Origin of the sequence: Psychroserpens sp. Hel_I_66 (assembly GCF_000799465.1) — a bacterium.
Classification (GTDB): domain Bacteria; phylum Bacteroidota; class Bacteroidia; order Flavobacteriales; family Flavobacteriaceae; genus Psychroserpens.
In genome coordinates this window covers 1607672-1665342 of record NZ_JUGU01000001.1, presented here as the reverse complement: position 1 = coordinate 1665342, position 57671 = coordinate 1607672, and the positions used below count along the sequence as shown (strand labels likewise).

Here is a 57671-nt window from a genome sequence, read left to right as displayed (position 1 = left end):
AATTAGATGCTTTTGTTTTTGAGACTTCCTTAGTTGAATCGCTATTTGCAACGCTCTCTGTACTTTGTTTGGTTTCTGATTTGCAGGATACCAAAAAAAGTATGACAATGAATGTAAAATAATATTTCATGAGTGTTGAGATTATAATTTATAAATGACAAATTGGAATGTGACAGGTGCTAAGTTGCCCGAAATATTAAATGTGCGTACTTGTATATTACCACTGCTCATAATAATAGATGGACTTCTAAAAGCTGTGGAATATGGCGTTATAATACAAGTCGTATCAAATGGATTCATTATTTCATCATCAATACTAATTGTGATCACATTACTACTTATAGTGGCTGAGAAATTACCTGTGCCATTGAGTACATTGGCATTTGATTCTATGATCCCATAGGCTAGAGGTACTAAATTTGAAGAACTGCTTATGTAATCTGTAGAGCTGCTTAAATAGTTAGAATCTGCATATTCTTTAGTGATTAAAGCGTTATCTCCTGCAGTATTTATTTCTGCCATATCAAGGGAAGGAGCGGTTATGGTGCCATTTTTTAATACGACTAAAGCGTCATTTTTACTTGTGTCAGAAAACCCATTACCAATAACAAATAATCGGTCATTACTGTTCCAGTTCGTAATACCTACAGGAGTGTAATTAGTATTATTTGTACCAATTACAGTTTCTCGGTATGAAGGTGCGTTCGTATTATCTCCCAAAGCTGTAGAATAATTTCCAGATGCCACTGTGTTTCTACCTACAGCAAATGATTGTGTACCCAGTGCACCAGTTGCAGGAGATGCAATAGTTGATTGGCTAAGATCAATAGCATTAGTGCCTATAGATTGACTTTGAGTTAAGCCAATCAACTGCCAACCTGTTCTACCTTCGTTATCTGTATACTGTTCTACGCCTGACGATTCTAAATTTGTATCAGCATACTCTTTGGTGATGAGTGCCTTATCATCTAAAATTTCTGCTAAATCGAAACTAGGAGCGATGATCGTACCATTTTTAAGAACTGTGAGTGCGTTACTGCGATTGCCATCATTATTGCCATTTCCTATAAGAAATTGAGCATCAGCAACATCAGTATTATAATTTCCAACAGCCATTGCAGTTGAAGATGAGGCGATAGTGCCATTTCCCATTGCTGTTGATGAAAAGCCATTAGCGATTGTATTTCTTCCACTTGCAAAAGAACTACTACCAAATGCCATTGTGCCATTACCGAATGCAGTAGAAAAAAAGCCGATGTTATCAAGATTCCATTCATCTCCAGTTTCGTTTGAAACACGACCTGCCCTTAAAGCACCATATTGTCCGCTAAAAAAGAATTTGATATTATCGTTTTCTGTTGTATCATCGTCATCAATTTGGGAGTTTCCAATAATAAAATCGATTGCATTTCCAGCACCTGAATTAAGAGTTAATGCATTTTCACGAATAGGTGTTCCTGCGCCAAAACTACCATTACCTACCGCAAAAATTGTACTAGGGTTATCTACATTAAATTTTCCTACTATAGTTGAAGCAAATCCACTAGCTATAGTGCTCTCTCCCATTGCAGTGGAGTAGGAACCGGTAGCTTCAGTATTATATCCACTTGTAAAAGACGCAAAACCAGACGCTCCAGTAGGATTAGAACTTGAATTCGAGACACTTAAATTGACAGCCCCATCACCAATATCATTATAGCTAGTTGGGTCACTGTTTATCAATCTCCAGCCTTCATTCCCGTTTTCAGTTATTTTTTCTAGACCACTTACATTGCCAGCACTTAAGGCATAAGGCACTGCCATAAATTGAGTGGCGTCAAAATCTAAAGTTCCACCACTATAAGTGATGGTAGTTTGTAGAAAATGAATATCTGCTTTCCAATTTATAGTTTCAAATATGCCTACTGTTGGAGACGGATTTGTTCCAATATTTAATATCACTATACCATTTGAGTCTGAAGTATAATTAAAAGCTTCTTGGTAAACTATGGTTCCAGTGGCACTGGTTTGGTGTATCGTGAATTGGATATTCATAAACGTATTATCAAGGACATTACCAAGATCATCTTTAATGACCGCTTTGTAATTAATCCCATTTTGAGAATAGGTTATTAAGCTTAGTAGTAAAGCAAAGAGTAAAATTTTTGATTTCATAAATTTGATTTTTAAAAAGAATAGGAAACCAATGCAAACTCCACGTTTTTAATTATCGGTTCCCTATATCTCAACTGATTAATAGCATCTTTACTATCGTTTGATAAATTCTATCGTTTTAATAATTTTATTCTTTAATAAGATGTTGAGATTATATGTTCCTTTTTTTAAATGATCGATACTTAGGTATATCTTTTCATTTGTATATTTTGGAACTTCATCCATCTTAAAATACGCTGTGGGATTATTCTAAGTGTAAAACTATATAGTAATGGTAAGAAGAGATAGAAGATATGTTTCAAACCATGTAACATATGTAACATGATTGAATTATTGGTATTAATTAATTGATTTACAATTAATTTAAAAAAATAATTTATTCTGAAATATATTCACTAGGTGTGCAGTTATACATGCTTTTAAAGCATTTAATAAAATAGGACGGTGTATTAAAACCTACTTGATATGCAATTTCCGAAACTGTAGCATCAGATTTTTTAAGGAGTTCGATTGCTAATTTTAAACGCTGGTTTCTTAAAAATTCTGAAGTTGTCATTCCAACAATCGCCTTTAATTTTCTATGAAGTTGTGTACGACTCATGAGCATAGCGTCTGCAAAGGCCTCGCTTGTGAAATCTGGATCTGTAATTTTATTATCTAAGACTATTTTGAGTCTTTTTAGAAAGTCTTTTTCTGTAGAGGTTATTGGTAATTCTGGGTGTATTGTGAAATCCTTACTAAAGTATAATTGAAGTTTTTGTCTATTTTCTATAAGTTTCTCAACTCTTAAAATCAGTTTTTCTCTGTTAAAGGGTTTTGTGATATAAGCATCTGCTCCAGTTTTTAATCCTACAATTTCATTGGTTTCTCCAACTTTTGCAGTTAATAATATAATTGGGATATGGCTGGTGAGTTCATTGTATTTTAAAAAATTACATAATTCAATTCCATCCTGAACAGGCATCATGATGTCACTAATGATAATATCTGGAATATATTGTAAAGCCAGATCAATACCGGTTTTTCCGTTTTCTGCTTCTATGATCTTATAATCTTCCTTAAACATAGAAACTACAAATGTTCGTATATCTTTATCGTCTTCAGCAATAAGTAAAAGTGGTTTATCTGTCTTTATTTTTTCTTTTAAGTCCAATTGTTCAATGGATGGGATATGTGGGGTTTCTGTTTTAATTTCCGAAGCATTGAAAGCATTTTTACTAATTGGCAGACTTACAGTAAATTGAACTTTGTCATGTTCTAATGTGTTGGCTGTAATGTTTCCCTTGGATAGATTTACAAGTTCTTTAACGAGCGCTAAACCAACGCCTACCCCTTCAGAAGCTTCATTATCTTGGTAAAACCGCTGGAATAGTTTTTCAAAATCCTTTTGTGAAATAGAGGTGTTAACGTTAATTATGGAGAGCACCAAGATGTTGTCCAGATCATTAGCGTCTAGTAGGATTTCGGTATTTTCTGGAGCATATTTGATGGCATTGGACAAAAGATTAGAGGTGATTTTTTCAATCAAATCAACATCATACCAAACTTTAGACAAGTTTTGGATTTGGCTAATTATACGAATTTGTTTCTCGTCTGCTTTGTATTGAAAGGCATCAACAATTTGGTTTAGTAGCATGTTTAGATTTCCTTCTTCAACAAATAATCTCAATTGACCAGAATCTATTAGAGATAAATCTAACATCTGGTTGACGAGATTAAGCAACCTATTGGCATTTTGTTTAACGAGATTGAGCTCTTTTCGATCTTCGGAATCTAGATTTTTTTTAGATAATTGATGCTCTATTGGTCCAGATATCAATGTTAATGGTGTTCTTAGTTCATGAGAGATATTTGTAAATAAATTGGATTTTATACGATCCATCTCTTTAGCAATCTCCAACCTGTCTAAGGTCATTTTTTGCTTTAGTCTAAGGTGAAGAAAAAGATAAACTAAAGAGATAAAAAGGGTTGAAAACAAAATGTAGGCTAGGGTAGTTTTATACCAAGGTGATGAAATAATCAACTCTAATTTAGCGGTAGGCGTTTCTACTTCTGATTGATATGAAGCTTTAATCAAAAAATTATACTCACCAGGTTCTAGATTAGTGTAGCTTACTCTGTTGTTGGACGCTTTGCGCCAATCATCATGACTATTTTCAAGGATGTAGTAATAGTTTATTTTCTCTGGAAAGCGATAGTCATGAAGTGAAAAGTCTACTGAAATATCTGTCTGTTTATGATTTAGTTTAATAGTTTGGTTATTTAAAATAGATGCTTTTTGTTTAAAAGACTCCTCACCTAAAACTGTAAAATTGGTAATCACAGGAATTTTATCAATATTTGGAGTTATTAGATTATTTGGGTTGATGATTTGTATGCCATTTTCGGTGCCGAAGTAGAGTTCTTTCCCATTATAGTGGCTAGAAGTGAATAAACAAGCATTGGAATTTAAACCATCTGTTTCTCTTAAATTGATGAGACTTTTTTTCTCTTTGTCATAAATAAATATACCGTCTCTAATAGTACTGATCCAGAGCAAATTGTTAGAATCTGTTTTTATGGCCATTACTTTTTTGTCAAAATCATGGTGCCTTGTTTTTAAGATCTCAAAATTATCGGTTTCAAGATTGTACTTGTTAATGCCAAAGTCTGAGCCTATCCAAATCGTGCCATTGAAATCTTCATGTATTTCATAAAGAACATTGGAATTCAATGAATTTAATTTCCCCTTAACATGTGTATATTGTTTGTAATCAAGAGTGCGTTGTTTTCCACTCACTTCTGCTATTTTAGGAATGACGAATAAACCATTGCCTATAGTTAATACCCAAAGATTACCTGATTTGTCTAAATGGAGCTGTATGGCTTTGAGGTCTTTATTATTTTCATTTGTGTTTAACTTATAGCGTTCTAGGATTTCTCCCTTTTTGTTAAGAAGATAGATGCCTTCCCAAGAACTTACCCAAATAAAGCCATTACGGTCTTCTACGATTCCATACAATTTAAGAAATGTGTTGGAATTTTTTTCTAATGGGTACGAGCTCACCTTATGGTTTTTATCTAAAAAATAAACTTTGCCATACATGTCACCAGCCCAAATACCATCCTCTGTTTTTAAAACAGAAAATATTGGTGTTTTGGCTATTAAGGTTTTGTAGGTTTTATCAATTTTAGAATAGCAATGAAGCCCTTCAATGCCTCCTATGTAAAGTTTGTCTTTATCTTCAATTATTCGCCTTGCATGAACATCTATTGTATTTAAAAACACATTGCCTGCTTTATTCTCTTTAAAAACACCAGTGCGTGTAGCAATCCAAATTATATCTTGACTATCAAGGTAAAGATTATTGATCTCAGCGCTATGGATTTTAGTGCTGTCATAATTTAAAACTTTTAGGGTATCTGTATTGAAGTCATAACTATACATATGTTTTTCGCTCACAAAAACACATTTGTTGTTCTGTATATTAGAGATAAACCATATGTGCTCTGGAATATCGATTGCACGTGGCTCGTTCTTTAAATTGTTAATGTATACAGTCCCTTCATTCCTGTAAACTAATTCATTTTTTGAATTTACCAGTAGTCTGTTTATTGAAACTCCTTCATGTATAGGCTTTAATTTTTTTTCATTTATACTATATTCGTAGATGACATTATCAATGTAAACTATTTCTTTTCTGTCTTTAGTTTCAGAAATGAATACGTTATCAAAATGAGATTTTATTTTTTTAAATACCGTATCATTCGCTGGTTTTCTATAAATACCATTATCTCCTATAACCCATAGGGCATTATTAGACATCGGCAGCGTTATAAAAACTACACTGCTCTTAATTCCGTCAATAGTATTTGATTTGATTTTTTTAAAACTATTTTTCTCTTGATTAAATCTCACTAAGCCTTCACCTTGAGTGGATAGCCAAAATGTTCCATTTTTATCTTGGCTTAAGTGTCGTACCCAATTGGCAGGCAGTGAGCTTGGGTCATAAGGATCGTAACGATATGAGAAAAAGCGATAACCATCATATTTATAAAGACCATCTTGAGTCGCAAACCATATAAAACCATCTTGGTCTTGAGTGATTGAAGATACCCATTGGTTTTCGAGTTCTTGATCTATAGCGGTAAAATTTAAAGACTCATCATTATCTATAATATGAGTTTTGCTCTGAGCAAAGACTGCAAAGTTTATAATTAACGCTATATATAAATGCCTCATAAGCATAAATATAGAGAATTAACTAAACTTTTTGACAGCGATTTCTATGAAGATTGATTTTTTTAAAATTAAAGTGAAATCACTTTTTATGGATTTCTATTGATCTGCATTAAAAATGCTTTAACGTCTCAAAGAAAAGTGACCTGTAAACGTCCTGCCATCCAAAAAAGTAGCCAAGAACCAGTAATCATCACTAGGCAATGGTTGACCATTTAAAGTCCCATCCCAACCAGCACTTTCATTTGTGAACTGGGTGAGCAATTTTCCGTAGCGATTAAAAATTTGAATGTTTGTACCCTGATTAAATTGAGAATTGACCCCATAAATTTGCCAGCGCTCATGAAATGGATCTCCATTTGGAGTAAAAAATTTAGGGAATCCCAATACTGAGATCAATTTTTCTGAAATCCCACAACCGTTTATATCACGAACAAAAATCGTGTGAAATCCCGGAGATACATTGGTAAACGTATTGCTTATTTGAAAAGCACCATCAGGATTATCAACAGCATATTCAAACTCCCCATCTCCAGAAGCAATTATAGTGACCGTATTATTTTGGGTGCCTTCAGAAATGAGCACATCTTCAATAACGGGATCACTTGAAGGCAACACAGTAATGGTTCTACTTGATGAGCAACCGTTGGGATCTGTAACGATAACTGTGTAAACACCAACTTCATTGATATCGTTAAAGGTCGTATTGACTTCCGTAGAGACGCCATTAAATAACCATTCGTAATAATAATTATTTGGTGCATCGTTGAGAACACCTCCAAACAAAGTAATCGTTTCTGGGAAACTGTTTAAGCAATACGTAAACGTCTCATCCTCTGATAAAAGTGGCGTGTACAAAACCGCCAAGTCGGCTGTAGAAATGGAGTAGCATTGATTGTCGTTCTCAACTTTTACATAAATCGTTTGTAGATTAGGTATTGTATTCTGAAATGTGCCAGATACACTATCTGTTTCTGAAAAAGCATCCATTTCGGTTAAATAAAAGGACACAGTTGCATCCACCGGAATCTGACTCGAAATCGCAGTTGTGATGTCATTTAAATTGAAATCTGCAAAGCCATCAACCTCATCACCATCACAGGCTTCCAACGTTGGGATAACAACAGTATTGTTGGAAATCTGTAATTCTACTTCTGCAATACTAAAACAATTGGCTTGATTTTGAACACGTGCATAAACGGTTTGAAACGGAGTTGTATTTTCAAAATTATTGGCACCTACAATTGTGTTTGTATCATTGATTGCGTCATCTTCATTGAGATAAAAATCTGAAATGAACAATGAACCATCTCCATTGGTGACGCTATTTTCCGAAGTATAAAGATCGTAAAACGTAAGTCCATCTTGGTTTTGGTCGCATGCTATCAAAAATGAATCAAAGCCTACTGGATTTTCTGCGTATTCTATAATAATTTCACCATAATAGATACAACCGTTGTCTTGTGTTACTTCAACATTGTAAGTTCCAGGTTCTGTAACAGTATAAGTACCACAATCAACACAGCCACTTGGAGAGGATAGAACGGGAATACCGTCTTTAAACCAATCGTAAGAAGGAGATCCCTCTTGTATAGCAGATAATTGTAAGGTTTCGTCACCACAAAGTGCATTACCATTATTAACTAGTCGATCTGGACCTAAACCTGTTGCGAGTCTAAAACTTCCAGCTTCTAAAAATACTGCTGAGTCAAATCTAAAATTTTGTTCATCTGCAATAACCAATTTGACGTGGTATGTCTCATTAGGTATTACTTGAGCTATGGCGGTTAAAATTTTGGTTTGTCCAGCAAAATTAGTTGGAGACATTGGCGGATTAAAACTTTCAAAATAGTCTTCATTTTCTGCAGGGCAACCACCAGGAATTTCTGGATGTACTGTTGTCACTTTCACAGGTGTATTGGTTCCAGGTACTAATGCTATATTGGTATATGAAGAGCCAGTTGCGGGTCTAATCAAGAAACCAAATAAATCTGAAAAATTGCAGGTATTAGGGTTTCCTTCCTGGTATTCTTCCGAAGCAAAGATGTATCTAAAGCTAATTTCGCTAGCTTCAGAAGTAAAATCAAATTCTAATATGGTTGCGTTGGTCGTGTTGGTTTCTCCAAGTACGGTTTCAAGATCGTTGTCGCCTTCCCAATTTGGTGCGTTGTCATCGCTAAGGCTCGTATTTGGACCTGGAACATTAGAAAGTTTTCCAGTACTCATGACCAGACCGGTTTCAAAAGGAAAGGATGTGCCTGTTGCATCAAAAAAACCGAAACTTTGTTCTGTACCTCCAAAATTGCCACCCACAAAATTAGTAACGCTTACATTGTCAATACAGTCGCTATCAATGAGGATGTCTTCAATTAATTCTTGCGGAGAATAGGTCTGACTATCTACGACAATGTTTTGACCAAAGGTCAATATTGTACAGAGAAAACATAGAATTTTAAGGGCTAATTTCATTTACAACTTTTCCGGTTGCAAAGATAAGCATAGATTGAGTTGCTGTTACTTAAAAAATGTTAAGATTATGCTACAATCGTAGAGAAAAATGACCTTTCACCTCAAAATTAATATCACCTTTCTTAACCTTCGCTAAGAACCAATAATCGCTGGCTGGCATTTGGTGAGCGTTATAGATCCCGTTCCAGCCTGAAGAGTTGTGGGTTAGTGTTTTTAGCAATTTCCCATAGCGATCAAAAATATAAACGATAGTTCCCGGAAGGTTTTCAACACCAATAATATGCCAGGTATCAAAATAACCGTCACCATTTGGAGTGAAAAATTTAGGTGCGTCTATCACGACAACTTCTTTTGTGACTTCTGCACAACCATTTAAATCTATAATTGTAATGGTGTGATAACCTAAAGTGACATTTTCAAATATATTGGATTCTTGCGGAATGCCATCATCAAGTTGATAGAGATAATTGCCTATACCGCTAACGGTAATTGTTATATTATTTGGATCTGAAAAATCAATAGTCTCTGCAACGTCTATGGTAGCAGTTTCTGATTCTATTACATTAAATTCACTTATAGTTTCACAACCGTATTGGGAGGTTACCGTGACTGAGTATGTGCCAATTTCGGTTATTTCTATCTGGGAAGAAATAACTCCTGTTGACCACAGGTAAGTGTCTTCTTCAAACGAAGTGTCTGCATTTACGATTAAAGGTAGGTTATCGATACAAACCACTTGATCTGGAATGGCAACTTGTGGCTTTCTTCTAACAATAGTTTCAAATTCTGTCAAACTATAACAACCGGTTTGGGTATTTTCTAACCTAACGTATATAGTTTCAAATAACGATGCGTCGTAGTTGTTTGGTAGCGAATTTATATTGGTATCTGCATCTTCAACTGTTGTATGGTAGGTTATTGTGAAATCTTCAGGATCTTGGGCACCCAGAATTTCTGGATTTTGTTGTGTTAAGTCAAAATTGTATAGACCATCAAAATCATCATCACAAGCTTCTAGTGCTTCTGGTTGGTTGGCTATTGGCAAGGGATTTACTGTTAAATTGAACTCATGGATATGATAACAATGTGTCGTCGTAAATTCGATGCGCGCAAAAAGTGTATCGTTATTGGTGAGATAGACATAATTATCATCCAACGGGTTGATTTGGTCGAGTGCATCACTTTCCGAAGCATAATAAAAAACAATCACGTTTGCTGTCTGGATTAAGAGTTGTGAATTGATATTTGATAATACTGTTGTTCCGTCTTCATTTTCACAGATATCAAAACTTTCTATAGGGTCGATAGCTGGAGGTAAATTAACATTGAGATCAAAACTTTCGTATTGATAGCAATCTGCAACAGTGTTATAAACTTTTACAAATACGGTTTGAGGGTTTTCTAGATTTGTGTAATTATCTGGATTTGAAATCACGTTGGAATCTGTTTCTAAATCAGATAGATTTTCAAAATAAGTGACAATGTGGTCTGGATTTGGTATCTCAAATAATTGGGATTCTACTTGAGTCAAATCAAAAGTGGTAATCGCATCATAGTCATCATCACAGTTGGTGATCGTACTTGGGGTATTTGGATGCGGATTAATAACCAATTCAAAACTTGTCAAGCTGTAACAGCCAGTACTATTGTTCTCTATGCGCACATGAATAATTTCTCCATTTTCTCCAGTAAAATCATTTGACAACGGTTCTTCTCCTGCGTTGGCATCATTTTCACTAATATGATAGGTTACTGTAAAATTAGATTCGCTTTGACTACCTAATACTGTGGCTGTTTGCTCAAATAGATTAAACGTTTCAATCTCGTCATTAGAATCATCATCACAAACCTGTAAACTATCAGGTTCGTTTGCAATAGGTAAAGGATTAATTATAAGATCAAAAGCATAAATATAAAAACAAGTGGTTGTACCAAACTCTACTCTTACATAAATCGTGTCTGCTGTTGTGCTGTAAGTGTAGTTTGTGGATAAAGCATTTGTACTGTTCTCTGCATCTGTAATGTCTTCATAATAACTAAATAAAACATCTGTATTATCATTTACAATAATAGAGTTGATGGTATTAAGATCAAAACTAGTATTGGTATTGTCGCAAATTTCGAAAGTCCCAAACTCATTAATAGCAGGAGGTAGGTTGACTATTAAGTCTAGTGGCACAACAGAATAACAATTTGCAAGTGCATTAAAAGCCTTTATGTAAACAGTTTGAGGATTTGAAAGGTTAGAATAATTGGTTGGGTTTGTAATTTCATTTTCATTTGTTTCAACATCATCAAGGTTTTCAAAATATGAAATAGTTATATAATCTGGTATTGATGTATATAAATCTGTTTCAGAACTTGTTAAGTCAAAGGTTGTTGTTTCATCATAATCTGCATCACATAGAATTATAGGTTGTGCAGGTTGAGGATATTCATAAATAATGACATCAAATTGTGTGATGCTGTAACAACCTGTGAGATTATTTTCAACTCTAACATAAATAATTTCACCATTGGACGCTAAATAATCATTCGGTAAACTGCTGCTGTTGTCGTTAGCATTTATTTCAGAATTAAAATAAGACACAGAAAATTCCGTATTTGGTTGAGATCCAAAAACCTCTTCGTTTTGAAGCGATAGATCAATAACTTCTTGACCATCATTTGAAATATCATCGCAAGCCAATACAGTGCTTGGTATATTTGCGATAGGTAATGCGTTGACAATTAAATCAAAATTATAGGTTGTCCAGCAACCTGTAATTGGGTTTTCCAATCTAATAAATAAGGTGTCATTATTAGTGAGATATGTATAATTGGTATTTAATGCATTGTCACTGTTTTGTGCATCTTCTAATGTATTATGGTAGCTTATAAGAGTTCCTTCTTCATTTGTAACTTCGGAATTTATAGTATTGAGATCAAATTCACTTAACTCGTTATCACAGATTTGAAACGTTTGAAAATCGATTACGGTTGGTGGAAGATCAACAACCAAATTGATAGGTAAGGTCACGTAACAATTAGAAACGGTATTATTTATTTTAATATATACCGTTTGTGGGTTTGAAATATTGGTATAGTTTTCTGGGTCGAGAATAATCTCAGTATCTGTTTCAGCTCCATCAAAGGATTCGTGGTATGAAATAACGATATCATCTTGTCTTACGTCTAAAATTTCCACTTCAACAAGGGTAAGATCAAATACAACAACACCGTCATAATCTGTGTCACATTGTACCAAATCTGAAGGTGCATTTACCTCTGGTACTTGAATCACGTTAATATTATAACCCACAACAGCATGACAGTACGTGCCATTTTCTATCCTCACGTAAATTTCTTGCGGATTCGCAAAATTATCAAAATCAAGAGGGAATTCGTTTAAATCTTGATCTGCATCATATTGAGATGGATGAAAAGAGATGTTAAGGTCTTGATCTATATCTTCGGAAATTTCTAAAATTTTATCATTGAGATCAAAAGATGCAATCCCGTCGTTAGAAATATCATCGCAGATAAAAATATCTGAAGGTTGGTTAAATAACGGAAGCGATCCTACTTCTAGTTCAAATTGAGATGTTCCGAAGCAATCGATATCATTAAAACTTTCTACCCTAACATGTATTGTTTGTGGGCTCGATGTATTTTGGTATGCGCTGTATTTATCAATACTATTTGTTCTGTCTATAGCATCTTGGGCAGTCTCAAAGTACAATACCTCTTTGCCTGTTTGCCCGTTTAGAATTTCAGCATCTTTTAAATAAAAGAAAAAGTCTGCAACGCCATTACCATCTGCCTCGCAGTTCTCGAAATTTGTGATCGGTATAAATTCTGGAACAGTATTAATATATGCGTAAAAATAAACTACGGTGAAACAACCTGTTGATTCACTTTCAATTCTTATAAAAATATATTGCGAGATAGTGTCATAGCTCTCTGGTGTTTCAATTTCGTTTTCACCACTATACGCGTTATTGTAGTCATCATAAAAAGTAATGTTTAGATCACTTGTGCTTGGTATAGCTTCTGAAATTTTTGTTGTTAAATCAACATTATATACACCATCGAGGTCATCATCGCAAATAATTATATCTGTAGGAAAATTAGCTGTTGGAGCACTGGATATGTTTATTGTTAAAGGCGCAATGTCAAAACAACCTGTATTTGAATTGGTTACTTTTACCCAAACAATCTGCGGATTTGAAAGGTTGTAAAAATAAGGTTCTAGAAAATTCTCATCATTAATAGCATCTTGTTCTGTCAAGAAATATTTTACATTAGATCCATTCACACCTTCAGTCACATAACTATTAAAAGTTTCTAAAAACAGTGTTGTAAAACCATCAGTATCTTCATCACAATAATCTACTTCTCCAAGTCCTTGAATATCAATTGGTGGCGAGACAATTAAACTAATTTCTAAGACAGATTCACAATCTCCATTAAGAGTGGTAACAAATACTGTGGTTGGACTTGTTGAGACTGTATATGGCACGGATTTGTCAATAGCATTTACACCATCGTTAAGATCTTCGAGGGTTTCATAAAAAGTGATTTCAAAACCATCGTAATCGTTGGTCAAGTCAGATTCTACTTCGTTTAAATCAAAATCTTCTATACCATCTGCGGAACTATCATCACAAACATAATACACATCACCACCAAATCCTGTAGTTATAATATTAGAATGCAACTCTAAAGGGATGGTTACAAAACATCCCGTAACATCATCTACAACCCTAATAAAAACGAATTGCAGTCCAGGAATCACATTTTGATAATTTTCGGGATCTGCAATCGGGTTATCTCCCGTTTGGGCATCTCCAGCATTTTCATGAAAAGTAACCGTTACACCTGTTAAACCTTGTAATAAACTTTCGATTATACTGGTGAGATCAAAATCTTCAAAACCATCTCCATCTTGATCACAAGCACTAATCCATTGGTTTTCGGTATTATCTACCATTGGGTTATCCGTAACAGAAATATCTACTAAAGTCGTATTGGTACAGCCAGTCGTTGCATCATAAACCCTTATGTATAATGTTTCATTGGGGTTGATATTACTGTATGGAGAAAATAAAGCATTGTCGCCAGTATTGGCATCTTGTTGTGAATAGTGGTAACTTACATATAGATTAGGATCGCCTCCAGTAACCTCATTTGTGGTGTCATCAAGATTGATCATTGTTAATCCATCAGATACAGCGTCATCACAAACTATAATATCTGCTGGTTGGTCAAGTACTGGAGGAATGCTAACGACCAAATTAAAAGTTGCATATGCCAAACAACCATTCTCTAAATCTTCCGTTCTAACAAAGATTTGCTGAGGTGATGTTGTATTTTGATAATTGTTGGGTAATGGGTTGTCTCCGCTTTGAGCATCTTCCGAAGTTAAATGATAGGTAATATTGTAATTTGATGGAGGGAGTAGAAACTGAACTTCAGCATCTTTGGTAGAGAGATTGAACTCTTCTACACCATCACCCGATGGATCATCACATATCAAATAATCTGAAATGTCTCCTGAAGCCTGTTCAGAATTTAACGTGACTTCAATTTCATCTTCAATAACGCAAGAGGTACTGTTAAGTAAAATACTTATTTCTACGCGATAGGTTCCTGACTCGGTAACTTCTAATGTTGGGTTGGTTTCACCAGCAATTGGAGTTCCGTTTTGAAACCACTCGTAGCTCGCCTGGCTATTCTCAATATTGGCATCTAAATCTACAGATTGCCCGCAAGTTACAAGATCTGGTCCTAAATCTACAGCAGCGTTAAAACTATTTCCCTCAATGAATACTGCGGAATCATAGAACTCATCACCTTGATCTGCAATGACCAATTTAATGCTGTATTCTACATTAGGCTGTATGGTTGCAGTTGCTGTGAGTACTGTTGTACGACCATTATAGTTGGTGTCGCCCAAGTTGTAACCCTCAAAAAAGCCTTCGTTTTCCGCAGGACAAAATCCTACAATTTCGTCATGAATCGTATTTGTGTTTACAGGTATTGAAGTGCCCGGAATAATCGCAATATTTGTAAATGGTCCAGTAGAACTTGCTTCACGAATTAAAAATGCAAAACCATCGGAATAGGAGCAAGGGTTGGTGCCTAAATATTCTTCGGAAGCCAATAAGTAATTAAATTGAATTTGATTTGCCACAGAAATAAAGTTGAACTCAATCGCTGTTGCATTTATGGTTCCCGTGAGACCAAGGGCATTTTCCAAATCTGGATCTGTTAACCAATTGTCTTCTCCTTCATTTAAAGGACTGTTGTTAACTGTGTTTCCTGCGGAATTTATATTTCCTGTGCTCAAAAGAATTCCGTTTTCAAAAGGAAAATTAGAATCTCCTTTTTCAAAAGAACCATAACTTGAAAGTCCATTTACATCTCCGTTTACAGTGGACGTTATGTTTGAAATCTCAACACAACCTTGACCAAAATTCGTTTCTACAAGTGACACGAGTGGCAGTGTGTCATCTGTTGTGATTTGTTGTGCTTGTATGCTTAAAACTGAAATAAATAAAATTGCGATAAAGAAATAGAATCCCCTTTTCATTCTTAATAGCTGATTATATGAATTTTTTAGATGGTTTGACTTACTTAAAAAAAGTAAATTTAGTGCAACAAACTAACTAAAAAATACCTAGTAAACAGTATTTTAGGGTCTAAAAGATGCTTTTTAAGATGAATGACTGTTTTTTATAAGAAATAGTGTATACTATCAAAAAAAATTACAGTCGCAATGCGAAATGACCTTTCACTTGGAACTCGATGTTGCCCTTTTTAACATCTGCAACAAACCAATAATCGTTTGCTCTCATGAGATGGCCATTATAGTAACCATCCCAACCTTTAGAATTAGAGTCTAATGTGGTTAATAATTTTCCGTAACGATCATAAATATATACAATTGTACCTGTTAAAGTTTCAACTCCAGTAATATGCCAAGTGTCAAAGTAAGAATCGTTATTTGGGGTAAAGAATTTTGGAGCATCAATAACAACAATCTCTTTAGTGACTTCTGCACAGCCATTTAAATCTATAATTCTCAACGTATGGTAGCCTAAGCTTACGCTCTCGAAAACATTAGATTGTTGAGGTTCATCATCGTCGAGTTGATAGAGGTAATTTCCTATACCGCTAATGGTCACTATAATATTGTTAGGGTCTGAGAAATCTATTGTTTCTGTAATTTCTATGGTTGCAGCTTCAGATTCTATTACTGTAAATACTTCAGTAGTCTCACAACCGTTTGGTGTCGTTACCGTAACTGAATAGGTCCCGACTTCAACAATTTCAATTTCTGGAGTGGTTTCATTTGTTGACCAATCATAAGCATCTCCAGCATTATTTGTATTTGCGCTAACAATAAGTGGTAAGTTTTCTAAACAGATCACTTGATTGCCAATGTCTAGAATTGGTTTTTCATAGACAAATGTTGTGAATGAAGTTATGCTGTAGCATCCTGTATCATTATTTTCTACACGAGCATAAATAACGTCGCCATCTAATGCGTCGTAGCTTAGACCGATAGCATTTGTGCCTTCTTCTGCCAATACGTTATCTAAATAATAGGTTACGTAAAAATCCGTAGGATCTTGACTGCCTAAGATTTGGGCATTTTGCTGGTTTAGATCAAATTCATAAAAACCATCAAAATCATCATCGCAGGATTCTAGATCATCTGGCTGATTTGCTATTGGTAATGGGTTAACGTTAAGAATGAAATCATGGATATAAAAGCAGTGCGTTGTTGAAAACTCTACGCGTGCAAACAATACATCGCTAGTTGTTAGATATGTGTAATTAATATCTAATACGTTTTCTTGATTACTAGCATCTTCTTCCGAAGAAAAATAGTTTACAACAACATTGGCTGTTTGTAAAAGTAATGAGGAGTTGATTTGAGTTAAATCTGTAGTGCTCGTCTCATTGTCGCAAATATCAAAACTTGAAATTGGGTTTATTGCTGGTGGCAAATTAACGATAAGCTCCAGCGGTACAGATGCAAAACAATCTGAAATAGTATTTGTTACACGTACATAAACCGTTTGCGGATTTGTAAGATTTGTATAATTTGTTGGATTTGAAATCGCATTGTCTTGGGTGAGTGCATCAGCTTCTGTCTCGTGATACGTAATCACAATATTATCTTGCCTTACGTCTAAAATATCAAATTCAGACAGTGTTAAATCAAATGTCGTGATCCCATCATAATCTTCGTCACATTGAGTTAAGGGTTGTGAAGGGTTAACTTCCGGAGCAGCAATAACGTTAAGTACAAATGATGTATAGGATTCACAAATTGAGCCATTATTTATCCTTACATAAATTTGTTGTGGGTTTACGGTGTTGTCAAAACTCAACGGTTGTGCATTGGTATTGTTTTCTGCATCTAGTTGTGATGTATGAAATGTAACTTCTTGAATATCTGGAAAACCCTGAGTGATTTCATTGAGTTGAACATTGAAATCAAAATTTACGCTCCCATCATTGGTCATGTCATCACATACAAATATATCTGTAGGTTCATTGTGGGTTGGATTAGTACCAACTTCTATAGAAAAAGATGATGTATTATAGCAATTTGGATCTGTAATATTTTCAACACGTACATGAATAGTTTGCGGGTTTGTAGTGTTGATGTAAACCTCATCCTTGTCTATTGGATTTGTATTGTTTTCTGCATCGATAGCAGTTTCAAAATAAAATACTTCTTTACCGGTTTGACCATCTAAAATGGCTGTATCCTGTGTTGAAAAGATGAACTCACCAAATCCATCCTCGCCAATTTCACAAAATTTGTATAAGTTGATATTACTAATAACAGGGACAGTATTTACAATAACCTCAAAACTTTCAATTGTTGAACACCCAGTAGTCGCATTTTCTACCCTAGCGTAAATTGTACCTGTACTTGCTGGATAAAATGTTGTTGCTGAAATTGAATTACTATCATTCTCGGCATCTGCAAGAACAGTATGGAAAGTGATGTTTAAATTGGTGGTATCATCAACTAACTCTGAAATTTTAGCATTCAGATTAATATTTGAGATCCCATCTTGATCGTCATCACAAATTATGATTCCGCTAGGTTCGTTTGCTATAGGAGCGGGAAAAACTTCAATTTGAAATTGATTGATATCTGCACAAGATGTTGGCCCGAAAGTGACTCTTGCCCAAAGCGTTTCTGTGGTTGAGGTGTTAGTGTAGATTGTTGGTAAAGGGTCGTTGCCATTTTCGGCATCTTCTTCCGAAGAAAAATACCTTACCGTAAAATTTGGTTGACCAAGCGTGATCATAAGATCAAACTGACTTAAATTTATAGTTGTAATACCGTCTTGATCTTCATCGCAAATTGGCTGATTATCAATTGGACCAAATTCTGTAATTGGGTTGATGATTAAATCAAAATCTGAAATCTCCTCACAAGTAGGACTTACTAATCTAATATAGATCGTTTGTGGATTTGATGTTGGAGTAAAAGAAACTGAAGTATCTATTGGGTTGATTTGATTGTCTCTATCCTCTTCGGTTAAATAATATATGATTTCAATTTCATAATCCATGATCGTTTCTAATTCACCTAGAAATGATTCTGTAATCTCATCAAAATCGAAATTCTCCTCACCATCATTGCCTATGTCACAAACTCCCATGTTTCTTATAAATGTTGCAGACAGTAACAAATTTGAGTGTACTTGAATTGGTGTTATAGATGCACAACCTGTAGCGTCATCTTCAACTCTAATATATAACGTTTGTTGATTTGCTACCGTATTTTCAAAATTTGCTTCGTCCTCAACAGCATTTTCATTGGCATTGGCATCATCTATTGACGTATGAAAAGTAACACTAACACCTGTTAGACCTTCTAAAATATCATCAATAATTGATGTCAAATCGAAAGTTGTAAAACCATCGTTATCTGTGTCGCAGGCATCAATATAATGTTCTTGGGTATTGATCGTTGGGCTGTTGTTGACTTCAAAATCTAAGGTCGTTGTTGTAGAACAACCTGTAATCATATTAGTGACGTTTACAAAAATCGTTTCATTAACACCTGTATTTGCATAAGGTAAAGCAATAGCGTTTTCGCCATTGGAAGCATCGGTTTGAGTTAAATGGTAAGTAACTGCTAGATCTAAATTTCCATTAGTGATCTCTTCATCTTTTACAGATAAATCGATTACAGTAGAACCGTCTGCTGCACTATCTGCACAGGCAATCAATATTGTAGGTTGCGTAACAGAAGGGAGCGGATTAACAACCAAATCAAAATTTTGAAACGCCAAACATCCGTTAATAGTATCCTCAATTTTTACATAAATGGTTTGTGGGTTGGTTGTATTCTGAAATGAGCCAGATATAGCATTTACATCATTTTGAGCGTCAATAGAACTTAAATGGTAAGAAATTATATAATCTGATGCAGGAACTGAAGACAGCACATCTGCATCTTTAATGGATAAATCAAATACCTCAATCTCATCAGCACTGCTATCATCACAAATTTCGAAATCTGGAATTAAATCTGCTGCTTGAGTAGAACTTAATAGAACATTTACTGTATCTTCAATAACGCAGGTGGAATCTGCCAAAGGTATTTCAGCAAAAATAGTGTAATCACCAGATTCTGTGACATCAGCTGTTGGCTCTGTGCCTCCATCAATTAAATTTCCGTTAAAATACCATGAGTAAATAGCGTCTGGATTATTTATATTTCCATCTAGAGTTACGGTACTTGCACACGTTTGAATATCTGGACCTAAATCTATATTGGCGTTAAAGCTACTTCCCTCAATGAAAACTGCGGAATCATAATTTTTATCTGTTTGATCTGCAATGACTAACTTTATACTGTACTGTACATTTGGAGTTATTGTAGCAAAAGCTGTCATCACTTTAGTCCTACCATTATAATTGGTATCTCCAAGATTATAACCTTCAAAATACTCCTCATTAGAAGGAGAGCAAAATCCAACAATCTCATCGTGGATGGTATTCGTATTTACAGGTGTTGAGGTTCCTGGGATTACCGCAATATTTACATAAGGGTCTGAAGTTCCTGTTTGTTTTATCAAAAATGCAAAACCGTCACTGTAATTACATGGAAAATCTCCAAAGTATTCTTCGGAAGCTAATATGTAATTAAAGGTGATTTGATCTGTTACTGAAATAAAGTCAAACTCTATAGAAGTAGCGTTTAACGTATTATTGATTCCTAGAGCAGTTTCTAGATCTGGATCTGTCAACCAATCTGTTTCACCTTCGTTTAGAACATTGTTATTTTGGGTGTTACCACCAGAGATTGGGTTTCCTGTAGAAAGCATAATACCGTTTTGAAAAGGAAAACCAGAGTCTGCACTTTCAAAATAAGCAAAACTGTTAAAGCCATTCACTTGACCATTGACCTGAGATTGGATGTTGTCTATTTCAACACAACCTTGTATGAGGTTGTTTTCAATAAGTTGTTGCTCAGTAAATGTATTATCTATTGTAATTTGTTGGGCACCAGTAATACAGCAAAATAGACATGCCAGTGCAGCGAGGGACTTTTTTAATAGCATAATTGTAGGTCGTTAAATTTGGGTATCAATACTAAAAGAGTTGGGGTTCAGATAGATTGATTATTTAATATAGAGCAATATTAATTAAAAATAAGATGAAATACAAAAAAAGACGATGAAATGCATTAAATTTTAACAGTACCTAGCTCATCAATGATCATTATGGCTAATAGTTGACGTAGACCCAACCAAACATTGGTTTAAAATTGGTGTCGTTTGGATTTAAAATATAAAAATAAGTACCAACCGGTACAGTTTTACCATGATTGTTCAAGCCTCGATTGACGATTCCAAACCATTTTTTATCGTTATCGCCTTCAAAGATTAAAGTCCCATAACGATTAAAAATTTTCAGTTCATGATTTTCAAAGATATCATACAACCCTTGAATATTAAACCAATCGTTAAATCCGTCTGCATTTGGGGAAAAACCGTCTGGCACAAATGGCGGACAATTTTCTACGGAAATCTCAAATTCATAAATATCATAACATGGCGCATTATCTACTTTGACATAAATACGCTGCGGGTTACTTGTATTATTGTAATTTTCAGGATTTATAATGGCATTTTCATTGGCCTGTAAATCTTCAAGACTTATAAAGTATTGGGCTTCAATATCGCTTTCTAAAGCATTTTGGACAAATTCAACCAAATTGAACAGAGCGCTATTAAAACCTTCATTACATGTGACTTGATTGGGCAGTGTTTGTATGTCTGGTATGACCAAAAGTTCTATAATGTCATCATCAATATTGTTGATTTCAACAATTTCAGAAACGATGCCATTACCGGTTCCGTCATCATCAACTACCAAAGTCAGGAGGATGACATCACCAATATCATCGGGCAGCGATAATAGGAATGTTCCACTTTCCGAAGCATCAATAGCAATATCATTTTGGGTTTGTGTTTGGCCAACCAACGTGCCTTCAGCATAAAAAGCTATGGGTGTATTGGCTGGTAAAAAATCTGTACTATTGGTATTAAAGACCGTATAATCAACTTCTACAGTTCTATCACCACAGTTTATACCGTAATTATCTAAAGTGATTGTGGCATCTGGTAGCTGGCTATTTAAAACCGTTACAATATTATTAATGATTATTAAATCTGCCCTAAAAACATCAAACTCATCAAAAGCGCCAGTGGTTAGTTTAATGGTTGCACTCGTGTCGCCAATGTTAATGTTGTCTTGAATGTCATAAACATCTAAATCACAATTATAAAACGTACTGGAATTTGTAAACGTATTGGTGCCATTAAATGCATTGTCACCCAAGTTGAGTGGCGGATTTGAAATGATGTTATCATTAATAGATAGACTTTCACCAAAATTCAAACTATTATCGCCTTCCCAAGCTAGAAAACCAATTTTTGCACCTTCATTATCAATTACATTGAGATTGTCAATCACAATGATTTTTTCCTGGTTATTTCTATTGATGATTTCCAGACCTTGGTAAATATTTAATTGGTTGAGTGGCAATGCATCATCCTCGTAAACGACATAAATGCTCCATCCTGCAAAATTTGTACGGTTGGTACAATAGCGATCGTTATTTATTAATGCTTCGGAAATATCAAGACCAGAAAACGTGTATTCAACATTTCCTTCGGAAATTATAAAATCTGTAATATCAGTATAACAGGAAAAATAGGTAAGCGTATCTGTTAGCTCAACATACTCTACAATGTAAGTATCATCTGCATCAACAGAAAGACCATTGAGCATCACATTGGTGTCGCCACTTCCCGATCCAGCCCAATAGAGGTAAGCTGCAGTAATTGTAGAAGTTGCAGGAATATTTAAAGAAGCACTTGAAGACTCTAAAGGAAAACAGAAACTATTATCGAGATTGTTTTCAAAAGGATTGAGCGTATTCCCAATTGCAGTATAATCATAACGACCATTAAACTGCTCAAATAACTCAATATCCTGTGCAAATGAAGCTGTAGAGATACATATAAAAAATAGATATATAAATGTATGTTGCTTCATGAGTAAACTTAAACTTTTTTATCTTTTTAAAGCGAAATGGTTTTTAAAAACACGTCCATCTTCTAAAGTGACCACAAACCAATAATCACTTGCAGGCATATTAAACCCGTTAAAAGTACCATCCCAACCAGGACCGAGTGGGTCAACCTCTGCCAACAATTTTCCATAGCGATCAAAAATAAGAATTTGTGAGTTAGGTTGAAAATCTGTTGAAATACCTTTGACCTGCCAATAGGGATTATAAGTGTCTCCATTTGGTGTAAAAAACTTAGGGAAACCAATCACCGAAACAATGTCATCTACAATACCACAATCATTCTCCACATCACGCACATAAACGGTGTGAAATCCAAAACTTACATTTTCAAAAATATTGCTTTCTTGGTAAGGACCTTGAGGATCATCCAATGCATATTCGTAAATTCCATCACCAGTTACAAATACTGAAATTGTATTATTTGAGCTCGCATCTGTAACTTGAATATCTGTAAATGTTGCAATGTCTGAGGGTAATACGTTTATCGTCCTGTCCTTAAAACAACCATCTGTAGAGGTGACTCGTACAGTGTAAGTTCCAGGTTCGTTCACTTCAATTTCAAACTCATCTTCTCCAGTGGACCAGTCGTAATAGTAATTGTTAGGCGTATCGTCAATTAATCCGCCAGTTAAGATTATTTTCTGCGGAAAATCATTCAGGCAATAATACACATCTTCTTGAATTACGATATTTGGCAATTCAAAAACGGTGAGCTCAATGGCGCTTATTCCGAAGCATGCATTCATGTTTTCAACACGAGCATAAACGGTTTGGTTATACGCAATGGTGTTGGTAAAGGTTGAGCCAATGGGATTATCTTCTATTAAAGCATTGTCATAGGTTTCATAGAATGTGACGTCGAGATCGGGAGAAATTCCGAAGAGAATAGCATCCAAAGCAGTATTTAAATTAAAATTATAAAAACCATCTTCGGTCCCATCATCGTCACAAACTTCTATAAAGGTATCGTTTGAGGATGTTGAACTTGATTGCAAGGTAAGCTCTGCAATATTGGTACAACCAGTTGTTGTGTTTGTTACCAACGCATAAATGATATGCGGATCAAAATAATTCTCAAATGCATCTGCATTGAGCTCGTCCTCATCGTTTTCTAAATCACTGAGCGAAACATAGAAATTGATTGTTCTATTTGGTGCTCCACCTGTAATATCGTCAAACGCTTCGTTGAGATCAAACGTGGTGAAACCTTCCGGTATTCCATCCTCGTCGCATTGTATCAACAATGAGTCAATAGCTTGTGGAGCATCGTTAACATTGAGGATAAATGAATCTGTAGTGTAGCAATCGTTATTTAGATTATTCTCTAATCTCACGAAAATCTCTTCTGTGTAAGGTGTAGTATTCGTGTATGTATTAGGTAATGGGCTGGTATTGTCATCTGCATCTTCCTGAGATGGATGATAGGTAATTGTATATAAAGTTTCGTCTTGCGCTCCAATAATTCCCGCATTTAATTCATTTAAAGTTAGAGTTGTAAAGCCATCCATACTGTCTGTGCTAAAATCGGTATCGCAAACAGTAATATCATCTAAGATATTTATGACAGGATCTAAAAATACAGATATGGTAAATGAGGTTGTGGCAAAGCAGTTTGGGTTATCATTATTATCTACCCGAGCGTAGATGATTTGCGGATTTTCTTCGGAAGTAAAATCGCCAATAATTTCGTTTTCGCTATTATCTGCATCTTCTTCCGTTCTAAAATACCGAACCGAATATTGAGCTGGGTCTTGCATGTTTAAAATATCGGCATCTTGGATTGTGAAATCAAAAACCGAAGCTTCTGTCAAATCACAATTCACCATATTTTGGGGTTGCGTTGCAGTTGGGATATCAAAAACACCAACAACAGCTTCACCTTCAATTGGACATTCCCCATTATTTGGTTCTATAAAAACCTCGTAAAAACCGGGTTCGGTTATATCCAATTCAAAAGTAGTTTCTGTTAAAACAGCACCATCTTTCATCCATGTGTAAGTACCTCCTTCAACATCTTCTGCTATTAGGGTGTACATATCTCCAGTACAAAGTTTTAGTTCTGTAGTGCTAATTCCATTTTGAATGATATCAATTTGAGAATTGAACAGCGATTGGATAAAAGGAGGCAAGCCAATACGACTCACATTTTGAAATCCACTATTTATATCTACCAAAATCCCATTTTCATTATAGTTTGAAGCAGTACCCGTTGCTTCGGGATTGTTTATTACACCCAAAAAACGACCAGTATTTGGGAAAGCTGAAAAGCTCATCTGTGCTCTATAAATTCGTTTGTCTAATCCCAATTGAAGCGCACCAGCGCTAAGAGAATTGGAACTATGGATTTGCTGTATGGAATTTGGAATGTCATCACTTTCTAAGTCCCATTGAAATATTCTACTAGAAGCATTTCCCTGTATGCCATCGCCAACCGTTGCATACACTTTTCTATTTTCCGCAGAAAACTCAATTCCATATGGGCTGTCATCTTGGTTAGGACTGTATAATTCAACAGAGTTTGAGACAGTACCAGTATCATTATCAAAATCTAATAAATACACGCCACCACCATCGTCTCCACCTTCCGTAGTTGCAAACCCAAAATGGGCAACTGCTAGTTTTGAACCATCAGGCGAAGCTTTGAGATAGCCAAGCGCATTTCTTCTATACCCAGAAATAGGAACTTCTGGCCCAACGGTAGAAATTACAGGTGTGGTCTGTACACCATTGATATCGACCTTAAAGGCATAAAAAGTATCTATAAAATGGGTAATCACCCAAAAAGAAGAACAATCGTCTGCTTTTACAGCAGTAATTTTTTCTGAACATTTAAATCGCTCCTCCAGAGCATTATCTATGTCATAGGTTATAAGAGGCATATTTTTTTCATCATCATCAACATCTCCTAAACCACCATCTAAAGTGATATCAACTAATGAGTACATTAGTCCATTATTAACACCATCATCATTACCATCTGGAGGGGAAGGGTTATCATGATGCGGTTCATCTACCGTGAAAATATAATACAAATTTGGATCTTGAGGTTTTGGCACTATTAATCCAGATGAAGTACTAGAATCATCACCTTTTAGACCAGTATTTAAAGCTTCGCTTGCATTTGCCATTGGTACATGGTTAGCATTCCAAACGGTACGACCATCAGAATAGAAAAGAAGGTTGCCATCGGTGTCTGAAATTGAGGTACAGCCCTCTAAAGTGTTTATCTGTCCGTCGGTGATTGCAGTGACCGTTCCAGCACCAGCATTAAACCGTAATCCTGCATTTTGCCCAAAATACCAATACGATGCTTCTTGTTGAGCAAAAGTAAAGGCAACACAAAACAGTATTGCTAAGGTTAAGAGGGAATTCTTTTTCATGTAATAGTCGCAATTAACTTAGAACTTCTGTTAATAGAACAGTTAGTCACATAAAACCCCTACATTTTCTTCGGAAATTTCAAGTATCCAGATTAGTTCTTTTTCACAGCTACTAAGTTACTAAAGATATTACAAATCTCGCTTTTTAAGTAATCTATACGATAAAAAGATAAATAAGGCTGTCCAAGCCATAACAATGGCAATCTCATACCAATGTACTCCAAAGTCGTACAAAAAGTCTTGTCCGTTTGGGGCTTTAGAGATGGCGATACGTTGAAAGGGTTGGTCAATAAGCTTATACATCGATTTTAGCGGAAAGAAATTTTGAATTTTCGTCGCAGTACTTTCATCTAGTTTCCATGCAAAAAGTCCGTAGATAATCCACTCCAGAATAAACAGTACAAATAAAAATGCTAAAGCAAAAGCAGATCGTTTTACCAACATTCCCAAAAATAAGCACAAACTAAAAAAACCGACAAGTTTTAAAAAATAAGCGAAGAGAAATTCAGTTTCCCTAAAAATCAAATGCACTTCGTCAATACTAGAATAGATGACACCAACGAGCAAACAAATGATAATTACCAATAATGTTGCCATTGCAGAAAAGAATACAATGGTATAAAACTTTGAAAGTATAAATTCCTTTTTGCTCAAACCATCAATTAAATTCTGTTTTATGGTTTTATTACTATACTCATTACCAATCATACTTACCACAACGATGGCAAAAAAGAGCTTAAATTGTGAAGCAAAAAAGGTAACGATGTGCCAAACGATTGGGAAGTTAAAAACGCCATAGTGGCCAACTTCTAAAGTAAAATAATTAAAGACATTAAATCTTATGGAAGAGAGCAGGATGATGAAAAAAGGTAAAATGAACGATATAAATATGAGAACCTTACTAGCTCTGTTGAGCAGTAATTTTTGAAGTTCTAGTTGTAGTAATCTTAACATGATGGTTGATTTTTTTAATTCCGAAGTAAAAAAAACTCTAGAATTTTTTTTGATTGATGATTATGATTTTACTGCTGAATTATCTGTCAATTGTAAAAATTGTTCTTCTAAACTTTCTTTACGCTTAACGAGATGGGAGAGAATAATGCCATTATCAAACATGAGTTTGTTAAAGGTTGGAGCGTCCATAGGTTCGTTTAAAAATGCAGTGATTAGCTGATCTTCGACTTTTATTTTTCCGAAGGAAGTATCATTCTCCAATATGGTTTTGAGCTCATTGTGCTTTTCTGCCTTAAGTTCAAAAAAACCATGACTTGAAATCATTTCGTCCACTCGACCGGAATATAATTTCTCACCTTTTCTCAAAACGACAACGTGCGTACACACTTTCTCAACTTCGTCGAGCAGGTGAGATGCCAAAAGAATAGTGGTGCCATTGCTGGCAATCTCTTTTATGATTTTTCTAATTTGATGAATCCCTTGTGGGTCGAGACCATTTGTTGGTTCGTCAAGAATTAGAATTTCTGGATCATTTAACAAGGCAGATGCGATTGCCAAACGTTGTTTCATCCCTAAAGAGTAGGTTTTGAATTTATGATCCTTACGGTCTAAAAGCCCAACAATTTCAAGCTTTTCTGAAATTTTATCATGACTTACACCCTTAATTCTACATACTAATTTTAGATTTTGCTCTGCGGTCATATAGGGGTAAAAATTAGGTCGCTCAATAATAGCGCCTACTTTTTTAAGAGCATCGTGCGTTGAGGTGTTACCGTCAAACCAGTGGAAACTGCCCTCGGTTTTATTGACAACATTGAGTACGATGCCAAGGGTTGTTGATTTACCACTTCCGTTTGGTCCTAAAATACCGTAAACATTGCCTTTGTTGATTGTAAATGATAAGTCTTTTACAGCAGTGAGGTAGCCAAATTTTTTGGTAAGATTGTTAATGGTTAAAATTTGTTCCAAAATTTGATTGATTTTCTACGGAAAAGCTTCCGTAATGGTTGATTATAAATACGACGAACTAAACGAATAATTGTTACAATTTAATATTGAAAATAGTAAATTAGAGGTTTATTATAGATATGGACGATTTAAAAATTTCAAAAAAGAAACCTGCTTATCCAATAAGCGATACCCTTTATAATTATCTCAAAGAATACAACCGAAATTTTAGATTACCCATTTTTTATGATGACTTATTGAGGTTTCAAGGTTCAATAGTAGTGTATGATAAAAATGATGAAGATACACTTTGGGTACGTGTATATTATAATGAGTATGAGCGAGAAGAGATAGATTTAAGTCTAAAACGTGTGTATTCTAATTTAATATCAGATGGTAACGAAACCATATTTAAATACTTGAATATCGATGCTATAGATTTTTGCACGTTTGGTAATACAAAGCCTTTTAGAATTAAAGTACGAAACATTCTCAATGATAATTACACCTATTTCTATGTCAAAAAAGCGGATGCCTCTCGTGTATACGGATTAGAATTGGAGCATATGCTCTCACCGTATAATCTGAATTTTTTAGTATATAAAAATACCATTATTGAAGAACATATTGCTGGAATTCCTGGTGATGAGTTTATAAAGTCGATGTTGCCAGAATGTAATGCTTCAGAAAAAGCGCAAATAGCAAAAGAGTTCGTGAAATTTAACGAGCGTTGCATGATTAGACTTTTAGGAGATATGCGCTCTTACAATTATGTTATTGTGCCAACGCATGATTTTGATCATGTGATTTTTAAAATTAGAGCCACAGATTTTGATCAACAATCTTACGAAGGAAAATTAAATATTTATAGACCACAATTTTTCAAGGAGAATTTTAAAATGGTAGAGTTGGTTCGCGAGAAAATCCAAAAGGAATCTATAGACCAATATAAAATTGAGGAGCGCTCTATTATTGTGCGTCGTATGATTAGTTATCACGATAGAATAGGAGAGTTGCTAGATTGTATGGAAGAAGATACCATCTCTATTGATAAAAATATAGAGTTGCTAAAACAGCAAATTTATAATTACACCTTGGATGTGGAGTTTAGAAAAAGCACAAATATGGGACAGGTTTTAAGAAACGCACTCAGTTTTGTAAAACGTAACTATGATGGGATAAATATGGGAGGTTTTGGTTGATGTAAACTAAAAGATCATCCTCAAAACCAGTAAAAAAATAATCAAATTAATTACAAACCGAACCCATTTAATATAGGATTTTACAATTTTTTCAAGCCCAGAAAGGAGTATTAAAAAACCAGCAACAATTAAAAGTTGTGCCAATTCAATCCCAACATTAAAGCCTAAAAGAGGCATTACTATTGACTCATCGTCAAAGAGCATCATCTTAATGTAGTTTGAAAAGCCCAGCCCGTGGATTAAACCAAAAACCAACAAGAGTATATAAGTAATGCTAAGTTGTTGTTTGGATTGCTTATTCTTGAGCAGAAAAAAGAAATTGTTCAAGCAACTTAATAAAATAGTGATTGGGATGAGAAGTTCTACGGTCTCACTATCAATACTTACTAGTTCCATTCCAGAGAGAAACAAAGTAATGCAGTGTCCAATCGTAAATGCGGTGACCAGACCCAGGATTTTTTTCCAGTCTTTAAAAGAAAATAGAATGCAAAAGGAAATGATAAAATAAAAATGGTCTAAACCCTCAAGATCTAAAATATGATTGATTCCTAAGTTTACGTAAAACCAAAAGTCAGTCATACCGTAGTGAGATTAGTTCCAGTTTTCATCAAAGTCCAGGTCACTATAATCATCAACGTCTAAATCGTCATCAAACTCATTGTAATCATCATCAAAATTTTCGGCTTCGAACGTTTTTTCTGGAGCAGAGTCTGGGATTTGACCATGAACGAACATGAGGTTTGGATAGTCTGTACCATCTGCTTCTTCGACAATTTCAGCAAGTTCGACAAGAAACGTCCACATGCTTAAAAAATCATAAACATAGATTAATTTTGTTTGCGCTTCATGTACGATCGTGTTTAAGATCGTCTCACTCATCGTCCTCGTGTCATTATGACCTTCGCTCACATCAAACATTGATATTTCCTCACCTTGGTCCCAATCCTCATTACTTATGTAAAAGGACGCCATTTCCAGTCCATCAAATCCAAAAGATTGCGTAATGGCATTGTGAAGATCTTCAAGAGAATCGGTTTCCCTAATTTCGATATCCCTAAAAATATCGTCTTCGGTATCGTTGTCAAGTATGGCTCTAAATCTGTAAATCATGGCAAAAAAATTATTGTGCAAAGATACTATTTAAGAATAAATAACAGCTTAGTTTAAAACTGGTTTTTTGTGCTTGCTCTCCAAAAAAATATAAAACTGAATCCCAAACATAATCAACGCAATAACCAGGTGAAGCGGTTGCGATAAAAATGGGAAATCAAAATAATACATCAAGATACCAGTAAAAATGGTGGCAAGAATACAACCCATTAAAAGATTGGTTTTACGATAACCAAGATTTAATTTTTTACTTCGGAAAAATAACCAACCATTAACAACTAGTACCAAAACAGAAAACGTACGATGAATGTAAAATTTCAAAGTCGGGTTATCCATCCATTGTGATTTTATATAACCAATGTCTTTTATTTGTTGGTCAATGTACTGTCTTACCTGAGTTCCCAAGATGATTTGAACCAATGATAAAACCAGTGCCACCAAGATTATATTTCTAAATAGCAAATCAAATTTTTGATCTTTAAAAGTTGATTTTGAACCATAAATTAAATACAGAATCATCGCCACAATAACCATAGCCATCACCATATGTACCGTGATCTTAAATGGTGCAAGATTAGAATCTACAACCGTTTTTCCCAACCAAGCCTGAAAAGCCATACCAAAAACAGTTGCGACCGATAAAATGGTCAACCATTTGTTTTTTCGCCACAACCAAAAGGAAATAATAGTGAATATTAAAATAGGAATTCCAGAAAGCGCACCAAGTAATCTGTTTATATATTCAACCCAAGTATGTGTAGCATTAAATTGAGCATAATCATGTTTTGTATAAGTTTCCCAATTTTTTGGATTTAAACTTTCCGAAGAACTAAAATCTTTTGATGCCACTAAAAGCGACTCGTCTTTTATAATTACAATCCCTTTTTTGTAGTCGTGGTTGGGCTTAAATTGTAATTCGGAAATATCTGTTGGTGGAATGTAGTAGCCAAAGCATTTTGGCCAGTCTGGACAACCCATTCCAGAACCCGTCATGCGCACAACAGCTCCTGCGATGATTACCAAATACACTAATAAGAGCGCTATTTTTGCAGATTTTCTAAATGTTTTTTGCATGGCTTAAATCAATTTTTTAAAACACAAACTATTATCCATATCAGCATATTGCCCGTAATTAGGAATGATTTGATATCCATTCTTTTTATAGAAAGCAACCGCCTCTTTTTGTCGAATTCCTGTTTCGAGAACGCAGGCTTTGTATTTTAATTCTGAAGCCCAAAGTTCTAAAGCTTTTAAAATTTCCGAAGCCAAACCGTTACCACGCATTTTAGACATGGTGTACATACGTTTTATTTCTACCGTAGCATCATCAAATGTCTTGAATGCTCCACAGCTTACAGCTTCACGATCCATATAAATAATGATGACATGTTTTAGCATTTCTATACCATTAAATTGGTTATAAAATTCATGTTCATTGCCATCGGTTACTTTTAAATAAGCGTCTAGCTCTTTGATGAGTTTGCTAAAGTCTTGGTTCTTTGAGTCTGTTCTTACGATTTTGATCATCTTAAGATTTTACTGTGAGTCCTAATTCTTTCCCTTTTTTGAGCATCAAGTCGTAAGCAGCTTGATACTCATTAGGAATGTCACCTTCTAAAATAGCTTCTTTAATGACTTCTTTGATTTGCCCGATTTCACGAGAGGGTTTTAGTCCAAAAGCGGTCATGATTTCTTCTCCAGAAATTGGTGGTTGAAAATTACGTACGTGATCGCGAGCTTCTACTTCATCAATTTTTTGACGTACAATCTTAAAGTTATTGTGGTATTTGGTGAATTTTTTAGGGTTTTTGGTCGTGATATCTGCTTCACATAAAATCATTAAATCCTCGACATAGTCACCAGCATCAAAAACAAGTCTTCTCACTGCAGAATCGGTTACGATATCTTGCGCCAAGACGATTGGACGCGAACTCATAAATACCATTTTTTGAACAAATTTCATTTTATCATTCAATGGCATTTTTAATCGTTTAAATAAATGATAGACCATTTTTGCGCCTTCAAACTCATGTGCATGGAACGTCCAGCCTACTTTTTTGCTGAACTTTTTGGTTGGTGCTTTACCAATATCATGCAACAAAGCAGCCCAACGCAGCCAAAGGTTATCTGTATTTTTAGAAATATTATCAACAACTTCCAACGTGTGATAAAAGTTGTCTTTATGCGTTTGGCCCTCTACTTCATCAATACCTTTTAAGGCAGTAAGCTCTGGCATGATGTGTTTTAAAAGCCCGGTTTGCTCTAAATGCAAAAACCCGATAGACGGTTTCTCGCTTTCTAGTATTTTATTGAGTTCAACAACGATTCTCTCGTTTGTAATGATTTTTATGCGTTCATTATTTCTGAAAATTGCCTGAAGCGATTCACTCTCAATCGTGAAATTGAGTTGGGTTGCAAAACGGATAGCTCGCATCATGCGCAAAGGATCGTCGCTATAGGTAATATCTGGATCTAAAGGTGTACGGATTAGCCTATCTTTTAAGTCTTGGATCCCATTGAATGGGTCCAGCAAATTTCCGAAGTCATCTTCAGATAGATCTAACGCCATGGCATTGATCGTGAAATCCCTTCGGTTTTGATCGTCTTGCAATGTTCCGTTTTCTACAACTGGATTTCTGCTATTTTCATTATAGGATTCTTTTCGCGCTCCAACAAATTCAATATCCATGTCATTATAGACTAACATGGCTGTACCGTAGGTTTTAAATACTTGAACTTTTGGTTTGTTTGGCAAGTTTTTGGCAACTTGTTTGGCGAGTTTTATTCCGCTACCAATGGCGACAACATCAATATCTTTGTGTTCACCTCGATTTAAAATAAAATCTCGAACAAACCCACCAATGACGTAACTATCAACTCCAATCTCTTTTGCAGATTGGGAGATGATTTTAAAGATGTTGTTTTTTAAGGCTTGTTTTAGATTCATGATGTAATTTTCCAAATATAAACTCAATCACCAAAAATAGTTTCGATGGCATTTGAAAATTGAAATTTGGTGTTTTTTAGATTCTATTCTCTAATAATCTTAACCATCCCAGAATTACTTAATTTGATAATTGTAGATGGTTGTGACTGGCTTTTTTCGTTTTGCAAATTTACGACATAGTCCACACCTTTTAAAATCTCGTCACTTATTTCTTTAAAGGATTTTGGCGTAGGCTTACCGCTAATATTAGCAGAAGTAGATACCAATGGTTTTTTGAGATACCTAATTAGTTTCTCACAAAATTTATGTTTCACGACGCGTATGGCTAGTGTGTTATCTTCTGCAATTAGATTTTCTGCAATGCCTGCAGGATCATCGTAGATAATGGTCGTGGGTTTTACTGCAATGTCTAAAATGGTGTAAGCCATATTTGGCACATTATCTACATGTTTTTCAAGCATTCCGTAGTTGTTAACCAAACAAATCAATGCTTTAGAGTCGTCTCTTTGTTTGAGTTTGTAGATTTTTTTAACCGCTTCATAATTTGTTGCATCGCAGCCGATTCCCCAAATTGTATCAGTAGGATAGAGGATGATTCCTCCTTGTTTTAAAACGGTGAGGGCTTCTGTAATTGATTCGCTTTCGGTCATTAGTAATAGTTAATTTTTGAAACTTAAATTATAAAAGAACGGAATGAGTAAGCTTCTGTACTTTGAAATATGCAAAATTATGCATTTGCAATATGAAAGTTTAATTATAATATTATTTTTAGGACTTGTTAACCTTTTAGTTTCTTAATTTTGTAAAGATGATTAATGTTACGCAAACTTTTTTGCCACCAATTGAGGAATTTCAAGACATTCTAAAGCGTGCGTGGGATAAAAAATGGATGACCAATAGAGGTGAATTGCTTCTGGAATTGGAACTGAAGCTTTCTAAGTATTTAAATGTTTCTAATTTTTTTATCACTACTAATGGCACTTTACCACTACAAATAGGATTAAAAGCTTTAAACATAACAAAAGAAGTAATTACAACTCCTTTTAGTTATGTTGCGACCACATCTGCTATTATTTGGGAAAATTGTACACCTGCTTTTGTAGATATAGAGCAAGATTCATTAACCATTGATCCCTTGAAAATCGAAGCTGCAATAACAGAAAATACTCAGGCAATTCTTGCGACTCATGTATTTGGTAATCCTTGTGATATTGGTCAAATTGAGACCATCGCAAAAAAACATAACTTAAAAGTTATCTATGATGGTGCTCACTGTTTTGGTGTGAATTATAAAAGCAAATCTATTTTTGCTTATGGAGATATAGTAACCACCAGTTTTCATTCAACAAAATTATTTCATACAGGCGAAGGAGGTGCGGTTTTTGTGCCTAATGATATTTTGTATAAAAAATGTTATTACCATCATAATTTTGGACATGATGGACCATTGGCTTATCATGGATTAGGCATTAATGCGAAAGCTTCAGAAATGCAGGCTGCTGTTGGTTTAAGCGTTTTACCATATATGGATCAAATTATAGAAAAGCGAAAAATACTTACCATACAATATGAAAACTCGTTAAAGGAAAATAAGAATCTAACTCTTTTTGAATACAGAGATTCAACAGAGCGAAATTATTCTTATATGCCAATAATTTTTAAAACGGAAGCTCATTTAGAGTCTGTTTTAGAAAAATTGGCTGCGTCTAAAATTTTTCCGAGGCGATATTTTTATCCTTCTTTGAATACTTTGCCATATTTAGAGAGTTTTGTGAGCATGCCAATTTCCGAAGATATTTGTAATAGAATTGTATGTTTGCCTCTATACTACGAGTTGGAAGAACAACAAGTCACGCAAATTTGTAATATTATTAATTCATAAAAATGATTGTACTTGGTGCAAAAGGTCATGCAAAGGATGTGTTGGTTGTTTTAAATGAAACAATGAACGAAACAACAGATCTCACTTTTTTTGATGATTACACAAAGCCTGAAGAGGCTTTATTTTTAGGTAAATATCCTATAATTCATAGTCTAGATGATATTAATTTTAGCGACAATCCTGAATTTGTGTCTGCTATTGGTTTCCCTAAATCTCGTAAATATGTTGTAGAGAAATTTATTGATCTTGGAGGTGTTTATACATCTGTCATTTCAAAGTATGCGAGAATCGGATCTTTGAATGTGGATATTGGAGAGGGTTCAAACATAATGCCATTTGCTTTTATAAGTAATAGTGTGAGTATTGGTAAAGGTTGTTTGATTAATGTGTCTTCAAACATTCATCATGATGTTTCTATAGGTGATTACTGTGATATTTCTCCTGGCGCAAGTCTTTTAGGACATGTTAAAATAGGTGATAATTGCGAAATTGGAGCAGGAGCTATTATATTGCCCAATATTATATTAGGTGATAATGTAACAGTAGGAGCAGGAGCTGTAGTAGTTGCCAATTGTTTAACTGAGAGGACGATTGTAGGCGTGCCAGGAAAAATTATTAAATAATAAAAAATGAAGCCATTATTGACAATTTGTTGTACAACTTTTAATCAAGAAAAATTTGTAGAACAAACTTTGGAGGGTTTCTATCTTCAAAAAACAGATTTTCCTATTGAAATATTAATTCATGATGATGCCTCTACAGACAAGACCCCAGACATTCTTAAAAGCCACGCTCTAAAAGATTCAAGAATTAAGTTGGTTCTTCAGACCGAAAATAAATATTCTCAAAATATTATGCCATGGTGGTATTATAGTTTTCCGCAGGCAACTGGAAAATATATTGCGCTTTGTGAAGGAGATGATTACTGGACAGATCCTCTTAAATTACAAAAACAGGTTGATTTTTTAGAGGCACATTCTAAATGTGTTATTTCTTGGACGAACTATAAGATTTTGAAAGACAATAATATTGAGAAAAACCAATTTAATCATAAAACAGAGCTTAACATTATTGATTATAACACTATTTTTTCACCGTATTGTACTTTGACTTTGACAGCTGTTTTCAAAAAAGATGCTCTTGATTTAGAACTTTTAAAATCGCTTAAGTTTTCTAAAGATAATTCTTTATATATCGTTTTACTAAAACATGGGTACGGTGTTTTTATGGATTTTGATTCGGCAGTCTATCGCATTCACGAAGGTGGAGTATATTCTTTGCAATCCAGCTTTTTTCAAAGTTATTCATCGTACTTGAATTTAAAGGAAATTGTTGATGCTATACCAGAATCTAAAACAAAAAACATTAAAAAAGTTATAAGATCTTTAGGTAATGCAACCTATTTTGAGGCATTAAAATTAAAAAACGCAGATGAAGAAATGTCTAAAGAACAATTGGATTTTATGAAGTCATATTTTGAAAACGCAGATTTTAAAACAAAACTAAAGCACTATAAGCGACAACTTAAATATTTAATTAAAAAAGACTCTTGACCAATATTGAAACTCTATCTATATATTTCATCTGCTCAAAGTAACCAGATTTATTTTTAACAAACTTATAATATTCCTTATCGTAATTATTTGCGTTTCTAAGTGTACGAATTGCTGTTTGTTTAATGTGATTTTCAAAAACAAACTGATTATAATAGTTCGTTTTTTTGTTATTTTTAATAAGCTCTTTTCCAGCCTTAATTGTCTTTGTAATTTCTTCGGAAGATTGCTTACGTTTTAAAGAAATCGAATTTAAATAATAGTCCAAATCTGGATTTGTGGGTTCAATGTGAAGATGTTGCAACTGTTTCGCCCTAATTGCTATTTCCGATTTTTTTAGGTTATTTTTTTTAGTTTGACTTATATTGTTGGGATGCCATCGGTATTGTAATAAGGATTCTGGAATGTTATGAAATTTCGTAGTAGCGATCACTTGGCTCCAAAGACCATAATCTTCTGCAGGAACATAAATTTGCTCGAATTTTAATCCTTTTAAGACAGATTTTCTAAACATAACTGTGGGATTTCCAATCGGACAAGTATTTAAAAAGCTTACTTTAATGTTTTCATGCTCAATACTATGTTTTACAATGTTTTTTTTATCTCCAAAAAAAGTAAACCATGTACCACAAACACCAATATTAGGGTGTTCATTTAGAAATTTAATTTGCTTCTCAAATCTTTTGGGTAATGCAATATCATCTGCATCCATCAAAGCAATTAATTTGGTTTTCGCATAATCAATTCCGAGGTTTCTTGAAGCTGCAGGACCTAAGTTTTCGCTGTTTTTTAGGGCAATAATTCTACGGTCTTGTTGCATGTACTCATCAATAATATGCTGAGTACTATCATTAGAATTGTCATTAACTATAACTAGATTAAAATCTTTGAAAGTTTGATTTAAAATACTATCAATGGCGGATTTTAAAAACTCCTCACCATTATAAACAGGCATAATTACAGTTAATGCAGACATTTTATTACATTTTAGATGTCAAAAATAGATATTTATGTGGCATAATATATATTTGTAAAAAATTAATGCATGAAAAACATCCAAGTTGGTTTTTTATTATCTTATGATTATGAAAAGTTGAAACTTTCTATTCCTCCAGTTTATAACGAGGCTGATGCTATTTTTATAGCAATGGATGAAAATCAACGTACTTGGAAAGGTAATAGATTTGAAATAGAGGATAGTTTTTTCGACTGGTTAAAAACGGTAGACGTAGATAATAAAATTATTATTTACAGAGATAACTTTTATATTCCAGAATTAACAACATTACAGAACGATACTCGAGAACGTCATATGTTATCCCAAAAAATGGGAATGGGCAACTGGCTCATTCAAGTTGATGCAGATGAGTTTTTTATAGATTTCAAGAAGTTTGTAGAGACCCTTAAAAAGCACGACCATTTTTTAGAAAACCCTAAAAAGCATCCAGTACAAATTGCTGGTTTTTTAATAAATATATATAAGTACTTGGATGAAGGTTTGCTTTATGTTAACCAACCAACCAAAGTTATGCTTGCTACCAACTACCCAAACTATAAAAATGCTCGTAACACTAAAGAACGAGTTATTTATACCGATAATATATTGCTTCATGAATGTTTATCTAGAACAGAAGAAGAGTTGAAATTTAAATTTGAAAATTGGGGACATAGTGCAGAACTCAACACTGGGTTTTTCGATAAATGGAAAAAAGCCAATGCCACCAATTATCACACACTCAAAGATGTTTTTTATTTAGACCCAACGATATGGAAGGAGTTAGGACATTTTCCAACCCAGAATTTAAGAGACATTAAAGATTACATAAAAAGTAATGATGAATTAAAATTATCGACCTCCTTTCTAAGAAAAAAGAATTTTGGTCAATGGTTTAAGTTTTTGAAGATTTTTAAACGAAGTAAACTAAATTTTGAATCTTATTTTGAGTCATGAAAAAACGGTCATCCTCATTAATTATTTCAACTTATAATTGGCCAGAAGCTTTAGGTCTGGTTTTAGAAAGCCTTAAAAACCAGACGGTTTTACCAGACGAGGTGCTTATTGCAGATGATGGTTCTACAGCAGAAACCAAAAATTTGATTACTAAAATTTCCGAAGATATAAAAATTCCAATCCATCATATTTGGCATGAAGATGTTGGGTTTACAAAAGCAACTATTTTAAATAAAGCGATTGCTCGAGCGCAAGGAGAGTATATTGTACAAGTGGATGGCGATTGCATTATGCACCCAAATTTCGTGAAGGATCATTTGATGTTTTCTTCGGAAAATTGCTATCTCTACGGAAGTCGGGTAAACATTCAAAAAGCGCATCTAGACACTCTTTTTAAAGACCAGCAAATTCAATTTGGACCATTTTCCGAAGGTATAAAAAAACGAACACGAGCTATTTATAGTCCGTTTTTGGGTCAATTTTACAAAGCAAATCACCAATTTTCAAAAAAGTTTAGAGGTTGTAATACTTCGTATTTTAAATCAGATTTTGTTGCTATAAATGGCTATAACGAAGATTTTAAAGGCTGGGGAAGGGAGGATTCTGAATTGGCGTTACGTTTTCATAACAACGGTTTAAAATCACGACGATTGCGTTATAGAGGCATTGTTTACCATATATTTCATATAGAAAAATCTAAAAGCAGATTAGAACTCAATAATGATATTGAATTGAGAACGATTAACGAAAAGTTATCGTGGACAGAAAACGGAATTGATAAATATTTGAAAGTATTATGATCATAGTTAGATTACGCGGAGGATTGGGAAACCAGATGTTTCAATATGCAATGGGCAGGCGTATTGCAAATGATCTAGGGACATCGCTAAAGCTCGATCTCACTAGTTTATTGAAAACATATAAAAGCCAAATGGTGACCAATCGTGACTATCAATTAGATATTTTTAATTTGGAGCCCATATTCTTAATCCAGCCCGATCTATTGATCAAACTAGATAAGCTGGGACTCAATTTTGTCTCTCAGTTTATAAAAGGCATCAAACTGTTAGGTATAAAAAAGTACAGAGAAAAAACATTTACGGTTGAAGATTGGATTGTAGAAAACCCAAAAGATAATTTTCTATATTCTGGGTATTGGCAGAGCGAAAAATATTTTAAGAGTGCAGAAGATTTACTTCGGAAAGATTTTCAGTTCAAAGACATACTGTCTCCTCAAGCTCAAGACATATTTGACAAAATTAAATCTGAAAACGCAGTTTGTGTTCATATGCGACGTGGCGATTATGTAGATAATCCAGTTTTTAATAGCGGAAGTTTAGATTACTTCACGAGCGCAGCAAATTATATAAATGAACATACAGAGAAACCTCATTTTTTCGTGTTTTCTGACGATCCAGAGTGGTGTCTGAAAAATGTGAAATTTGAACAAGATTTTACAATTGTTGATTATAAAACCAATAAAATTAAATTTAAAGAAGACCTGCAATTAATGTCTTCTTGTGAACATTTTGTTATGTCTGCGAGTAGTTTTTCATGGTGGGCAGTTTGGTTGAGCAATAAAGAAGGTAATATTGTAGTAGCGCCAAAACCTTGGTTTTTGAATTCTGAAAATGATGTAAAAGATCTGGTATCAAAACGTTGGATAAGACTTTAGAAAATTAATAAAAAAGTATTGAAAAACAATTTATGATTCAGCATAAAGTCGTACACGATAATTTTAAGCAAAACGAAACTTTTCTGGATGATATCATTATTCATTATGATATCAAAGGAAAAAATTTTGGTAACCAAGACCGAAATTCTTTAAAATTATTTCAACTCGATGAGAAAACGCTTAATGTAAAGTCATTCCGAATTCCAAATCTTATCAATCAATTAGCTTATCGATTTTTTAGAAAAAGTAAAGCACAACGTTCTTATGAGTATGGAAATTGGTTACAAAGTTTAGATATAGGGACACCACAACCTGTAGCTTATTATGAGTTCAAAACACCTTTTTTGTTTAAAAAAAGTTTTTATATAACTGAACAATTAGATTGTGATTTGACGTATAGGAAATTGACAACAGATTTTAATTACCCTAATCATGAAGAAATTTTAAGAGCGTTTACAAGATTTACTTTTAAGTTACATCAAAAAAACGTTCATTTTTTAGATCACTCTCCAGGAAATACATTGATTAAAAAGCTAGGAGAAAACTATGAATTCTATCTAGTAGATTTAAACCGAATGGAATTCAAACCTTTAGATTTTGAAACGCGGATTAAGAATTTTTCAAAACTCACTATCCACAAGTTTATGGTAGAAATTATGAGCGATGAATACGCGAAAATTTCAGGAAGTGAATACAGCGAAGTGTTTAATTTGATGTGGAGATATACCGAAGCATTTCAAAACCGCTACCATAGAAAAAAACGTCTTAAAAGTAAGATTTTATTTTGGCGTCGTAACAAGTAATTTTTCAAGCGCTTTGTATCTGTAAAAAACACCATATGCATTAAGAGTACAAATAGTATAACCTTCTTTTCCATCTAAAAAACCTAGCCTAAAAATGTAATTTGCTATAAATTTGTAAGCTGGTTTGATATAGAAATGAAACCAATTTGGTCGAATGCCTTTTTGTAGTAATTCTTGAGCTTTTAAAAATCCGTAATGTTCTGTTTTTAGCTTGTAGGATTTATAATCGCTATATGAATAGTGTAACATGTGATTTTTCAAAGTTTTGAAGTCACCATTAAAATCTAATAATTCATGTACTAATTTGTTTTCACGATATTTTGTAATTCCATTTTTAAAGAGCCTAAAAACTTGGTCTGTTTGCAACCCGCTAAAGCGCATTGGCTTATCATTAAAAATAAATTTCCTCGGAAATTTGAACGCTTCAATCCCTTTAGGTTGATTAACGGTTTGTAAAATCTCATTCTGCAATTCTGGAGTTAAACGCTCATCTGCATCTATAAAGAAAATCCAATCATAATTGGCTTGTTGAATCGCGAAATTACGTTGGTCTGCAAAATTTTTAAATTTACGTAACATGACTTTTACATTATCCATTCTAGATAGTACTTCAAAAGTGCCATCGGTACTGTAAGAATCTATAATGATAATCTCATTGGCAAAAGATAAATTGCTTACCACCTCTTCAATGTGTTTTATTTCATTGTAGGTGATCATCAAAGCCGATATGCCATTATTGGTTTTCAAGTTGAAATTTAGAATGTTTATACTGCGTAAAAATAACTATTTTTGAACCAATGAAAAGTATAGATACATCTGTAATTATAAGTACTTATAATAGTCCGCTTTGGTTGCAAAAAGTCTTGTGGAGTTTTGAAGTACAAACCTTCAGGGATTTTGAAGTAGTTATAGCAGATGATGGCTCAGGACCAGAAACCAAGGAATTGATCGATACAATGAAAACAGAACTGAGTTATCCAATTCAACACATTTGGCATAAAGATGATGGGTTTCAAAAGACAATCATTCTCAATAAAGCAACAGTTGCAGCAAAAGGAAATTATTTGGTGTATACCGATGGCGACTGTATTGCCAGAGCAGATTTTTTACAAGTTCATATCAACAATAGAGAAGTAGGTCATTTTTTATCTGGTGGTTATTTTAAATTACCGATAGATATAAGTGAGCTCATTTCCGAAGAAGATATAAAAACACAACGCTGTTTTGAGATAGATTGGTTAAAATCCCAGGGACTCAATTCTTCGTTTAAAAACAATAAAATCACCGCAACAGGATTAAAGCAAAAAATACTAAACAAATTCACGCCAACAACTGCTACCTGGAATGGTCACAATGCTTCTGGTTATAAAAATGATATCATTCTCGCAAATGGTTACGACGAGCGCATGCAATATGGAGGTGAAGATCGAGAGTTGGGAGAACGGTTATTTAATGCAGGACTCAAAGCAAAACAAGTGCGTTATAGCGCTATTTGTTTGCATTTAGATCACGAAAGAGGTTACGTGAAACCAGAAATGATCGAAAAAAATCTAAAAATTAGAGCGACTACAAAGCAAGATAAATTGACCCGAACGCCATTTGGGATTGCTAAACCTTAAAACTGTTTTAAGAACTCTTTTAACTTCGGAAATATCAACTCGGGAGGGAATTCTTTATACAGATTGAATACCTCTCCTTTCATTTCTTTTATAGATTTGTCTTTATAAAGCTCGGGTTTGACATCTTTTAAATGAATTGAAATATTAGTGGTCTCGTTTTCAAACATGTTCCAGGCTTCTTTTAAGATCCATGGAGAAAATACCGTAAATGTTGGAATGTTTAAAGCTTTTGCCATATTAACTGCACCACCCTCGTTTCCAATTAAGGCAGTACAATGATGGGTAATGGATAGGAAGTTTCGTAAATCTTTTCCGAAGACATCAAAATGAATATGCTTTTTTGTTTCTGATTTGCAAAAGTTATAGACGGTCTTAGCCTCATGGATTTGCTTCGGGATATAATTGAATAAAATTTGTCCGTTGGTTTCATTCACTATAAGATCAATCAAATCTGCCATGTGAGGTAAAGGGTAGGTTTTATTGTCTCCACTTCCCAGAACGCTAATCATAAAAAGTGGCTTTGATAGATTTATGTTAGAGTCAATGAGAAACTGTTTAGAGTTTTCAATCTCTTGAGGAGTCAAATATACTTTGGGTTTGATTTTCTTCGGAATATTATCGCAAAGCGGTTGTAGCAATTGTAATCTATTTTCAATCGCCAATCCAGCATTGGTTTTAGGCGTTTTAGCTTCCTTAAAAACGTGTGTGTAATAATGCGAAGTGTACCATTTTTTCTTAGAGATCTTAATTTTTGCTCCTGAAAATTTGGTCATTAAGTTGCTTGAAAATTTAGAGTAGACATCTATTACAGCATCATATTTTTCATTTTTTATGGATTTTAGAAATGAAAGAAATTTAGTTTTGCTTTGTTCGATTTCTGGAGTAACAAATGAAAATTTATCAATAAAAGGATTATTCTCAACCACAGGAAACGTATGTGAATTGATCACATAATGAAGCTCAGCATCTGGATGTTCTGCTTTCAAAACTTCAAAAAGAATGCTTGTGGTGAGGACGTCACCGATCATTTTCTGTTGGATAATGAGAATTTTCAAACCCTAAAAGATATTTGTTATTTATAAGATCACAGCATATTTAAACCGCAACATCATACTCGCGCAAAGCATCATTAAGAGACGTCTTTTTGTTGGTGCTTTCTTTTCGCTTGCCAATAATCAATGCACATGGAACTTGATACTCTCCAGCTGCGAATTTTTTAGTATAACTACCAGGAATAACTACAGAGCGTGCAGGAACTCGACCTTTCATCTCTACAGGTTCGTCGCCAGTAACGTCAATAATTTTCGTACTCATTGTTAAAACCACATTAGCTCCCAAGACAGCTTCTTTTTCTACATGTACACCTTCTACCACAATGCAACGTGAACCTATAAACGCACCCTCTTCTATGATTACGGGAGATGCTTGTAATGGCTCTAAAACACCACCAATCCCAACACCTCCAGAGAGATGTACATTTTTACCTATTTGAGCACAACTACCAACTGTAGCCCAAGTATCTACCATAGTGCCTTCATCAACATAAGCTCCAATATTTACATAACTAGGCATTAAAATAGTACCAGAAGAAATATAGGCGCCATGACGTGCCACAGCATTAGGCACTACTCTAATACCTCTTTTTTGATAATCTCTTTTTAAGGGGATTTTATCATGATACTCAAAAATGCCTGCTTCAAGAGTTTCCATTTTTTGAATCGGGAAGTACAGCACAACTGCCTTTTTTACCCATTCGTTAACTTGCCAACCATCATTGGTAGGTTCTGCTACTCTCAAAGTGCCTTCGTCTAATAAATCTATGACACTCCTAATGCTATCAATAGTAACTTGGTTTGTTAATAATGACCTATCGTTCCAGGCGTCTTCAATATTTTGCTGTAATTGTTTCATAATTATGTTTTACTTACTAATAAGACAAAGATAAATGTATTAATAAATTTTCTCTATTTAATTTGAAAGGTTCTAAGTCGAAAAAAAATAAATTCAACCTATTTGATTTACTGGTTGTTTAATAATTAAAAAAAAAGATTAAAAGATGTGACCTATCGTAAAATCGTGTGTCTTAATATATGAATTATTATTTCCAGATATAGCGCTTAACTTAATATCTGGACCTTTTAATAATTAATAGCTAATTTTTGAAAACCCTCCATTGGAGGGTTTTCTTCTTAAAAGCCTTAAAGTGTGACCCTTAAATAAATGTTGTGTCTTAGTACTAATTGAAATATGTTTTTAACTAGCCTTATTTCCTTTAAGCATAATAGTAAATCCCACAATAAAAGCCTTTCTATGTCCCTAGAGAGGTTTTTTGTTTTTGGTATTTAAATATGTGACTTATCATGTAATAACGTGTCTTAATAAATAACATGAAATGTTTAAGGTAGAGGGTGAATTATTTCATGGATTTAATTAATAATTGATTACTAAACTCTTCTTTTACATATGTGAAGAAGAGTTTTTTTTTAAAAGAAATTCATTTTATAAAGGTAACTTTGCCATATGGCGAGAATTTTAGCATTAGACTACGGAATAAAAAGAACAGGAATTGCGGTCACAGATGAATTTCAAATCATTGCATCTGGACTGACAACAGTAGACACAAAAGAGTTGATAACTTTTTTGAAACGTTACATTTCCGAAGAAAAAGTAGAATTATTCATCGTTGGAGAGCCAAAACAAATGAATTATGAGCCTTCTGAGAGTGAGCAATCCATAGCGAAATTTTTGATTAGACTTGAGAAGGAAATTCCGCAAGTACCAATAAAGCGAGTTGATGAGCGGTTCACTTCAAAAATGGCATTTCAAACGATGATTGATAGTGGTCTCAAAAAAAAACAGCGTAAGGATAAAGCTCTCGTCGATGAGATTAGTGCTACTATTATTTTACAGAGTTATTTGCAAAATCCGACTTAAAAGCCTCTTAAAAATTCTTAGATATTATAAAGAATCGTATTTTTGCACCCGAAAATTACAATATAATGATATTACCAATTGTTGCCTATGGTGATCCTGTTTTGAGAAAAATAGCAGAGCCAATAACTAAAGATTATCCAAATCTAGAGGCACTTATAGAGAACATGAAAGAAACCATGCATGGCGCATTTGGCGTGGGATTGGCTGCTCCACAAATAGGATTGCCAATACGTTTATTTCTAGTTGATACCGAGCCATTTGCAGAAGATGATGTGTTTACTGAAGAAGAGCAATCGCAACTTAAAAATTTTAAAAGAACCTTTATAAATGCTGAAATTTTAGAAGAAGAAGGTGATGAGTGGGCTTTTAATGAAGGCTGTTTGAGCATTCCAGATGTTAGGGAAGATGTCTTTAGACAACCAAAAATAACCATCAAATACCAAGATGAAAATTTTAAAACCCATACCGAAGTGTATGACGGTTTAATTGCCCGAGTAGTACAACATGAGTATGACCATATTGAAGGTGTATTATTTACCGATAAAATTTCTTCATTAAAAAAGCGTTTAATAAAAGGTAAATTGGGTAATATTTCAAAAGGAAAAATAAATGTAGATTATAGAATGCGTTTTCCATTAATGAAAAAAAAGCGCTAATATTTTAAAAATTATATGAGTTTAGATAAAATACTTTCCATTTCTGGAAAACCAGGATTATATAAAATCGTTGCACAAACACGTAGTGGTTTCATCGCAGAATCTTTAATCGATAATAAAAAGGTATCTGTAAATATTCACAGTAATATAAGTGTATTAAGTGAAATAGCTGTGTATACTTTAACAGAAGAATTGCCACTAAGAGAAGTCCTTAAAAAAATAAAAGACAAAGAAGATTCTAAAGAAACCTCAATTAGTCATAAAGATTCTAAAGATAAATTAGAAGAATATTTCTTTGAAGTCTTACCAGATTACGATGAAGATCGAGTATATGCCAGTGATATCAAAAAAATTGTGCAATGGTATAACTTACTTCAAAAACACGATCTACTTGATGCCCTAGAAGAGGGTAGTGAAGTTACTACAGACGAAGAAGAATAAGCTTAGTTAATAGATTGTTCATATTAAGTTTCCCTTAAAATTTTAAGCTGAATAAAAGCATTGTATTTTTGATATGATAAACATATTAAATTTACGAAATGGCAGATAAAACCCAGCAATTAAAAGCATTTGAGCGCTTGCTTGTCATCATGGACGAACTGCGAGACCAATGTCCATGGGATAAAAAGCAAACGCTTCAAACCCTTCGTCACCTTACCATAGAAGAAGTTTACGAGCTTGGTGATGCCATTTTAGAAGACGATCTCCAAGAGGTGAAAAATGAGCTTGGTGATGTATTGCTACACATCGTTTTTTATTCAAAAATTGGAAGCGAGAAAAACGCCTTTGATATTGCAGATGTGTGTAATAGCATTTGCGATAAGCTCATTAATCGCCATCCTCATATCTACGGAAATGTAACCGTCGAGAACGAAGAGGACGTCAAAAGAAACTGGGAACAACTCAAGTTGAAAGAAGGTAAAGGGAAAAAAAGCGTTCTTGAAGGTGTTCCTAAAAGTTTGCCAGCAATGGTAAAAGCAAACCGTATTCAAGATAAAGTTGCAGGAGTTGGTTTTGACTGGGAAGAACCGCATCAGGTTTTTGAAAAAGTTAAAGAAGAATTGGCAGAACTTCAAGAAGAGGTCAATCAAAATAACCAAGATAAAATTGAAAGTGAATTTGGAGATGTTCTATTTTCTATGATCAATTACGCACGCTTTTTAAAAGTTGATCCAGAGAGTGCATTAGAGCGAACCAATAAAAAATTCATTAAAAGATTTCAATATTTAGAACAAAAATCAAAAGATTTAAAAAAATCTTTATCAGAGATGACGCTAGAGCAGATGGACGTTTTCTGGGAAGAGGCAAAAAAAATGTAAATTTTTTTTATATGTCGTGATCCAAATAGAGAAAACCGAACGTATATAAAGCAGATGGAAACTAGAAGTAGTTTCTTTATCATAAGTAGGTAATCTTAATTTAGTAGTTAAGCGGACAAATTAAGATTTAAAATTTAGTTTAGTTAGGGGTAAAATCCTGTCTGTGTATTCAGACAGGATTTTATTATTTTAATGAGAATTTGCTTTCAAAAGCGTTAAGGCAAATTGGAAGTGCAATTCGAATTAATCCCATTGAAAAAAAGGATCTCAAAGCGGGATCTCCAGCTTATAACAAGCTTTAGTGCTTTAAAATAATTTCACTTCTATTTCCATTTTATATTACAACCAATACTAGGTTTTTGATCTTCGGAAATTGGCTTGTTATTCAAAAGGTGATCAAAAGCTGTTCTTATATCTGCACCAGTCAATTCAATATCGTTTCCTGGTCTGGAATCATCAAGTTGCCCTCTATAAACCAATTTTAGCTCGCTATCAAAAACAAAGAAATCTGGAGTGCAAGCTGCCTTATAGGCTTTTGCAACATCTTGCGTTTGATCATATAAGTATGGAAAGATGTAGTCATGATCAATCGCGTGTGTTTTCATTTTATCTGGACCATCTTGCGGATAACTCTCAACATCATTACTGGAAATAGCTATACAATTAATGCCTTTTGAAGCATAATCCTTTGCCAATTTTACCAATTGCGGATTTACATGATCCACAAATGGGCAGTGGTTGCATATAAACATTACTAAGGTTCCTTTGACGCCTTTAGCTTCATCTAAAGTTACTAAAGTATCATCAACTGTATTTAATAATTCAAAATCTGGAGCTTTTGTTCCAAGCTCAAGCATATTTGAAGAGGTGCGTGCCATATTTTTTATATTTTTAGTTTAAATTGTTTCTATGAATAATATAATAACTTTCGAGGACTTTACAAAAGTAGATTTAAGAATCGGTACCATTATAGAAGTGAACGATTTCCCTCAAGCAAGAAACCCAGCATATCAATTAACAATCGATTTTGGAGCATTGGGAATAAAAAAATCGTCAGCTCAAATTACAACGCTTTACAGTAAAGAACAATTACTCAAAAAGCAAATTGTTGCGGTTGTCAACTTTCCGAAGAAACAAATTGCAAAATTTATGAGCGAATGTTTACTTCTCGGTGCAGTTGACGGTAAAGATGTCATACTTCTAAACCCAGAAAATCATGTCAAAAATGGAAGTCCCATAACTTAATAGTATAAAGATTTTTTACCAAATAGCAAAGCTTACTACATTTCTTCCCTAAAAAACACAGCGTTCATCAATAATTTATTGGTACCGTACCAAAACCCTCTAAAATTAGTATTATCTGTAAAGACAATAACAGTACCACGACCTAAACCAACAGATTTGAAAGGGACAGTGGTGGCTAAACTATCTAAATTGTCCTTAGAAATATAACCACTTAAAAGTGGGTTTTTAGTGTATTGAATTGGGTTGTTATAACTTTGCTTATCTGGTTTCATAAAAAGCGTATTATTTCTAAATAATGCGATCTTATCATTTTTATATCCAAAATTAATTGGGTGGGATCGGTCAATATCAGCTTCAAAAATAGCGCCTCCAATTACTTGTGCACCTCTAAAATCTCCGCGTTGCTCATAGTTTATATCCTTAGCTTCGCGTTCCATTTTTTTGAAATCTAATTTTAAGAATTTATTGCCATTCAACCAATTTAGAACACTTCTAAAACCTATCAAAGTTCCACCTTCTTGAACCCAATCTTTTAATTTTTTGGTTGCGCTACCATCTACACGACCGCTTGGCAAAATAATGGTGTTGTAACGACTTAAATCTGCTCTGTTAAGTGAGCTGTTATCCAATTTGGTGAGTTGTATATCATAACGTTGATCAAGCAAATGCCACATTTCACCAGCATCATATGGGCTAATTCCATCACCAACAATCATGGCGATCTTAGGTTGCTCCAAAGCTTTAAAATTATTGCTTCCTAAATCGATCCCCTTGGTTAATCCCGTATCTACTCCATCAATGTCTAAATGACTTTCTTCGGAAATTTGCTGCAAAAGCTCAAAAATTTCTGATGCCGATTTATTTTGATTTTGAACAGGTATCAATATAGTCCCATAATCGTAATCCTTACCGTTCATGCTAAACTGTTTCATCCCAACTTTTGCACGTAAATCGCTATTTAAAATAGCGTTCAATGCTTTTGGTGTATAGTATTCATGCCATTCCATAAGATAGGCGTAGTTGCTTTTTTTAGAAACTTTGCCAGTTTTCATTTTTAGATTTTCTACTTTATCGCCTGCATTTGAAAGCGCAATATCTTCAGTATAATCCAGCCCAAAAGCTAACGGAAACGTCCATGCAGAGACATCGTAAAACAAGCTGTCTTGAAATGTTGTGCGCTTTTCAAACATCGCATTTATCATTCTTGAATTTTTTTGATTCTTCGGAATAACAAAAGCATTTCCTTTCTTAAAACGCTTGCCATTACTTGTAAAGTCGTTCTTTATTTCATGAAATTCTATATTTTGGCGTTTTAGTATTTCAGCTAAATGAAAGGTTTTTGCAGCATCCTTTTCATCTCCAAAAACAATTCCGTTGGTTGCTTCTCTGGAAGCTTCATTTCTTGCGTTTTTGTAAAAGTCATGCTGATATTGTAAAATATCCTCACGCATATTCACTGCTGCCTCCAAAGTAGAAAGCGCTGCAGTAAATTGGTTTCTAATGGTAAAGGGAAATGTAATGATTCCATTTTCACTTTCCTGAATATGACCTCGAGAGCTGGCTTGCTCGAACAAGATCCCAATACCACCATTTATATCTGGAAAGGTTGATCCTTTTCCGTAGTAAAAATCATCAAAACTTTCTTCTGTGTAGTACAGTGAACCAATTTTATCTAAAGCCTTGGCGTGAAAATCACCAATATTCTTGGTCAGCTCTTGGTTGAGTTTTGGAGTTAAGGGATGCGTTCGTGACGGAATTCCAGGTTGGAAAAAGAAACTGGCATTGGTTCCCATTTCATGGTGATCTGTCAAAATATTTGGCAGCCATTTATGAAAGCTGGCAATACGCGCCTGTGATTCTGGCAATTGCACTGGCAACCAGTCACGATTCATGTCAAACCAGTAGTGGTTTGTTCTTCCTCCAGGCCAGATTTCGTCATATTCCCTATCATTGGGATCTGGGTTGAGGTTTTTACTTTTATTGGTATTTGCCCAATAGGCAAATCGTTGTAAACCGTCTGGATTAAATGATGGGTCAAATAAAATTACAGTATTTTTTAAAAGGTTTTTAACTTCATCACTTTGCGCAGCTGCCAAATAATAGGCGACTACCATTGAGGCGTTTGATCCGCTTGGTTCATTACCATGGATGGAAAACCCTTGGTAGACGACAATTGGCATATTGCTGGTGTTGACGCTACTATTGTCTGTAGAAGCGATATGCGTTTCTCTTATGGCTTCGAGATTATCGTGGTTCTCTGGAGATGTTATGGTGAGAAGGAGCAGAGGCCTGCCTTCAAAGGTTGTACCTCGGTTTTCAATTGTAATCCTGTTGGATGCTTTTGCCAGGGCTTGCATGTAGAACATTAATTTATCATGTGTAACATGCCATTCTCCAACTTGATGACCAATTATAGATTCTGGAGTTGGAATATTCTGGTCATAAGTGACCTCTTGAGGTAGATAATAAGAAAGATCGTTTTGGGATTGTGCGTTTAGGTTTAAACCACAAAGTAAAAATAGTACTATTAATAATCTCATAAAGTAAGTTGATTAGTTTATAAAAATAAAAAAACCGCTACTCATTGAATAGCGGTTTGGTATATTTAACAATTCGGGATGTTATATGTCCTCAAAATTGATGTCTGTAAATTTTTCAGCAGAATCTGTATTTGAAGATTCACCACCTTCGGTAATATCATCTGCATTATAGTCTTCTTTTTTGAAATCTTTTTGATGACGTTCACTAATAACTTCATCACCTTTTTCATCAATAATGTAATCGGTCATTTCTTTTAAAATCTCATTAAACTCACTAAAATCTTCTTTGTACAAGTAGATTTTATGTTTTTTATAATGAAAAGAACCATCGTCGTTCGTGAATTTCTTACTCTCTGTAATCGTAAGATAATAATCTCCAGCTTTAGTTGCTCTAACATCAAAAAAATAAGTTCTTCTACCTGCCCTTAAAACTTTTGAGAAAATTTCCTCTTTCTCCATCATTCCATGATCACTCATAACTATTTTTAATTTTTTATTGATTGCACTTCAAAAATCTAAAAAAAAAGAATAGTAAGCAACAAATAACTATAATTCTTTTGTGGTAAGTTGTTTTAAGTACAGTTTTTTGTAGTAACCATCTGCGTCTATAAGGGTTTCGTGAGTACCGTTTTGAATAATTTTACCATCTTTAAGTACAATTATCTTATCTGCATCTTTTGCAGAAGAGACACGATGACTTACAATTATAGTTGTTTTTCCTTCGGAAATTTCTCGAAGACTAGTGAGGATTTTTTCTTCAGTTTCTGTATCAACTGCAGAAAGGCAATCATCAAAAAGCATAATCTCTGGAGCTTTAATGATAGCTCTAGCAATAGAAATTCTCTGCTTTTGCCCACCTGAAAGTGTGATACCTCGTTCTCCTAATTTAGTCTTATAACCATTGTTGAAGGTCTTTATGTTTTTATGTACATCAGCGTTTTTCGCAGCTTTTATGACTTCTTCTTCAGTAGCATCTTCTTTTCCAAACATGATATTGTTTTCAATAGTGTCTGAAAACAAAAATGCGTCCTGTGGCACATAGCCGATGCTATCCCTAAGGCTTTTGAGGTGTATTTGATCTATTTGCTTGCCATCAATTAAAATTTTACCATCCTGTACATCATACAAACGTCCAATTAAATCTAGAATAGTTGATTTTCCAGAACCTGTTTTTCCTAAAATGGCAAGGGTTTCACCTTTTTTTAATGAAAAGCTTACGTGGTCTAAAGCTTTAATATTTGTGTCTGGATAGATATAGGTGATATCCTTAAATTCTATATTGCCATCTATAGAAGTTGGTGTGTCGTTTAAATTTTTTACTTCGGGTTTTTCTTTTAAAAACTGGTTGATTCTCTTTTGTGATGCTTCAGCTTGCTGCACCAAATTGGTTACCCAACCCACTGTCGCAACAGGCCAGGTCAACATATTGACATAGATTAAAAACTCTGCTATGGTACCAATTTCTTGTATTTCTCCATTGATGTATTGCATACCTCCAATATAAGCCACGAGAATGTTACTAACACCAATAAGTAAAATCATAGATGGGAAAAATAAAGCTTGCACCTTAGTTAAATCAATTTGTTTCTGTTTGCTTTCCGAAGAAAGTTTATTAAACTCATCGTAGTTTCTGGATTCTATTCCGTAGGATTTTATAACTGAAATTCCGCTAAAGGATTCTTGGGTATATGCAGATAAATGGGATAAATATTCTTGTACAATCCTACTACGCTTATTAATTACCTTACTTAATTTGTAAATAATAAAAGATAGCAATGGTAAAGGTAAAACTGTATACAAAGTTAATTTTGGAGCGACACTAATCATATATATTAGAGCAACTATAAAAAGTGTTACGGTATTGATAGTGTACATAATTGCGGGTCCTGCGTACATTCTAACTTTTCCAACATCTTCACTAATTCTATTCATAAGATCACCAGTTCTATTGGCTTTATAGAAATTAAGTGATAAGTTTTGATATTGCTGGTAGATTTCATTTTTTAAATCATACTCAATATATCGAGACACATTAATAATGGTTTGTCTCATGAAAAAAGTAAAAATACCAGTGATAACAGCAGCTCCAATAAGAAAACCTATATCTGTGGCAAGTTCTTGTTTAAACACTTCTTGGGTGATATCACCTTTTAGTCTATTGGAAATTGTCGTAATAGCTTTACCAATATATCGTGGTGTAAACAAGGCAAATATTTTTGCGCCAATAGTAATTATGATACCTAACAAAAGTTGGTATTTATACTTTTTAAAGTACTTATTTATATGTTTTAGTTCTTTCATTAAAAAATCGAAACTTGATTATTAACAATTTGACAATTTTAACTGCTTATTTTTGTTAATACTCTAATATTGAATTATTTTTGCACGCTATTTTAAATTAAATTAAAATAGACTTTTAATCTACTTTACAATGACTTCAGATGTTTTAAGTTCAAAAGAACTTTCAAAAATTGACCCTGTTTTTGGGCAGCTATCTTTTGATAATCACGAGCAAATCGTTTTTTGCAACGACAAAGATACTGGTTTAAAAGCAATAATTGGAATACATAACACAGTTTTAGGACCTGCACTTGGAGGAACAAGAATGTGGAATTACAATAACGAATGGGAAGCCCTAAATGATGTGTTGAGACTATCTCGTGGCATGACATTTAAATCTGCAATTACAGGTTTAAACCTTGGTGGAGGAAAAGCGGTGATCATTGGTGATGCCAAAACTCAAAAGACGCCAGAATTAATGAGAAAATTTGGTGAATTCGTACACTCTTTAAGCGGAAGATATATTACTGCAGAAGATGTTGGGATGACCACCGAAGATATGGATACAGTAAGAGAGGTCACGCCTTATGTTACCGGTATTTCTGAAAGCAAAGGTGGAGCGGGAAACCCTTCTCCTGTAACAGCATTTGGAGTATTTATGGGTATGAAAGCTGCAGCTAAGTTTAAATACGGAAGTGACATTCTAGAAGATAAAAGTGTTTTTGTACAGGGTATAGGCCACGTTGGTGAAGCTTTAGTAGAGCATTTAAAAAACGAAGGAGCCAGAGTCACCATCGCAGATTTAAATCAAGAACGATTGGAGGAGGTAAGATCAAAATATGATGTTACTATCTATGGTGGTCAAGATTTATACAGTGAATCAATGGATATTTATGCACCTTGTGCTTTAGGTGCAACCATTAACGACGACACCATTTATAAAATAAAAGCAGATATTATTGCTGGAGCAGCAAATAATCAACTGGCAGATGAGGCTAAGCATAGCAAAATCCTACAAGACAGAAATATTCTTTACGCACCAGATTTTTTAATCAATGCTGGTGGAATCATCAATGTATATGCAGAATTAGAGAATTATGATCGTCAGGAAATTATGCGCAAGACAGAAAATATCTATAACACAACATTAGAGATTTTAGACCGCGCAAAAGCGAATAATATCACAACAAACGTAGCTGCGTTAAGTCTCGCAAAGGAGCGTATTGAAACCAGAAAAAGAGAACAAGGAAAATAATAATATTCCAAACCAAAATAATTTGGTACTCTTAAAATAATAGTATTTTTGCAAAGCAAATTTGTCGTGGATCCAATATAGATGCATTGACTAATTTGCTTTGTTAATTTTTAGCTCTTTGTAACCATGTTAAACAGACGACATATTCGTATTAAAGTAATGCAAACACTTTACGCCTCTAAAGGCAGTGAAAGTGATAATATTAAAACCAACGAGAAATTTCTTTTACAAAGTCTAGATAGCATGTACGATTTATTTATCGCGCAATTATCACTTTTAATTGAGATTTATAAAAAATCTAAAGACTTCCAAGAAAAAAACCAGCAAAAGTTTTTGGCTACAAGTGCAGAGAAGAACCCAAATCTAAAATTCGTAAATAATGAAGTTTTAGCTCTTTTAAGTTCTAATGAAGTGTTGTTGGAGCGTATAGAAGATCAAAAAGAAAACCTTTGGTACCTTGATTTTGAATATGTAGACATCATATTCAAATCCATTCTTAAAAGTGATCTTTATAAAGACTATATGTCTACTAAAACCTCTACTTTCAAAGAAGACAAAGCCTTTGTTATAGATTTATTTACAGATATTATTGCACCCAACGACAAGCTTTACGATTTTTTTGAAGATAAGCGCCTCACTTGGTTAGACGATTTGCCAGTAGTAAACACTGCAATTCTCAAGGTTTTGAAAAAGGTTAAAATTTCTTCGGAAGGAAGATTTTTCACACCAAAATTATTTAAGGACATGGAGGACAAGGAATTTGGTGTAAACTTACTTAAGAAAACCATTCTCAATCAAGCTTCATTTAGCGAAGAAATAGCTTCAAAAACCAAAAATTGGGATGCAGAGCGTATCACTCAAATTGATACTGTACTAATGCAAATGGCTATTTGTGAGTTTCAAAAATTCCCGTCAATACCAGTAAAAGTGACTATAAATGAATATCTAGAAATAGCTAAAGAGTATTCTACACCAAAGAGTAGCAACTTTATAAACGGAATTTTAGACAAAATAGTCAAAGAATATACATCAAAAGGTGAACTCAATAAAATAGGAAGAGGATTAATGTAATTTATAGAATTTGTAAGGCATAGAGTGTTAATGTTTTGTTTGAAAACAGCCTAAAAATTTTAATTAGATGAAATAATTAGTACATTTGACCTCTCAAATTAAAAATTTTTTAAAAATTATAGCAATGAAAAAAACAATTTTAGCGTTAAGCGCATTATGTTTAGTAGCTTTCACATCTTGTAAAGAAGATGCAACAAGCAAAATTAATTCAGAAAACGTAACAGCAGCTGCAGAAAGAGATGCAACCGCTGGAGATTTTCCAGTAATTTCTTTTGAAGAAACTGAACATGATTTTGGAACTATCGTTAATGGTACTCCAGTTGAAACAAAATTCAAGTACACTAACACAGGTAAAACACCTTTAGTAGTAAGTAATATTAAAAGTACTTGTGGTTGTACAGTACCTTCAGATTGGAACAGAGACCCACTTGCACCAGGAGAGTCTGCAGAGTTCACTGTAAAGTTTAATGGTAAAGGTTCTAACCAAGTTCAAAAGTCAATTACTTTAACAACAAATACAGAAAAAGGTTCTGAAGTAGTGAAAATTAAAGCTTTTGTTGAGCCAGATCCAAATGCTCCAGCTAAAAAAGCGGGAACTGCATCAATAAATCCAGTAGGAAAATAATCTATGGGATTAGGAGATATCTTACCTTTTGTAGCCATGTTTGCTGTTGTGTATTTCTTTATGATTGCACCACAGATGAAACGAGCTAAGCAAGAAAAAAAGTTTGCAGCAGAGCTTAAAAGAGGTGATAAAGTAGTTACAAAAAGTGGAATGCACGGTAAAGTCGTAGATCTAAATGATAAAGACAATAGCTGTGTTATCGAAACACTTGCAGGAAAAATAAAGTTTGAACGTTCTGCTATTTCTATGGAAATAAGCCGAAAACTAAACACTCCTGTTGTAGTAAAATAGAAACAGAGTTCACACTTATAAAAAAACTCCGAAAAGTAATTTTCGGAGTTTTTTTATGTTTTTTATTTAAACCGAAAGCTATTCTCTTAGACAACAACTCAACAATTTTTATATTTATCATGCAAACCATTACCATTTAGAATCATGGATTTTATTTTTTCTAATCGAGATATTTTTGTGGTATCACGTTTAGCTTCGGTAATGTGATTGCAATATTCTCTTTGGCACGAAGGGGATAATGCTTGAAATGCTTTTTTAAATTCAGAGTTGACTTGTATCTCGTTATTGATCAGTTCAGGGATTGAGACATCTTTTTTAGTTGTTCTCTTTACTTTAATTTCTTTTCCCAATTTTTGATTTTCAATAGCTTCCTTTACATAGCTTAAAACTACATTTTCATTGATGTCATTAACGTTCTCAAAACGCATTTGTCGCATACCTTTTGTTTTATCTTCTTGTGCGTTGTTTAGTAAATCGTGTTCATCTTTGAGAAATACACCTTGATGATACCAAATACAAAAATGATTTTTAAACGCACCAATACCCAAAACATTTTTACCATTTAAGCAGTAAGTTGGCATGTTCCATTTTATGGTCTCCTCGAGTTCTGTGGAATTAATTAGTTTCCGAAGTAAAATAAGTTCTTCTGAAAATTTTGAATTTTCTGCTATGTATTCTTCTACTGAAGTTACTTTCTGCATGTTTAAATAATTTATTTTTTTGCCTTTTCCGCAGTCAGCTCTGCAATTTTACAAATGACTTCTGTAGCTTTGATCATACTTTCAACGGGCACGTATTCATATCTTCCGTGGAAATTATGTCCGCCAGCAAAAATGTTGGGGCAAGGCAATCCCATATAACTTAATTGTGAACCGTCTGTACCACCTCTAATGGGTTTGATTAGCGGTTCAATTTGTAGAGCTTTCATGGCTTCCTCTGCAAGATCAACGATGTGCATTACA

At 34.0% G+C, this 57671-nt stretch carries 44 protein-coding genes (2 of these 44 running past the window's edge); 18 read left to right on the top strand and 26 right to left on the bottom strand.

What is annotated here, in order from left to right; genetic code table 11:
* The 10 genes from GQ40_RS07525 to GQ40_RS07480 form a co-directional block, all read right to left on the bottom strand.
* Positions 1-130 carry the beginning of a hypothetical protein gene (locus tag GQ40_RS07525; RefSeq protein ID WP_047547159.1) on the bottom strand. 491 nt of this gene lie to the left of the window's left edge, so the window shows 130 of its 621 coding nt (coding positions 1-130); it begins with the start codon at positions 128-130; the stop codon falls past the left edge of the window.
* 11 nt (positions 131-141) lie between these two features.
* The gene (locus GQ40_RS07520) at positions 142-2154 is read right to left on the bottom strand and encodes a hypothetical protein (RefSeq protein ID WP_047547156.1); all 2013 of its coding nucleotides are present in this window, start codon (positions 2152-2154) and stop codon (positions 142-144) included.
* 376 nt (positions 2155-2530) lie between these two features.
* Entirely contained in the window at positions 2531-6376 is a 3846-nt protein-coding gene (locus GQ40_RS07515) for a hybrid sensor histidine kinase/response regulator transcription factor (RefSeq protein WP_047547154.1), read from the bottom strand.
* Between the two features lie 120 nt (positions 6377-6496).
* Positions 6497-8842, bottom strand: a complete 2346-nt coding sequence (locus GQ40_RS07510; RefSeq protein WP_047547153.1) for a T9SS type B sorting domain-containing protein — start codon at positions 8840-8842, stop codon at positions 6497-6499.
* 70 nt (positions 8843-8912) lie between these two features.
* Complete coding sequence (locus tag GQ40_RS17105) at positions 8913-15416, bottom strand: T9SS type B sorting domain-containing protein (protein ID WP_052184187.1); 6504 nt, start codon at positions 15414-15416, stop codon at positions 8913-8915.
* 175 nt (positions 15417-15591) lie between these two features.
* Positions 15592-20430: a T9SS type B sorting domain-containing protein gene (locus tag GQ40_RS07500; RefSeq protein ID WP_052184186.1), complete on the bottom strand. Its 4839-nt coding sequence runs from the start codon at positions 20428-20430 to the stop codon at positions 15592-15594.
* Between the two features lie 166 nt (positions 20431-20596).
* Positions 20597-22432 (bottom strand): gliding motility-associated C-terminal domain-containing protein, encoded by a 1836-nt coding sequence (locus GQ40_RS07495; protein ID WP_052184185.1) that lies wholly within the window; start codon positions 22430-22432, stop codon positions 20597-20599.
* An 18-nt stretch (positions 22433-22450) separates the two neighbouring features.
* Entirely contained in the window at positions 22451-25849 is a 3399-nt protein-coding gene (locus GQ40_RS07490; RefSeq protein WP_047547151.1) for a T9SS type B sorting domain-containing protein, read from the bottom strand.
* Positions 25850-25978: 129 nt separating this feature from the next.
* Positions 25979-26803, bottom strand: coding sequence for an ABC transporter permease (locus tag GQ40_RS07485; RefSeq protein WP_047547149.1), 825 nt, complete (start codon positions 26801-26803; stop codon positions 25979-25981).
* Positions 26804-26863: 60 nt separating this feature from the next.
* A complete protein-coding gene (locus GQ40_RS07480; RefSeq protein ID WP_047547147.1) occupies positions 26864-27772 on the bottom strand; it encodes an ABC transporter ATP-binding protein in 909 nt (302 codons plus the stop codon).
* Positions 27773-27891: 119 nt separating this feature from the next.
* On the opposite strand from GQ40_RS07480, the gene GQ40_RS07475 reads away from it, so the two are divergent.
* Positions 27892-28953: a hypothetical protein gene (locus GQ40_RS07475; protein WP_047547145.1), complete on the top strand. Its 1062-nt coding sequence runs from the start codon at positions 27892-27894 to the stop codon at positions 28951-28953.
* A 6-nt stretch (positions 28954-28959) separates the two neighbouring features.
* Here GQ40_RS07475 and GQ40_RS07470 read toward each other — a convergent pair whose 3' ends face one another.
* The 6 genes from GQ40_RS07470 to GQ40_RS07445 form a co-directional block, all read right to left on the bottom strand.
* A complete protein-coding gene (locus GQ40_RS07470; RefSeq protein ID WP_047547143.1) occupies positions 28960-29532 on the bottom strand; it encodes a HupE/UreJ family protein in 573 nt (190 codons plus the stop codon).
* Positions 29533-29544: 12 nt separating this feature from the next.
* A complete protein-coding gene (locus tag GQ40_RS07465) occupies positions 29545-30063 on the bottom strand; it encodes an IS1096 element passenger TnpR family protein (RefSeq protein WP_047547141.1) in 519 nt (172 codons plus the stop codon).
* Positions 30064-30111: 48 nt separating this feature from the next.
* Positions 30112-31137 carry a COX15/CtaA family protein gene (locus GQ40_RS07460; RefSeq protein ID WP_047547139.1) on the bottom strand — a complete coding sequence of 342 codons (1026 nt, stop codon included), beginning with the start codon at positions 31135-31137 and terminating at the stop codon, positions 30112-30114.
* A 3-nt stretch (positions 31138-31140) separates the two neighbouring features.
* On the bottom strand, positions 31141-31590 hold the full coding sequence (locus GQ40_RS07455) for a GNAT family N-acetyltransferase (RefSeq protein ID WP_047547137.1): 450 nt from the start codon (positions 31588-31590) through the stop codon (positions 31141-31143).
* Between the two features lies 1 nt (position 31591).
* Entirely contained in the window at positions 31592-33010 is a 1419-nt protein-coding gene (locus GQ40_RS07450; protein ID WP_047547135.1) for a CCA tRNA nucleotidyltransferase, read from the bottom strand.
* An 83-nt stretch (positions 33011-33093) separates the two neighbouring features.
* On the bottom strand, positions 33094-33660 hold the full coding sequence (locus GQ40_RS07445) for an L-threonylcarbamoyladenylate synthase (RefSeq protein ID WP_047547133.1): 567 nt from the start codon (positions 33658-33660) through the stop codon (positions 33094-33096).
* A 158-nt stretch (positions 33661-33818) separates the two neighbouring features.
* Between GQ40_RS07445 and GQ40_RS07440 the strand changes: the two genes are divergently transcribed.
* The 3 genes from GQ40_RS07440 to GQ40_RS07430 are packed head-to-tail and all read left to right on the top strand — an operon-like array spanning position 33819 to position 36445.
* Positions 33819-34892 (top strand): DegT/DnrJ/EryC1/StrS family aminotransferase, encoded by a 1074-nt coding sequence (locus tag GQ40_RS07440; RefSeq protein WP_047547132.1) that lies wholly within the window; start codon positions 33819-33821, stop codon positions 34890-34892.
* A 2-nt stretch (positions 34893-34894) separates the two neighbouring features.
* Positions 34895-35515: a NeuD/PglB/VioB family sugar acetyltransferase gene (locus GQ40_RS07435; RefSeq protein ID WP_047547130.1), complete on the top strand. Its 621-nt coding sequence runs from the start codon at positions 34895-34897 to the stop codon at positions 35513-35515.
* 6 nt (positions 35516-35521) lie between these two features.
* Positions 35522-36445: a glycosyltransferase family 2 protein gene (locus GQ40_RS07430; RefSeq protein ID WP_052184184.1), complete on the top strand. Its 924-nt coding sequence runs from the start codon at positions 35522-35524 to the stop codon at positions 36443-36445.
* Here the strand turns inward: GQ40_RS07430 and GQ40_RS07425 are convergent.
* Positions 36429-37421 (bottom strand): glycosyltransferase family 2 protein, encoded by a 993-nt coding sequence (locus GQ40_RS07425; RefSeq protein ID WP_052184183.1) that lies wholly within the window; start codon positions 37419-37421, stop codon positions 36429-36431. The two genes, GQ40_RS07430 and GQ40_RS07425, sit on opposite strands and share 17 nt — an antisense overlap.
* Before the next feature lie 69 nt (positions 37422-37490).
* Between GQ40_RS07425 and GQ40_RS07420 the strand changes: the two genes are divergently transcribed.
* From GQ40_RS07420 to GQ40_RS07405, 4 genes are read left to right on the top strand one after another with little or no spacing between them, the layout of a single operon-like run.
* Entirely contained in the window at positions 37491-38396 is a 906-nt protein-coding gene (locus GQ40_RS07420) for a hypothetical protein (protein ID WP_047547128.1), read from the top strand.
* Positions 38393-39196: a glycosyltransferase family 2 protein gene (locus GQ40_RS07415; RefSeq protein WP_047547126.1), complete on the top strand. Its 804-nt coding sequence runs from the start codon at positions 38393-38395 to the stop codon at positions 39194-39196. The genes GQ40_RS07420 and GQ40_RS07415 overlap by 4 nt, the downstream gene beginning before the upstream one ends.
* Positions 39193-40071, top strand: coding sequence for an alpha-1,2-fucosyltransferase (locus GQ40_RS17100; protein ID WP_052184182.1), 879 nt, complete (start codon positions 39193-39195; stop codon positions 40069-40071). The genes GQ40_RS07415 and GQ40_RS17100 overlap by 4 nt, the downstream gene beginning before the upstream one ends.
* Positions 40072-40103: 32 nt before the next feature.
* The gene (locus GQ40_RS07405; protein ID WP_047547124.1) at positions 40104-40874 is read left to right on the top strand and encodes a lipopolysaccharide kinase InaA family protein; all 771 of its coding nucleotides are present in this window, start codon (positions 40104-40106) and stop codon (positions 40872-40874) included.
* Here the strand turns inward: GQ40_RS07405 and GQ40_RS07400 are convergent.
* A complete protein-coding gene (locus GQ40_RS07400) occupies positions 40851-41621 on the bottom strand; it encodes a glycosyltransferase family 2 protein (protein ID WP_231565554.1) in 771 nt (256 codons plus the stop codon). The genes GQ40_RS07405 and GQ40_RS07400 overlap by 24 nt on opposite strands.
* 50 nt (positions 41622-41671) lie before the next feature.
* Between GQ40_RS07400 and GQ40_RS07395 the strand changes: the two genes are divergently transcribed.
* On the top strand, positions 41672-42493 hold the full coding sequence (locus GQ40_RS07395) for a glycosyltransferase family 2 protein (protein WP_047547118.1): 822 nt from the start codon (positions 41672-41674) through the stop codon (positions 42491-42493).
* On the opposite strand, the gene GQ40_RS07390 is transcribed toward GQ40_RS07395, so the two are convergent.
* Both GQ40_RS07390 and GQ40_RS07385 read right to left on the bottom strand, forming a co-directional pair.
* Positions 42490-43548 carry a glycosyltransferase family 9 protein gene (locus GQ40_RS07390; protein WP_047547116.1) on the bottom strand — a complete coding sequence of 353 codons (1059 nt, stop codon included), beginning with the start codon at positions 43546-43548 and terminating at the stop codon, positions 42490-42492. The two genes, GQ40_RS07395 and GQ40_RS07390, sit on opposite strands and share 4 nt — an antisense overlap.
* Positions 43549-43588: 40 nt before the next feature.
* The gene (locus GQ40_RS07385) at positions 43589-44404 is read right to left on the bottom strand and encodes a 2,3,4,5-tetrahydropyridine-2,6-dicarboxylate N-succinyltransferase (protein WP_047547114.1); all 816 of its coding nucleotides are present in this window, start codon (positions 44402-44404) and stop codon (positions 43589-43591) included.
* Between the two features lie 609 nt (positions 44405-45013).
* Between GQ40_RS07385 and ruvX the strand changes: the two genes are divergently transcribed.
* The 4 genes from ruvX to mazG all read left to right on the top strand — a co-directional run bounded on the left by ruvX (position 45014) and on the right by mazG (position 47402).
* Positions 45014-45427 (top strand): Holliday junction resolvase RuvX, encoded by a 414-nt coding sequence (gene ruvX / locus GQ40_RS07380; RefSeq protein ID WP_047547112.1) that lies wholly within the window; start codon positions 45014-45016, stop codon positions 45425-45427.
* A gap of 65 nt (positions 45428-45492) precedes the next feature.
* Positions 45493-46083, top strand: coding sequence for a peptide deformylase (def, locus tag GQ40_RS07375; protein WP_047547110.1), 591 nt, complete (start codon positions 45493-45495; stop codon positions 46081-46083).
* Between the two features lie 15 nt (positions 46084-46098).
* A complete protein-coding gene (locus GQ40_RS07370; RefSeq protein ID WP_047547108.1) occupies positions 46099-46524 on the top strand; it encodes a DUF5606 domain-containing protein in 426 nt (141 codons plus the stop codon).
* 98 nt (positions 46525-46622) lie between these two features.
* Entirely contained in the window at positions 46623-47402 is a 780-nt protein-coding gene (gene mazG, locus GQ40_RS07365) for a nucleoside triphosphate pyrophosphohydrolase (RefSeq protein ID WP_047547105.1), read from the top strand.
* Positions 47403-47725: 323 nt separating this feature from the next.
* Here mazG and GQ40_RS07360 read toward each other — a convergent pair whose 3' ends face one another.
* The gene (locus GQ40_RS07360) at positions 47726-48280 is read right to left on the bottom strand and encodes a thioredoxin family protein (protein ID WP_047547103.1); all 555 of its coding nucleotides are present in this window, start codon (positions 48278-48280) and stop codon (positions 47726-47728) included.
* 31 nt (positions 48281-48311) lie between these two features.
* On the opposite strand from GQ40_RS07360, the gene GQ40_RS07355 reads away from it, so the two are divergent.
* Positions 48312-48647 carry a tRNA-binding protein gene (locus GQ40_RS07355; RefSeq protein ID WP_047547102.1) on the top strand — a complete coding sequence of 112 codons (336 nt, stop codon included), beginning with the start codon at positions 48312-48314 and terminating at the stop codon, positions 48645-48647.
* Positions 48648-48682: 35 nt separating this feature from the next.
* On the opposite strand, the gene GQ40_RS07350 is transcribed toward GQ40_RS07355, so the two are convergent.
* The 3 genes from GQ40_RS07350 to GQ40_RS07340 form a co-directional block, all read right to left on the bottom strand.
* On the bottom strand, positions 48683-51187 hold the full coding sequence (locus GQ40_RS07350) for a M14 family metallopeptidase (protein ID WP_052184181.1): 2505 nt from the start codon (positions 51185-51187) through the stop codon (positions 48683-48685).
* A gap of 81 nt (positions 51188-51268) precedes the next feature.
* On the bottom strand, positions 51269-51664 hold the full coding sequence (locus GQ40_RS07345) for a PUR family DNA/RNA-binding protein (protein ID WP_047547099.1): 396 nt from the start codon (positions 51662-51664) through the stop codon (positions 51269-51271).
* Positions 51665-51733: 69 nt separating this feature from the next.
* Entirely contained in the window at positions 51734-53488 is a 1755-nt protein-coding gene (locus GQ40_RS07340; RefSeq protein WP_047547096.1) for an ABC transporter ATP-binding protein, read from the bottom strand.
* 130 nt (positions 53489-53618) lie between these two features.
* On the opposite strand from GQ40_RS07340, the gene GQ40_RS07335 reads away from it, so the two are divergent.
* The 4 genes from GQ40_RS07335 (at position 53619) to yajC (ending at position 56709) form a co-directional block, all read left to right on the top strand.
* Positions 53619-54722 carry a Glu/Leu/Phe/Val family dehydrogenase gene (locus GQ40_RS07335; RefSeq protein ID WP_047547094.1) on the top strand — a complete coding sequence of 368 codons (1104 nt, stop codon included), beginning with the start codon at positions 53619-53621 and terminating at the stop codon, positions 54720-54722.
* A gap of 159 nt (positions 54723-54881) precedes the next feature.
* Complete coding sequence (nusB, locus tag GQ40_RS07330; protein ID WP_197052656.1) at positions 54882-55793, top strand: transcription antitermination factor NusB; 912 nt, start codon at positions 54882-54884, stop codon at positions 55791-55793.
* 124 nt (positions 55794-55917) lie between these two features.
* The gene (locus GQ40_RS07325; protein ID WP_047551652.1) at positions 55918-56418 is read left to right on the top strand and encodes a DUF1573 domain-containing protein; all 501 of its coding nucleotides are present in this window, start codon (positions 55918-55920) and stop codon (positions 56416-56418) included.
* A gap of 3 nt (positions 56419-56421) precedes the next feature.
* A complete protein-coding gene (gene yajC, locus GQ40_RS07320) occupies positions 56422-56709 on the top strand; it encodes a preprotein translocase subunit YajC (RefSeq protein ID WP_047547091.1) in 288 nt (95 codons plus the stop codon).
* 98 nt (positions 56710-56807) lie between these two features.
* Here the strand turns inward: yajC and GQ40_RS07315 are convergent, their stop codons facing one another.
* Both GQ40_RS07315 and pepT read right to left on the bottom strand, forming a co-directional pair.
* Positions 56808-57410, bottom strand: a complete 603-nt coding sequence (locus tag GQ40_RS07315) for a YdeI/OmpD-associated family protein (protein WP_047547089.1) — start codon at positions 57408-57410, stop codon at positions 56808-56810.
* An 11-nt stretch (positions 57411-57421) separates the two neighbouring features.
* On the bottom strand, positions 57422-57671 hold the 3' portion of the coding sequence (pepT, locus tag GQ40_RS07310; protein ID WP_047547086.1) for a peptidase T. Its footprint extends 995 nt past the window's final position; the window shows 250 of its 1245 coding nt (coding positions 996-1245); the start codon falls outside the window, past its right edge — the gene reads right to left on this strand; it ends in the stop codon at positions 57422-57424.

Coding starts and splice junctions, on each gene's coding strand:
- GQ40_RS07520 (WP_047547156.1), bottom strand. CDS start 2,154: ATGAAATCAAAAATTTTACTCTTTGCTTTACTACTAAGCTTAATAACC.
- GQ40_RS07515 (WP_047547154.1), bottom strand. CDS start 6,376: ATGAGGCATTTATATATAGCGTTAATTATAAACTTTGCAGTCTTTGCT.
- GQ40_RS07510 (WP_047547153.1), bottom strand. CDS start 8,842: ATGAAATTAGCCCTTAAAATTCTATGTTTTCTCTGTACAATATTGACC.
- GQ40_RS17105 (WP_052184187.1), bottom strand. CDS start 15,416: ATGAAAAGGGGATTCTATTTCTTTATCGCAATTTTATTTATTTCAGTT.
- GQ40_RS07500 (WP_052184186.1), bottom strand. CDS start 20,430: ATGCTATTAAAAAAGTCCCTCGCTGCACTGGCATGTCTATTTTGCTGT.
- GQ40_RS07495 (WP_052184185.1), bottom strand. CDS start 22,432: ATGAAGCAACATACATTTATATATCTATTTTTTATATGTATCTCTACA.
- GQ40_RS07490 (WP_047547151.1), bottom strand. CDS start 25,849: ATGAAAAAGAATTCCCTCTTAACCTTAGCAATACTGTTTTGTGTTGCC.
- GQ40_RS07485 (WP_047547149.1), bottom strand. CDS start 26,803: ATGTTAAGATTACTACAACTAGAACTTCAAAAATTACTGCTCAACAGA.
- GQ40_RS07475 (WP_047547145.1), top strand. CDS start 27,892: ATGGACGATTTAAAAATTTCAAAAAAGAAACCTGCTTATCCAATAAGC.
- GQ40_RS07470 (WP_047547143.1), bottom strand. CDS start 29,532: ATGACTGACTTTTGGTTTTACGTAAACTTAGGAATCAATCATATTTTA.
- GQ40_RS07465 (WP_047547141.1), bottom strand. CDS start 30,063: ATGATTTACAGATTTAGAGCCATACTTGACAACGATACCGAAGACGAT.
- GQ40_RS07460 (WP_047547139.1), bottom strand. CDS start 31,137: ATGCAAAAAACATTTAGAAAATCTGCAAAAATAGCGCTCTTATTAGTG.
- GQ40_RS07455 (WP_047547137.1), bottom strand. CDS start 31,590: ATGATCAAAATCGTAAGAACAGACTCAAAGAACCAAGACTTTAGCAAA.
- GQ40_RS07450 (WP_047547135.1), bottom strand. CDS start 33,010: ATGAATCTAAAACAAGCCTTAAAAAACAACATCTTTAAAATCATCTCC.
- GQ40_RS07445 (WP_047547133.1), bottom strand. CDS start 33,660: ATGACCGAAAGCGAATCAATTACAGAAGCCCTCACCGTTTTAAAACAA.
- GQ40_RS07440 (WP_047547132.1), top strand. CDS start 33,819: ATGATTAATGTTACGCAAACTTTTTTGCCACCAATTGAGGAATTTCAA.
- GQ40_RS07435 (WP_047547130.1), top strand. CDS start 34,895: ATGATTGTACTTGGTGCAAAAGGTCATGCAAAGGATGTGTTGGTTGTT.
- GQ40_RS07430 (WP_052184184.1), top strand. CDS start 35,522: ATGAAGCCATTATTGACAATTTGTTGTACAACTTTTAATCAAGAAAAA.
- GQ40_RS07425 (WP_052184183.1), bottom strand. CDS start 37,421: ATGTCTGCATTAACTGTAATTATGCCTGTTTATAATGGTGAGGAGTTT.
- GQ40_RS07420 (WP_047547128.1), top strand. CDS start 37,491: ATGAAAAACATCCAAGTTGGTTTTTTATTATCTTATGATTATGAAAAG.
- GQ40_RS07415 (WP_047547126.1), top strand. CDS start 38,393: ATGAAAAAACGGTCATCCTCATTAATTATTTCAACTTATAATTGGCCA.
- GQ40_RS17100 (WP_052184182.1), top strand. CDS start 39,193: ATGATCATAGTTAGATTACGCGGAGGATTGGGAAACCAGATGTTTCAA.
- GQ40_RS07405 (WP_047547124.1), top strand. CDS start 40,104: ATGATTCAGCATAAAGTCGTACACGATAATTTTAAGCAAAACGAAACT.
- GQ40_RS07395 (WP_047547118.1), top strand. CDS start 41,672: ATGAAAAGTATAGATACATCTGTAATTATAAGTACTTATAATAGTCCG.
- GQ40_RS07385 (WP_047547114.1), bottom strand. CDS start 44,404: ATGAAACAATTACAGCAAAATATTGAAGACGCCTGGAACGATAGGTCA.
- ruvX (WP_047547112.1), top strand. CDS start 45,014: ATGGCGAGAATTTTAGCATTAGACTACGGAATAAAAAGAACAGGAATT.
- def (WP_047547110.1), top strand. CDS start 45,493: ATGATATTACCAATTGTTGCCTATGGTGATCCTGTTTTGAGAAAAATA.
- GQ40_RS07370 (WP_047547108.1), top strand. CDS start 46,099: ATGAGTTTAGATAAAATACTTTCCATTTCTGGAAAACCAGGATTATAT.
- mazG (WP_047547105.1), top strand. CDS start 46,623: ATGGCAGATAAAACCCAGCAATTAAAAGCATTTGAGCGCTTGCTTGTC.
- GQ40_RS07360 (WP_047547103.1), bottom strand. CDS start 48,280: ATGGCACGCACCTCTTCAAATATGCTTGAGCTTGGAACAAAAGCTCCA.
- GQ40_RS07355 (WP_047547102.1), top strand. CDS start 48,312: ATGAATAATATAATAACTTTCGAGGACTTTACAAAAGTAGATTTAAGA.
- GQ40_RS07350 (WP_052184181.1), bottom strand. CDS start 51,187: ATGAGATTATTAATAGTACTATTTTTACTTTGTGGTTTAAACCTAAAC.
- GQ40_RS07345 (WP_047547099.1), bottom strand. CDS start 51,664: ATGAGTGATCATGGAATGATGGAGAAAGAGGAAATTTTCTCAAAAGTT.
- GQ40_RS07340 (WP_047547096.1), bottom strand. CDS start 53,488: ATGAAAGAACTAAAACATATAAATAAGTACTTTAAAAAGTATAAATAC.
- GQ40_RS07335 (WP_047547094.1), top strand. CDS start 53,619: ATGACTTCAGATGTTTTAAGTTCAAAAGAACTTTCAAAAATTGACCCT.
- nusB (WP_197052656.1), top strand. CDS start 54,882: ATGCAAACACTTTACGCCTCTAAAGGCAGTGAAAGTGATAATATTAAA.
- GQ40_RS07325 (WP_047551652.1), top strand. CDS start 55,918: ATGAAAAAAACAATTTTAGCGTTAAGCGCATTATGTTTAGTAGCTTTC.
- yajC (WP_047547091.1), top strand. CDS start 56,422: ATGGGATTAGGAGATATCTTACCTTTTGTAGCCATGTTTGCTGTTGTG.
- GQ40_RS07315 (WP_047547089.1), bottom strand. CDS start 57,410: ATGCAGAAAGTAACTTCAGTAGAAGAATACATAGCAGAAAATTCAAAA.